The 57,671-nt window shown below is 70.6% G+C and carries 45 protein-coding genes (1 of these 45 running past the window's edge); 14 read left to right on the forward strand and 31 right to left on the reverse strand.

Annotated elements, in window-relative coordinates:
- Positions 1 to 352 precede the first annotated feature (352 nt).
- From ACZ5VQ_RS44995 to thyX, 3 genes are all read right to left on the reverse strand, one after another.
- Positions 353 to 2,038: a ribonuclease J gene (locus ACZ5VQ_RS44995; protein ID WP_469110049.1), complete on the reverse strand. Its 1,686-nt coding sequence runs from the start codon at positions 2,036 to 2,038 to the stop codon at positions 353 to 355.
- A 134-nt stretch (positions 2,039 to 2,172) separates the two neighbouring features.
- A complete protein-coding gene (gene dapA, locus ACZ5VQ_RS45000; RefSeq protein WP_469110050.1) occupies positions 2,173 to 3,072 on the reverse strand; it encodes a 4-hydroxy-tetrahydrodipicolinate synthase in 900 nt (299 codons plus the stop codon).
- Between the two features lie 211 nt (positions 3,073 to 3,283).
- Complete coding sequence (gene thyX, locus ACZ5VQ_RS45005) at positions 3,284 to 4,024, reverse strand: FAD-dependent thymidylate synthase (RefSeq protein ID WP_362084307.1); 741 nt, start codon at positions 4,022 to 4,024, stop codon at positions 3,284 to 3,286.
- Positions 4,025 to 4,254: 230 nt separating this feature from the next.
- On the opposite strand from thyX, the gene ACZ5VQ_RS45010 reads away from it, so the two are divergent.
- Positions 4,255 to 4,494 (forward strand): hypothetical protein, encoded by a 240-nt coding sequence (locus ACZ5VQ_RS45010; protein ID WP_362084310.1) that lies wholly within the window; start codon positions 4,255 to 4,257, stop codon positions 4,492 to 4,494.
- Between the two features lie 120 nt (positions 4,495 to 4,614).
- Positions 4,615 to 5,175 carry a hypothetical protein gene (locus ACZ5VQ_RS45015; protein WP_469110051.1) on the forward strand — a complete coding sequence of 187 codons (561 nt, stop codon included), beginning with the start codon at positions 4,615 to 4,617 and terminating at the stop codon, positions 5,173 to 5,175.
- 86 nt (positions 5,176 to 5,261) lie between these two features.
- Here ACZ5VQ_RS45015 and ACZ5VQ_RS45020 read toward each other — a convergent pair whose 3' ends face one another.
- The 5 genes from ACZ5VQ_RS45020 to rpsO form a co-directional block, all read right to left on the reverse strand.
- Positions 5,262 to 5,714, reverse strand: coding sequence for a hypothetical protein (locus ACZ5VQ_RS45020; RefSeq protein ID WP_469110052.1), 453 nt, complete (start codon positions 5,712 to 5,714; stop codon positions 5,262 to 5,264).
- 5 nt (positions 5,715 to 5,719) lie between these two features.
- Complete coding sequence (gene dapB / locus ACZ5VQ_RS45025) at positions 5,720 to 6,472, reverse strand: 4-hydroxy-tetrahydrodipicolinate reductase (RefSeq protein WP_362084319.1); 753 nt, start codon at positions 6,470 to 6,472, stop codon at positions 5,720 to 5,722.
- A 28-nt stretch (positions 6,473 to 6,500) separates the two neighbouring features.
- Positions 6,501 to 7,880 carry a M16 family metallopeptidase gene (locus tag ACZ5VQ_RS45030; protein ID WP_469110053.1) on the reverse strand — a complete coding sequence of 460 codons (1,380 nt, stop codon included), beginning with the start codon at positions 7,878 to 7,880 and terminating at the stop codon, positions 6,501 to 6,503.
- A complete protein-coding gene (locus ACZ5VQ_RS45035; protein WP_469110054.1) occupies positions 7,877 to 10,117 on the reverse strand; it encodes a polyribonucleotide nucleotidyltransferase in 2,241 nt (746 codons plus the stop codon). Before ACZ5VQ_RS45035 ends, ACZ5VQ_RS45030 begins: the two co-directional genes overlap by 4 nt.
- Positions 10,118 to 10,399: 282 nt before the next feature.
- Positions 10,400 to 10,687, reverse strand: coding sequence for a 30S ribosomal protein S15 (gene rpsO / locus ACZ5VQ_RS45040; RefSeq protein ID WP_019075416.1), 288 nt, complete (start codon positions 10,685 to 10,687; stop codon positions 10,400 to 10,402).
- A 299-nt stretch (positions 10,688 to 10,986) separates the two neighbouring features.
- Here rpsO and ACZ5VQ_RS45045 point away from each other — a divergent pair, with 299 nt between their 5' ends.
- The 7 genes from ACZ5VQ_RS45045 to ACZ5VQ_RS45075 all read left to right on the forward strand — a co-directional run bounded on the left by ACZ5VQ_RS45045 (position 10,987) and on the right by ACZ5VQ_RS45075 (position 22,392).
- Positions 10,987 to 11,283, forward strand: a complete 297-nt coding sequence (locus tag ACZ5VQ_RS45045; RefSeq protein ID WP_359720426.1) for a DUF397 domain-containing protein — start codon at positions 10,987 to 10,989, stop codon at positions 11,281 to 11,283.
- Between the two features lie 401 nt (positions 11,284 to 11,684).
- Positions 11,685 to 16,043 carry an SCO5717 family growth-regulating ATPase gene (locus ACZ5VQ_RS45050; RefSeq protein ID WP_469110055.1) on the forward strand — a complete coding sequence of 1,453 codons (4,359 nt, stop codon included), beginning with the start codon at positions 11,685 to 11,687 and terminating at the stop codon, positions 16,041 to 16,043.
- Positions 16,044 to 16,423: 380 nt separating this feature from the next.
- Positions 16,424 to 18,262 (forward strand): ABC transporter substrate-binding protein, encoded by a 1,839-nt coding sequence (locus tag ACZ5VQ_RS45055; RefSeq protein WP_469110056.1) that lies wholly within the window; start codon positions 16,424 to 16,426, stop codon positions 18,260 to 18,262.
- Between the two features lie 62 nt (positions 18,263 to 18,324).
- Entirely contained in the window at positions 18,325 to 19,392 is a 1,068-nt protein-coding gene (locus tag ACZ5VQ_RS45060) for an ABC transporter permease (protein WP_469110057.1), read from the forward strand.
- A gap of 23 nt (positions 19,393 to 19,415) precedes the next feature.
- Positions 19,416 to 20,375 carry an ABC transporter permease gene (locus ACZ5VQ_RS45065; protein ID WP_469110110.1) on the forward strand — a complete coding sequence of 320 codons (960 nt, stop codon included), beginning with the start codon at positions 19,416 to 19,418 and terminating at the stop codon, positions 20,373 to 20,375.
- The gene (locus ACZ5VQ_RS45070; RefSeq protein ID WP_469110058.1) at positions 20,372 to 21,379 is read left to right on the forward strand and encodes an ABC transporter ATP-binding protein; all 1,008 of its coding nucleotides are present in this window, start codon (positions 20,372 to 20,374) and stop codon (positions 21,377 to 21,379) included. The genes ACZ5VQ_RS45065 and ACZ5VQ_RS45070 overlap by 4 nt, the downstream gene beginning before the upstream one ends.
- On the forward strand, positions 21,379 to 22,392 hold the full coding sequence (locus tag ACZ5VQ_RS45075; protein WP_469110059.1) for an ABC transporter ATP-binding protein: 1,014 nt from the start codon (positions 21,379 to 21,381) through the stop codon (positions 22,390 to 22,392). Before ACZ5VQ_RS45070 ends, ACZ5VQ_RS45075 begins: the two co-directional genes overlap by 1 nt.
- Positions 22,393 to 22,484: 92 nt before the next feature.
- On the opposite strand, the gene ACZ5VQ_RS45080 is transcribed toward ACZ5VQ_RS45075, so the two are convergent.
- The 9 genes from ACZ5VQ_RS45080 to rimP all read right to left on the reverse strand — a co-directional run bounded on the left by ACZ5VQ_RS45080 (position 22,485) and on the right by rimP (position 35,331).
- Positions 22,485 to 23,441: a bifunctional riboflavin kinase/FAD synthetase gene (locus tag ACZ5VQ_RS45080; RefSeq protein WP_469110060.1), complete on the reverse strand. Its 957-nt coding sequence runs from the start codon at positions 23,439 to 23,441 to the stop codon at positions 22,485 to 22,487.
- A 136-nt stretch (positions 23,442 to 23,577) separates the two neighbouring features.
- Positions 23,578 to 27,576 (reverse strand): trypsin-like peptidase domain-containing protein, encoded by a 3,999-nt coding sequence (locus ACZ5VQ_RS45085; protein ID WP_469110061.1) that lies wholly within the window; start codon positions 27,574 to 27,576, stop codon positions 23,578 to 23,580.
- A 350-nt stretch (positions 27,577 to 27,926) separates the two neighbouring features.
- Positions 27,927 to 28,832: a tRNA pseudouridine(55) synthase TruB gene (truB, locus tag ACZ5VQ_RS45090; protein ID WP_469110062.1), complete on the reverse strand. Its 906-nt coding sequence runs from the start codon at positions 28,830 to 28,832 to the stop codon at positions 27,927 to 27,929.
- Positions 28,829 to 29,284, reverse strand: a complete 456-nt coding sequence (gene rbfA, locus ACZ5VQ_RS45095) for a 30S ribosome-binding factor RbfA (RefSeq protein WP_307521045.1) — start codon at positions 29,282 to 29,284, stop codon at positions 28,829 to 28,831. The genes truB and rbfA overlap by 4 nt, the downstream gene beginning before the upstream one ends.
- 67 nt (positions 29,285 to 29,351) lie before the next feature.
- Entirely contained in the window at positions 29,352 to 29,648 is a 297-nt protein-coding gene (locus tag ACZ5VQ_RS45100; RefSeq protein ID WP_469110063.1) for a DUF503 domain-containing protein, read from the reverse strand.
- Between the two features lie 333 nt (positions 29,649 to 29,981).
- A complete protein-coding gene (gene infB / locus ACZ5VQ_RS45105; protein WP_469110064.1) occupies positions 29,982 to 33,167 on the reverse strand; it encodes a translation initiation factor IF-2 in 3,186 nt (1,061 codons plus the stop codon).
- Positions 33,168 to 33,329: 162 nt separating this feature from the next.
- Positions 33,330 to 33,611 carry a YlxR family protein gene (locus ACZ5VQ_RS45110; RefSeq protein WP_107102490.1) on the reverse strand — a complete coding sequence of 94 codons (282 nt, stop codon included), beginning with the start codon at positions 33,609 to 33,611 and terminating at the stop codon, positions 33,330 to 33,332.
- A 203-nt stretch (positions 33,612 to 33,814) separates the two neighbouring features.
- A complete protein-coding gene (nusA, locus tag ACZ5VQ_RS45115; protein ID WP_362084359.1) occupies positions 33,815 to 34,810 on the reverse strand; it encodes a transcription termination factor NusA in 996 nt (331 codons plus the stop codon).
- A 2-nt stretch (positions 34,811 to 34,812) separates the two neighbouring features.
- Positions 34,813 to 35,331 (reverse strand): ribosome maturation factor RimP, encoded by a 519-nt coding sequence (gene rimP / locus ACZ5VQ_RS45120; RefSeq protein WP_362084362.1) that lies wholly within the window; start codon positions 35,329 to 35,331, stop codon positions 34,813 to 34,815.
- A gap of 205 nt (positions 35,332 to 35,536) precedes the next feature.
- Here rimP and ACZ5VQ_RS45125 point away from each other — a divergent pair, with 205 nt between their 5' ends.
- Genes ACZ5VQ_RS45125 through ACZ5VQ_RS45135 form a run of 3 tightly spaced genes read left to right on the forward strand, consistent with a single transcriptional unit; the run spans position 35,537 to position 37,497 of the window.
- On the forward strand, positions 35,537 to 36,082 hold the full coding sequence (locus ACZ5VQ_RS45125; protein ID WP_469110065.1) for a hypothetical protein: 546 nt from the start codon (positions 35,537 to 35,539) through the stop codon (positions 36,080 to 36,082).
- Positions 36,079 to 36,576 (forward strand): ferritin-like domain-containing protein, encoded by a 498-nt coding sequence (locus tag ACZ5VQ_RS45130; RefSeq protein ID WP_469110066.1) that lies wholly within the window; start codon positions 36,079 to 36,081, stop codon positions 36,574 to 36,576. The genes ACZ5VQ_RS45125 and ACZ5VQ_RS45130 overlap by 4 nt, the downstream gene beginning before the upstream one ends.
- Before the next feature lie 27 nt (positions 36,577 to 36,603).
- Positions 36,604 to 37,497 carry an aminoglycoside phosphotransferase family protein gene (locus tag ACZ5VQ_RS45135; RefSeq protein ID WP_469110067.1) on the forward strand — a complete coding sequence of 298 codons (894 nt, stop codon included), beginning with the start codon at positions 36,604 to 36,606 and terminating at the stop codon, positions 37,495 to 37,497.
- A 26-nt stretch (positions 37,498 to 37,523) separates the two neighbouring features.
- On the opposite strand, the gene ACZ5VQ_RS45140 is transcribed toward ACZ5VQ_RS45135, so the two are convergent.
- The 14 genes from ACZ5VQ_RS45140 to ACZ5VQ_RS45205 form a co-directional block, all read right to left on the reverse strand.
- Positions 37,524 to 37,733: a ferredoxin gene (locus tag ACZ5VQ_RS45140; RefSeq protein WP_269655227.1), complete on the reverse strand. Its 210-nt coding sequence runs from the start codon at positions 37,731 to 37,733 to the stop codon at positions 37,524 to 37,526.
- A gap of 5 nt (positions 37,734 to 37,738) precedes the next feature.
- Positions 37,739 to 38,977: an NADH-ubiquinone oxidoreductase-F iron-sulfur binding region domain-containing protein gene (locus tag ACZ5VQ_RS45145; RefSeq protein ID WP_469110068.1), complete on the reverse strand. Its 1,239-nt coding sequence runs from the start codon at positions 38,975 to 38,977 to the stop codon at positions 37,739 to 37,741.
- Positions 38,974 to 39,555 carry a ferric reductase-like transmembrane domain-containing protein gene (locus ACZ5VQ_RS45150; protein ID WP_469110069.1) on the reverse strand — a complete coding sequence of 194 codons (582 nt, stop codon included), beginning with the start codon at positions 39,553 to 39,555 and terminating at the stop codon, positions 38,974 to 38,976. The genes ACZ5VQ_RS45145 and ACZ5VQ_RS45150 overlap by 4 nt, the downstream gene beginning before the upstream one ends.
- The gene (locus ACZ5VQ_RS45155) at positions 39,552 to 40,622 is read right to left on the reverse strand and encodes an FAD:protein FMN transferase (protein ID WP_469110070.1); all 1,071 of its coding nucleotides are present in this window, start codon (positions 40,620 to 40,622) and stop codon (positions 39,552 to 39,554) included. The genes ACZ5VQ_RS45150 and ACZ5VQ_RS45155 overlap by 4 nt, the downstream gene beginning before the upstream one ends.
- Positions 40,622 to 40,975 (reverse strand): hypothetical protein, encoded by a 354-nt coding sequence (locus ACZ5VQ_RS45160; RefSeq protein ID WP_469110071.1) that lies wholly within the window; start codon positions 40,973 to 40,975, stop codon positions 40,622 to 40,624. The genes ACZ5VQ_RS45155 and ACZ5VQ_RS45160 overlap by 1 nt, the downstream gene beginning before the upstream one ends.
- A 174-nt stretch (positions 40,976 to 41,149) precedes the next feature.
- Positions 41,150 to 42,844: a proline--tRNA ligase gene (locus tag ACZ5VQ_RS45165; RefSeq protein ID WP_469110072.1), complete on the reverse strand. Its 1,695-nt coding sequence runs from the start codon at positions 42,842 to 42,844 to the stop codon at positions 41,150 to 41,152.
- A gap of 159 nt (positions 42,845 to 43,003) precedes the next feature.
- A complete protein-coding gene (locus tag ACZ5VQ_RS45170) occupies positions 43,004 to 43,573 on the reverse strand; it encodes a GNAT family N-acetyltransferase (RefSeq protein ID WP_469110073.1) in 570 nt (189 codons plus the stop codon).
- A 163-nt stretch (positions 43,574 to 43,736) separates the two neighbouring features.
- Positions 43,737 to 44,585, reverse strand: coding sequence for a GNAT family N-acetyltransferase (locus ACZ5VQ_RS45175; protein WP_469110074.1), 849 nt, complete (start codon positions 44,583 to 44,585; stop codon positions 43,737 to 43,739).
- Between the two features lie 285 nt (positions 44,586 to 44,870).
- Positions 44,871 to 46,028 (reverse strand): flavodoxin-dependent (E)-4-hydroxy-3-methylbut-2-enyl-diphosphate synthase, encoded by a 1,158-nt coding sequence (gene ispG / locus ACZ5VQ_RS45180; protein WP_055616509.1) that lies wholly within the window; start codon positions 46,026 to 46,028, stop codon positions 44,871 to 44,873.
- A gap of 166 nt (positions 46,029 to 46,194) precedes the next feature.
- A complete protein-coding gene (locus ACZ5VQ_RS45185) occupies positions 46,195 to 47,499 on the reverse strand; it encodes a M50 family metallopeptidase (RefSeq protein ID WP_362084394.1) in 1,305 nt (434 codons plus the stop codon).
- The gene (gene dxr, locus ACZ5VQ_RS45190) at positions 47,496 to 48,773 is read right to left on the reverse strand and encodes a 1-deoxy-D-xylulose-5-phosphate reductoisomerase (protein WP_469110075.1); all 1,278 of its coding nucleotides are present in this window, start codon (positions 48,771 to 48,773) and stop codon (positions 47,496 to 47,498) included. The genes ACZ5VQ_RS45185 and dxr overlap by 4 nt, the downstream gene beginning before the upstream one ends.
- 145 nt (positions 48,774 to 48,918) lie before the next feature.
- Positions 48,919 to 51,663 carry a preprotein translocase subunit SecA gene (gene secA, locus ACZ5VQ_RS45195; protein WP_469110111.1) on the reverse strand — a complete coding sequence of 915 codons (2,745 nt, stop codon included), beginning with the start codon at positions 51,661 to 51,663 and terminating at the stop codon, positions 48,919 to 48,921.
- Between the two features lie 54 nt (positions 51,664 to 51,717).
- Entirely contained in the window at positions 51,718 to 52,203 is a 486-nt protein-coding gene (locus ACZ5VQ_RS45200) for a hypothetical protein (RefSeq protein WP_469110076.1), read from the reverse strand.
- A 102-nt stretch (positions 52,204 to 52,305) separates the two neighbouring features.
- Entirely contained in the window at positions 52,306 to 54,252 is a 1,947-nt protein-coding gene (locus tag ACZ5VQ_RS45205) for an acyl-CoA dehydrogenase family protein (protein ID WP_373466664.1), read from the reverse strand.
- 301 nt (positions 54,253 to 54,553) lie between these two features.
- On the opposite strand from ACZ5VQ_RS45205, the gene ACZ5VQ_RS45210 reads away from it, so the two are divergent.
- Together ACZ5VQ_RS45210 and ACZ5VQ_RS45215 are read left to right on the forward strand one after the other, a co-directional pair.
- Complete coding sequence (locus ACZ5VQ_RS45210; RefSeq protein ID WP_450557068.1) at positions 54,554 to 55,561, forward strand: LacI family DNA-binding transcriptional regulator; 1,008 nt, start codon at positions 54,554 to 54,556, stop codon at positions 55,559 to 55,561.
- Positions 55,562 to 55,678: 117 nt separating this feature from the next.
- Positions 55,679 to 57,671, forward strand: the 5' portion of a protein-coding gene (locus tag ACZ5VQ_RS45215; RefSeq protein ID WP_469110077.1) for a glycoside hydrolase family 31 protein. Its footprint extends 95 nt past the window's final position; only the first 1,993 of its 2,088 coding nucleotides appear in the window; the start codon lies at positions 55,679 to 55,681; the stop codon falls past the right edge of the window.

Below are 57,671 nucleotides of genomic sequence, written 5' to 3' on the forward strand. Positions count from 1 at the left end.
TTTTTGGCACGCTGTTGAGTTCTCAAGGAACGGACGCTTCCTTCGTACTCACCCGAGAGACTCTCTCGCGGCTTTCCTCCGGGCGCTTCCCTTCGGTCTTGCGTTTCCGACTCTATCAGACCGTTTTCCGATCCGATTTCCTCGGTGCTTTCCAGGTTTTCGCTTTCGCGTTTCCCTTTCCGGCGACTCCGACTTTATCAGAAGTTCTGAGTCGGAATTCCCGCCCCGGTCTGGGTGGTCCGGACGCACAGTTGCGCCGGGTTCCCCTTCAGGCGGAGCCGTAAACGTACTGGAGCGGGGCGCCCCGATGCAAATCGAGGGGCCCCGCTCCGGGTTCACGCGTACGAGGTGCTCAAACCTCGACCACGACCGGCAGGATCATCGGCCGGCGGCGGTAGTTGTCGGAGACCCATTTGCCCAGCGTGCGGCGGATGAGCTGCTGCATCTGGTGGGGTTCGACGACGCCGTCCTGGGCCGACCTCTCCAGGACCTCGTTGATCCTCGGGAGGACGTCGGCGAAGGCTGAGTCGTCGATGCCCGAGCCGCGAGCCTGGATGTGCGGACCGCCGGTGATCTTGCCCGTGCTGGAGTCCATCACCACGAAGACCGAGATGATGCCCTCGTCTCCGAGGATCTTGCGGTCCTTGAGCGCGGGCTCGCCGACATCGCCGACCGAGAGGCCGTCGACGTACACGTATCCCGCCTGGACCTTGCCGGAGATCCTGGCCTTGCCTTCGACGAGGTCGACGACGACGCCGTCCTCGGCGATGACGATCCGGTCGTGCGGGACGCCGGTGAGCGCGCCCAGCTCGGCGTTGGCGCGCAGGTGGCGCCATTCGCCGTGGACCGGCATCAGGTTGCGCGGCTTGCAGATGTTGTAGAAGTACAGGAGCTCGCCCGCGGACGCGTGGCCCGAGACGTGCACCTTGGCGTTGCCCTTGTGGACGACGTTGGCGCCCCAACGGGTCAGGCCGTTGATGACGCGGTAGACCGCGTTCTCGTTGCCCGGGATGAGCGACGACGCCAGGATCACCGTGTCGCCCTGGACGATGCGGATCTGGTGGTCGCGGTTCGCCATGCGGGACAGCGCGGCCATCGGCTCGCCCTGTGAGCCCGTACAGACGAGGACGATCTCGCGCTCCGGGAGGTCGTCGAGTGTCTTGACGTCGACGACCAGGCCCGGCGGGACCTTCAGATAGCCCAGGTCTCTCGCGATGCCCATGTTGCGGACCATCGAGCGGCCGACGAAGGCGACCCGGCGGCCGTATTCGTGAGCGGCGTCGAGGATCTGCTGGATGCGGTGGACGTGGCTGGCGAAGCTGGCCACGATGATCCGCTTGCTGGCGCCGGCGAAGACCTGGCGCAGCACGTTCGAGATGTCGCGCTCGGGCGGGACGAAGCCCGGGACCTCTGCGTTCGTCGAGTCCGAGAGGAGGAGGTCGATGCCCTCCTCACTCAGGCGCGCGAACGCGTGTAGATCTGTGAGACGACCGTCCAGCGGAAGCTGGTCCATCTTGAAGTCGCCGGTGTGGACGACCATGCCCGCGGGGGTGCGGATGGCGACCGCGAGGGCGTCCGGGATGGAGTGGTTGACCGCGACGAACTCGCAGTCGAAGGGACCGATGCGCTCTCGGTGGCCCTCCGCGACTTCGAGCGTGTACGGACGGATGCGGTGCTCTTGGAGCTTCGCCTCGATGAGGGCGAGAGTCAGCTTGGAGCCGATGAGCGGGATGTCCGGCTTCTCGCGCAGGAGAAAGGGGACGCCGCCGATGTGGTCCTCGTGACCATGGGTGAGGACGATGCCCTCGATGTCGTCGAGGCGGTCCCTGACGGAAGTGAAGTCCGGCAGGATCAGGTCGATTCCGGGCTGCTCCTCCTCCGGGAAGAGCACGCCGCAGTCGACGATCAGAAGGCGGCCCCCGTACTCGAAGACCGTCATGTTTCGGCCGATTTCACCGAGGCCGCCGAGCGGGGTGACCCGCAGGCCGCCCTTCGGGAGGGCCGGCGGAGCGGCGAGTTCAGGATGCGGATGACTCAAAAGACTCTCCTCACCACGCGCGCCACGTACCTGGCAGGGCACGTGGCGCGCGTGACGTTCGTGCAGTAGCAGTTGTCTGGTGGTGCAGGCCCTCCGGCCTGCGGGTCGTGCGTATTCAGTTGTGAAGTCTGTGGTTAGAGCTGTACCCCGCCGGCAGCAAGATCGATCTTGAGCTGGGCGGTCTCCTCGGGTGACAGGCCGACCATGGGCAGACGCAGCGGTCCGGCGGGCAGGCCCTGGAGGGCGAGCGCGGCCTTGGTCGTCATGACGCCCTGGGTGCGGAACATGCCGGTGAAGACCGGGAGCAGCTTCTGGTGGATCTCGGTGGCCTTCTGGACGTCGCCGCTGACGTACGCGTCGATCATGTCCCGTAGCTCGGGGGTGACGACGTGACCGACGACGGAGACGAAGCCGACCGCGCCCACGGAGAGCAGCGGCAGGTTCAGCATGTCGTCGCCGGAGTACCAGGCGAGGCCGGAGCTGGCGATGGCCCAGCTGGCGCGGCCCAGGTCGCCCTTGGCGTCCTTGTTGGCGACGATACGCGGGTGCTCGGCCAGACGCACCAGCGTTTCCGTGTTGATCGGGACACCGCTGCGGCCGGGGATGTCGTAGAGCATCACCGGCAGTTCGGTCGCGTCGGCGATGACCTTGAAGTGCTGGTACAGGCCCTCCTGCGGGGGCTTGTTGTAGTACGGCGTGACGGTCAGGAGACCGTGTGCGCCGACCTTCTCGGCCGACCGGGCGAGCTCGACGCTGTGGCGCGTGTCGTTCGTGCCGACGCCCGCGACGACGTGGGCGCGGTCGCCGACCGCCTCCAGTACGGCTCGTACGAGATCCGCTTTCTCCGCGTTGCTGGTGGTCGGGGACTCGCCGGTGGTGCCGTTGACGATCAGGCCGTCGTTGCCTGCGTCCACCAGGTGGGTGGCGAGCCGCTGAGCGCCGTCGAGGTCGAGTGCGCCGTCCGCCGCGAAGGGCGTGACCATGGCGGTGAGGACCCGCCCGAAGGGGGTCTGCGGAGTGGAGGTCGGAGCCATGGGTAACACGCTACTCGCTGCTCAACGTGCGGTCTGCCCTCGGGGGCGGCGACAAGTCACGACAAAGGAGGAGCCCGGCACTGCCTGCTCGGGGGTTCAAGCAGTGCCGGGTCCGTTTGATCAGGCTAGATGAACTTCTCGAAATGCCGCAATACGGACACTTCGCATGGTTGACCCGTACACATGTGCCCGACCGGGTGACGGAGGTGCGCTACGGCGCCACGCGCCCGTTGCCATTGAAGGCGGCGTACGTGAGGGGCATGAGCCGAGCCCATTCCGCCTCCATCTTCTCGCCGACCATCTCGATCTCCCGCTGGGGGAAGGACGGGACCTTCGCCAGCTCGTGCTGAGTGCGCAGGCCGAGGAAGTGCATCAGCGAGCGGGCGTTGCACGTCGCGTACATCGACGAGAAGAGGCCGACCGGGAGGACCGCACGGGCGACCTCGCGGGCCACGCCGGCGGCGAGCATCTCCTGGTACGCCTCGTACGCCCGGCGGTACGAGTCCTCCATGACCCGGCCCGTCAGCTCCTGCTGGGCCTGGGTGCCCTCCACGAAGACGTACTTGCCGGGGCGGCCCTCCTGGACCAGCTTGCGGGACTCGCCCGGGACGTAGAAGACCGGCTGGAGCTCCCTGTACCGGCCCGACTCCTCGTTGTACGACCAGCCGACGCGGTGGCGCATGAACTCGCGGAAGACGAAGATCGGGGCGTTGATGAAGAACGTCATCGAGTTGTGCTCGAAGGGGCTGCCGTGCCGATCCCGCATCAGGTAGTTGATCAGGCCCTTCGAGCGCTCCGGGTCCTTCTGCAGCTCTTCCAGGGACTGCTCCCCGACCGTCGAGACGCGGGCGGCGAACAGCACGTCGGAGTCGGAGGCGGTGTGCTTGACCAGCTCGACGGTGACATCGCTGCGGAAACTGGGCTTGAGGTCGTCGGCGGGTGTGTCGGTCACGGCTTGGAGGGTCCTTCCCATCACTGGCTCGGGCGGCGTCCACTCTACGGCCCGGCACTGACAACGGGGCGTTCGGTGCCGTGCCGCGACATTCTTCGCCGAACTTCTGCGAAGTCGGTGAAACCGGGCACCAATTGGGGCTCTCGCTCGTCTGTATTGGTGACAGCGATTCGTTCGAGTCGCCTGTTCCGTCAGATCCCGTTCGAGCCTCCAGAGGAGAAGCGCACTTCATGTTTCGTCGGCGCGAGCCCGTTCCGTTCGCCTTCATCGCCGAAGCCGACAGGTTCCGCAGCAATGTCACTCCCCCACCGCGTCAGCGGGCCTCCGCCGGTGAGCTGGCGGGTCGATGGCTCATAGGCCTCACCGTGGTCGCAGGCCTCGTGGGCTCCCTGCTCATAGGGACGCCTGCCCTGTCGGCCGACACCTCACCTGCGCATACGCAACAGTCGGACGCGTCGCAGGGCCGTTGACTCCTCCACCGCCCGGATGGCCTGGGAGCACCCCCATGGACCCCCGAGGGTGGTGACCGGAGATCCCGCTAGGTAGCCTCACCGGGCATAGTCCATGCGTGGATTGAGTGAGGATCAGTCGTGCCCCTGCCCTTTCTGACCGCCGATCGCGCTTTCGACGAGGCGGGCGAGGATCTCGCGCTGCCGTTCGACGACCGCGACCAGTGGCGACGCCCCTACCGGCCCGGACCGTGGCGCGTCGCCGCGGCGGCGCTTCTGCTGCTGCTCGCGTCGTATGTGCTGTTCGCGGCGGTCATCGTCGCGGCGGCCGGCAACCGCTCCGGTGGAGCGGTCTTCCTGGGGCTCGCGGCGCTCGTCATCGTGTGTGCCCTGCGGCTGCTGCGTATGGGCGCGTGGGTGAGCGCGTACGGGCTGCGCCGGGTCCGTTTCCTCGTCACGAGCACGGCTCCCTGGGCGAAGGTCCAGACGGTGCGGACGGTCCAGCAGCCGGTGCGCTGGCTCGGGCTGCCGCGCACCGTGCAGGGGCAGGCGCTCGTCCTCGTCAGCAGCGACCGCTCCGGTGCCGAGCCGACACAGCTGCTCACCACGCACAACGCGGACTTCCTCGGGCGCCCCGACGCGTTCGACCGGGCCGCGGACGGTGTCGAGGTGTGGGCGGACGAGTACCGCGGGCACGCCTGACCGTCGGCGCACACAGTCAGTCGACACGGCGAAGGGGCCGGTCCGCGGGTGCGGACCGGCCCCTTCGCCGTGTCTGTGTGCGTGCCTCAGGCCCGTACGGATTTCCCGTCGTGCAGGGCGATGGCGTGCTGCATCGCCTTGCGGGCCCGGGGGGTGTCGCGGGCGTCGTGGTAGGCGATGGCCAGCCGGAACCAGCTGCGCCAGTCGTCGGGGGCGTCCTCGGTCTCGGCCTTGCGCCTGGCGAAGACCTCGTCGGCCGAGTCGCGGTCGATCCGGCCGGCCGGGGTGCGCTTCAACTCGTCGACGGGCAGGCCGCCTTCGGCGTCGAGCTCGGCGGCGAGCCGGTTGGCCTTCTTGACGAACTCGGTGTTCTTCCAGAGGAACCAGATGCCGATCACCGGAAGGATGAGCACGGCCACACCGAAGGTGACGGTGAGGAGGGTGCCGCTCTGTATGAGCATCACCCCGCGGCTGCCGACCAGGACGAAGTAGACGACCAGGACGGCGGCCGTGACGGCGTATGTGATCTTCGCACCCATGGCGGTTACTTCAGGTCCAGGAAGTGTTCCAGGCCGAAGGTGAGGCCCGGGGTGTCCACGACGCGGCGCACGCCGAGCAGGATGCCCGGCATGAAGCTGCTGTGGTGGAGGGAGTCGTGGCGGACGGTGAGGGTCTCGCCCTCGGCGCCAAGCAGTACCTCCTGGTGGGCCAGCAGACCGCGCAGGCGCACCGAGTGCACCGGGACACCGTCGACGTCCGCGCCGCGGGCGCCGTCCAGCGCCGTGACCGTGGCGTCGGGCTGAGGTGCGCTGTCCGCCCGCTGCCGGGCGGCGGCGATGAGCTGGGCGGTGCGGTGGGCGGTGCCGCTCGGGGCGTCCACCTTGTTCGGGTGGTGCAGTTCGATGACCTCGACGGACTCGAAGTACGGCGCGGCCACCTCCGCGAACTTCATCGTGAGAACGGCGCCGATGGAGAAGTTCGGGGCGATGAGCACGCCCGTCTCCGGTGACGCGGCGAGCGAGGTGTTCAGCTGCGCGAGGCGCTCGTCGGTCCAGCCCGTCGTACCGACCACGGCGTGGATGCCGTGGCGGACGCAGAAGTCGAGGTTGCCCATGACCGAGGCGGGCGTGGTGAGTTCGACGACGACCTGGGCGCCGGCGTCGACCAGCGTCTCCAGTTTGTCCTCGCGGCCGAGGGCGGCCACCAGTTCCAGGTCCTCGGCCGCCTCGACGGCTCGTACGGCCTCGGATCCGATACGGCCCTTGGCACCGAGGACCGCCACGCGCAGCTTGCTCATCTTCTTGCTTCCTTACCGGATTCGGGGGTTACGCAACCGCTTCGTGCAGACGGGAAGCCTGTTTGTCCTTCAGCGGGCCGATGACCGACAGCGAGGGCCGCTGTCCCAGGATCTCGCGGGCCACCTCCCGTACGTCGTCCGGGGTGACCGAGGCGATCCGGGTCAGCATGTCGTCGACGGACATCTGCTCGCCCCAGCACAGCTCGCTCTTGCCGATACGGTTCATCAGCGCGCCCGTGTCCTCCAAACCGAGGACCGTGGAGCCGCGGAGCTGGCCGATGGCGCGGCCGATCTCGTCGTCCGACAGGCCGTGCTCGGCGACCTGGTCGAGTTCGTCCCGGCAGATCTTCAGCACGTCGTGGACCTGGCTGGGCCGGCAGCCCGCGTACACACCGAAGAGACCGCAGTCGGCGAAGCCCGAGGTGTACGAGTACACGCTGTAGGCGAGGCCGCGCTTCTCGCGGACCTCCTGGAAGAGGCGGGAGGACATGCCGCCGCCCAGCGCGGTGTTCAGGACGCCCAGGGCCCAGCGGCGCTCGTCCGTGCGGGCCAGGCCCGGCATGCCGAGCACGATGTGGGCCTGCTCGGTCTTGCGGCCGAGGAGCTCGACACGGCCGGCCGTACGGATGGAGCGGGAGCCGTCGCGTGGGGCGATCGGGGCCGCGTCCGGTTGCCTGAGGGCGCCCGACTTCTCGAAGGCGGCGCGGACCTGGCGTACGACCTTGTTGTGGTCGACGTTTCCGGCGGCGGCGACCACGAGGTGGGTCGGGTCGTAGTGCTTCTTGTAGAAGCGGCGGATGCGGTCCGCACTGAGGGCGTTGACGGTGTCGACCGTGCCGAGGACCGGGCGGCCGAGGGGGGTGTCGCCGAGCATGGTGTGCGCGAACAGGTCGTGCACGCAGTCGCCCGGGTCGTCCTCCGTCATGGCGATCTCTTCGAGGATCGCGCCCCGCTCGACGTTCACGTCCTCTTCGAGGATCAGCGAGCCCGTGAGCATGTCGCAGACGACGTCGATGGCGAGCGGGAGGTCGGTGTCGAGCACGCGTGCGTAGTAGCACGTGTACTCCTTCGCCGTGAAGGCGTTCATCTCGCCGCCGACCGCGTCGATGGCGGAGGAGATGTCCAGGGCGCTGCGCTTCTGCGTGCCCTTGAAGAGGAGGTGTTCCAGGTAGTGCGTGGCGCCGTTCAGAGCCGGCGTCTCGTCGCGCGAGCCGACGTGCGCCCAGATGCCGAAGGTGGCTGAGCGCACGGAGGGCAGGGTTTCGGTGACGACGCGCAGGCCGCCCGGGAGGGTGGTCTTGCGGACCGTACCGATGCCGTTCTCGCCCTTGATCAGGGTTTGGGTACGGGCGACGGCCCGCGCCTCCGAGGAGGTGCGGGCCGTCGCCGTGGAGTTACTTGATGTCACTTGTCGCCCGCAGCGGAGCTGCTGTCGGATGCAGCGTCCTTCTTCTCATCGTCGCCTTCGCCCTCGATCACGGGGATCAGGGAGAGCTTGCCGCGGGAGTCGATCTCGGCGATCTCGACCTGGACCTTGGAGCCCACGCCAACGACGTCCTCGACGTTCTCCACGCGCTTGCCGCCGGCGAGCTTGCGGATCTGCGAGATGTGCAGCAGACCGTCCTTGCCCGGGAGCAGCGACACGAACGCACCGAAGGTCGTCGTCTTCACGACGGTGCCCAGGTAGCGCTCGCCGACCTCCGGCATGGTCGGGTTGGCGATGCCGTTGATCACTGCACGAGCGGCCTCGGCCTGCGAGCCCTGCGCGGCACCGATGTAGATGGTGCCGTCGTCCTCGATCGTGATGTCGGCGCCGGTGTCCTCCTGGATCTGGTTGATCATCTTGCCCTTCGGGCCGATGACCTCACCGATCTTGTCCACGGGGATCTTGACCGTGATGATCCGCGGGGCGTTCGGGGACATCTCGTCCGGCGTGTCGATCGCTTCCATCATCACGTCGAGGATGTGGAGGCGGGCGTCACGGGCCTGCTTGAGGGCCGCGGCCAGCACGGAGGCCGGGATGCCGTCCAGCTTGGTGTCGAGCTGGAGGGCGGTCACGAACTCCTTGGTGCCGGCGACCTTGAAGTCCATGTCGCCGAAGGCGTCCTCCGCACCGAGGATGTCGGTGAGGGCGACGTAGTGCGTCTCGCCGTTGATCTCCTGGGAGATCAGACCCATGGCGATACCGGCGACGGGGGCCTTCAGCGGCACACCGGCGTTGAGCAGCGACATGGTGGAGGCGCAGACCGAGCCCATGGACGTCGAGCCGTTGGAGCCGAGGGCCTCGGACACCTGACGGATCGCGTACGGGAAGTCCTCGCGCGAGGGCAGGACCGGGACGATCGCACGCTCGGCGAGGGCGCCGTGGCCGATCTCGCGGCGCTTCGGGGAGCCGACGCGGCCGGTCTCGCCCACGGAGTAGGGCGGGAAGTTGTAGTTGTGCATGTAGCGCTTGCGGGTCACCGGGGAAAGGGTGTCCAGCTGCTGCTCCATCCGGAGCATGTTGAGGGTGGTGACGCCCAGGATCTGGGTCTCGCCACGCTCGAACAGCGCCGAGCCGTGCACGCGCGGGATGGCCTCGACCTCGGCGGCGAGCGTACGGATGTCCGTGACGCCGCGGCCGTCGATGCGGACCTTGTCCTTGATGACGCGCTCACGGACCAGGGACTTGGTCAGCGAGCGGTACGCGGCGGAGATCTCCTTCTCGCGGCCCTCGAACTGCGGGAGCAGCTTCTCGGCGGCGATCTCCTTGACGCGGTCCAGCTCGGCCTCGCGGTCCTGCTTGCCGGCGATGGTGAGCGCCTGGGAGAGCTCGCTCTTGACCGCCGCGGTCAGGGCCTCCAGGACGTCGTCCTGGTAGTCGAGGAAGACCGGGAACTCGCCGGTGGGCTTCGCGGCCTTGGCGGCGAGGTCGGCCTGGGCCTTGCAGAGCACCTTGATGAAGGGCTTCGCGGCGTCCAGACCGGAGGCGACGATCTCCTCGGTCGGCGCCTCGGCGCCGCCCGCGACCAGCGCGATGGTCTTCTCGGTGGCCTCGGCCTCGACCATCATGATCGCGACGTCGCCGTCCTCCAGGACACGACCGGCGACGACCATGTCGAAGACGGCGTCCTCGAGCTCGGTGTGCGTCGGGAACGCGACCCACTGGCCGTTGATCAGCGCGACGCGGACGCCGCCGATCGGGCCGGAGAAGGGCAGACCGGCCAGCTGGGTCGACGCGGAGGCGGCGTTGATCGCCACGACGTCGTACAGGTGGTCGGGGTTGAGCGCCATGATCGTGGCGACGACCTGGATCTCGTTGCGCAGGCCCTTCTTGAAGGACGGGCGCAGCGGGCGGTCGATCAGGCGGCAGGTGAGGATCGCGTCCTCGGAGGGCCGGCCCTCACGACGGAAGAAGGAACCGGGGATCTTCCCGGCCGCGTACATACGCTCCTCGACGTCCACCGTGAGGGGGAAGAAGTCGAGGTTCTCCTTGGGCTTCTTGGAGGCAGTGGTGGCCGACAGCACCATGGTGTCGTCGTCCAGATACGCCACGGCGGAGCCTGCGGCCTGCTTGGCCAGGCGGCCCGTCTCGAAGCGGATGGTGCGGGTGCCGAAGGTTCCGTTGTCGATAACGGCCTCGGCGTAGTGGGTCTCGTTCTCCACTAGCGTTTTCTCCGATACTTTTCGTCTTTCGTCCCGTCCTGCCCGTGTGGCAGGGGGACGCTTCTGCGGAGAAGCGCGCCTTCTGGTGCGGGCCGGTCTTCGATCGAAGCACCCGGGGTTCGCATCGCCCGGGAGCCACTACCGAGGACCGGCGGCGGCGAGGTGCACTTCATCCTCGTGATATTGCGTTGTGCTACCACACTACAAAGGTGCGGTGACACTCCGCACGTACAGCAAAGGGAGCGGCCCCCTAAGAGTGGGAACCGCTCCCTTCACGGCGTCTTACTTGGCGCCCGCCGCACCGCGGCGGATGCCCAGGCGGTCGACCAGCGCACGGAAGCGCTGGATGTCCTTCTTCGCCAGGTACTGCAGGAGGCGACGGCGCTGACCGACCAGGATGAGCAGACCACGACGGGAGTGGTGGTCGTGCTTGTGGGTCTTGAGGTGCTCGGTCAGGTCCGAGATACGGCGCGAGAGCATCGCGACCTGGACCTCGGGGGAGCCGGTGTCGCCCTCCTTCTGACCGAACTCGGTGATGAGCTGCTTCTTCGTTGCGGCGTCGAGCGACACGCGTACTCCTCGTAGTCTTTGAGTAGCCACCGAGTGCCCCTGGTCCACATCTCAGGGGAGCTTCCGTAACTCGGGAGGCGGGGATCCGCTGGGCGCGTCCTCCAGGGCCCTTGAGGGGCGGTCCGGGGGTGCGTACACATACGGCCGTCACACAGCGTACCAGGAGGTAGGGGTCCCACCGACCGGGGTTCCCGGAGTCCGGGGAGGCCGGGGGCGGTCCCAGTAGGGTGACGCGACAGTTCGTTCGTCAGGTCGGGGCCGTACGTCGGACGCGTACGTCGGGAAGGGGTCGCTTCGTCATGGCCGAGGCAGAGGACAAGGACGTCAAGGCGCGCAAGGAGCGGGAGAAGAACGAGCTCTACGCCCTCGACATCTCGGGTGTCGAATGGCAGAGCGCGCCGGGCACGGAGGAACACGAGGAGCGGGTCGAGATCGCGTACCTGCCCGGGGGTGCAGTGGCCATGCGGTCGTCCCTCGACCCGGACACGGTCCTGCGGTACACGGAGGCGGAGTGGCGGGCCTTCGTCCTGGGGGCGCGGGACGGCGAGTTCGATCTGGAGCCGGCGCCGCACAACGGCGGGGTTTCGGCGGAGTAGCGGAGCAGGGGAGCAGTCGCCTTCGAACGCGCGGGGGCCGGTGGCTTGTATGCCACCGGTCCCCTTTGTTGTGTCGCGGTACCGCCTTGTTGTGTCCGAGCGCTGCACGGAGGGGTGGATTCGCGCTTCTTAAGCGCGCTTTTGTCCACTTTGCCGTCCGTACAAGGCCGTTCATACGTCACTTCTGCGCAGGGTGTGACGTAGTGGGTGGGACCGGAGGGGTGGACGGGCCTGCCGTGGGGGTGGTTGTGGTGATTAGGCTGGGGTGGGCGCGGCAGCAGAACCCGGGGACGGGGCCGCCGCGTCGGACAGGGGGAGCCGGGGCGCGACGGACGGCCTCGGACGATCGGAACGGTCGCCCCAGCTCGGTATGAGGGTGCTCGACCACACCAGGAGGAATTGTGAACAGCGATCGGGACGGGATCCGCGGGGGCTGGGCCACACCCGGCGATGACCAGTCCGACGCGGAGTCCGCCGTCGAGACGACGGGCGAGTTCACCATCGACTACGCCCCTCCCGCCTGGTACACGCAGAACGCGTCGGGGAGTTCGGACGGGGCTTCGCCGGCTCCGGTCGAGGAGGAGTCGGACGAGGCGGAGGTCTCGGACGGGTCCGAGGGCGACGGGGCTGCGGGTGCGGCTGCAGGGACGAGGGCGGGGGCGGGGGCACCCGAGGCGCCTGCGGTTTCGCCGGCTTCCGTGCCCACTTTCGCGCCTGGAGCTCCTTTCGCTCCGCCTACTGCTGTTCCTCCCTCGCCTGTTCCCCCCTCTGCTCCTGACGGTGGTCCGGGTGCCGTTCCGCGGTTGCCCGTGGGGAGTGGGTTCGAGCCTCAGGCCCCCGCTCCTGTCCCGCCCTCTGCGGGTCCCGCCGGTCTGCCGAATCTGCCGAACCTCCAGGCTCCGCCGGTGACGCCTCCGGATGAGACCGAGGAGGACAGCGGGGACATCGAGAGCGGCGCCACCATGCGGATCTCCGCTGTCGCCGTGAAGCGGGAGGTCTCGGAGCGGGCCGACGCCGAAGCCGCGGCTTCGGACGAGGTCGCCACCGACGACGCCCAGAGGTCCGACGAGGCCTCCGACACGGGTGTCGACGCGGAGGTCGTCGAGGTGGCGTTCGGGCGCGAGTCCGATGACGACGACGGTGTGGACGTCGTCGACGACGTCGACGACGTGGATGGCGTGGATGGCGTTGACGAGGGAGCCGAGGTGGCGGCCTCGGAAGGCGTGGCCGCGGCTTCCGGTCAGGCCCAGGCGCCGGACGAGGTCGAAGCGACTGACACAACCGACGCGACCGACGAAGACACGGACGCCGTCGCGGACGATTCCGCGGGGGTCGTCGAATTGCACCAGGTTGACGTCGACGCGGAGGACCCCGTCGGCGTCAGCGATGCCGTGCCCGTGGCGGACTACGAACCCCAGGACGCGGAGCCGAGGGATGCGGCCCCGGAGACGGACGCCGATTCGGACTCCGAGCCGGAGGATGCTCCGCCCGCGAGTCAGGCAGAGCCTCAGGACGCCGAACCGCAAGACGCCGGGCCTCAGGACGCGGAGCCGCAGGATGTAGTGCCCGAGCCCGCCGCGGACGTGGCCGACGCCGTGCAGGACACGCCTCCCGCGTGGGCTCCGCCGCCCGTGCCGCAGGGCGGGCTTCCGCCGTTGCCGCCCTCGTACCAGCCTGCCGCGCCCGCTTCGGCCGCTCAGTGGCCCGCGTCCGCGGAGAATGAGGGCGGGCCGTCTGCGGCGGAGGCTCCGGCTCAGCCGTCCGTACCGCCGCAAGGGCAGCAGCCCTTCCAGCCGCAGGCTCCGCAGCCTTCGCCGGCGGCCTGGCCTGCCGCGCCCGTCGCGCCTGCCCCGGCCGACACTGCTTCCGCAACCGCGTCGCCCGCCGCTGACGTACCCCCGTCGGCGTCGGCCTCCGCTGCTCCGGCGGCTCCCGGGCAGCCGGGCGGTTACGGATTCCCGCAGTTCAGCGCCCCGGGCACCGCTCCCGGTCCGCAGGACAGCATTCCCCGTGCCGCTCCGGAGCCCCAGGACAGCATCCCTGGTACGGCCCCTGCGGCGCAGGCCTCTCCCGGCTTCCCGCAGCCCGGACCCACGACCGCGCCTCCGGCTCAGGCTCCCGAACCGGCGCCCACGCCCGCGCCGGCGCAGCAGAACCCGGCCCCGGCGCCCCAAGGCGGTTACGGATTCCCGCAGTCCGGCCCCGCCGCCGCCCAGCCCACTCCCCCGGCGCCCCAGGCGCCCCAGGACGGCTACGGCCTCCAGCAGCAGCCGGGCCTTCCCACCCCGCCCCAGCAGCCCGCTGCGGCCCAGCCCGCTCCGCCGGTGCCGAACTCCCCGGCGCAGGCTCCCGGTTACGGGTTCCCGCAGCCGGGTGCTCCGGTTCAGAGCGGGCCCAGCGCACCTGCGCAGCCGCCCACGGGTTACGGGTTCCCCCCACAGGGAACCCCTGCCGCGAGTACGCCCAACACGCCTGGTCCGCAGCCCGGTTACGGGGTCCCGCAGCAGGGCGCTCCGGCGCAGAGCGGGCCCAGTGCACCTGCGCAGCCGCCCGCCGGTTACGGGTTCCCCCCGCCGGGAACCCCCGCCCCGAGCACCCCCAACGCGCCCAGCCCGCAGCCCGGTTACGGATTCCCGCAACCCGGCGCCGCTCCCGCCGCGAACCCCGCGACGCCGCACGTGCCCCACCGGCCGGCCGGAGCCGAAGCCGGATCGGGCTACGGATTCCCGCCGCCCGGGGCGGGGACGCCCAACCCGCCCGCCCAGCCGGGAGGTTACGGCTTCCCGCAGCCGCCGGCCGCCGAGGCCCCGGACCCGGCTCCCGCGCCCCAGGCACCGACCCCGCAGCAGGCAGCCGCACCTCACCAGCCCGTCGCCCAGCCGCCGGCCGCTCAGCCCCTCCCCCACCAGGGGCAGCCCCACCAGCAGCCCGTACCGCACCAGCCGAACGCGGGCGCGGGCCAGCCCGGCGTACCCCAGCCGCAGGCCCACCAACCCCAGCCCCAGGCACACCAGCCGCAGGCTCACCAAGCCCAAGCCCAAGCTCCAGCCCAGCCCCAGGCCCAGCAGCCGCAGCACCAGCCCGGTCAGCAGCCCCCCGTCGACCCCCGTACCGGCACCGCCTGGCCGCAGCCCGTGCAGCACGATCAGCGGCAGCCGACGAATCCGGGGGCGCCGCTCGGCTACACGGCGGCCGTAGAGCTGTCGTCGGACCGGCTGCTCAACAACAAGAAGCAGAAGGCGAAGAGCGGTCGGCCCGCTGCCGGTTCCTCCCGGTTCAAGATCGGCGGGAAGAAGGAGGAGGCCGAGCGGCAGCGCAAGCTCGAACTGATCCGTACGCCGGTGCTGTCGTGCTACCGGATCGCGGTCATCAGCCTCAAGGGCGGTGTCGGCAAGACGACCACGACCACCGCGCTCGGCGCCACGCTGGCCACGGAGCGGCAGGACAAGATCCTCGCCATCGACGCCAACCCGGACGCCGGTACGCTCGGCCGCCGTGTGCGCCGGGAGACCGGGGCCACGATCCGTGACCTCGTCCAGGCGATCCCGTACCTCAACTCGTACATGGACATCCGGCGGTTCACGTCGCAGGCGCCCTCCGGTCTGGAGATCATCGCCAACGACGTCGACCCGGCCGTCTCCACGACGTTCAACGACGAGGACTACCGGCGCGCGATCGACGTGCTCGGCAAGCAGTACCCGATCATCCTCACCGACTCGGGTACGGGCCTGCTCTACAGCGCCATGCGCGGCGTGCTCGACCTCGCCGACCAGCTCATCATCATCTCGACGCCGTCGGTCGACGGTGCCAGCAGCGCCAGTACGACGCTGGACTGGCTGTCGGCGCACGGGTACGCGGATCTGGTGTCGCGGTCCCTGACCGTCATCTCCGGGGTGCGCGAGACCGGCAAGATGATCAAGGTGGACGACATCGTCAGCCACTTCGAGACGCGCTGCCGGGGCGTCATCGTCGTGCCGTTCGACGAGCATCTGGCGGCGGGTGCCGAGGTCAATCTCGACATGATGCGGCCGAAGGTGCGCGAGGCGTACTTCAACCTCTCGGCGCTGGTCGCCGAGGACATCGCGCGGCACCAGCAGTCGCAGGGCCTGTGGACGTCGGACGGCAACCCGCCGCCGGTCGCCGCCCCTCCGATGCCGGGCCAGCCCCTGCCCGGTCAGCCGATGCCGGGACAGCCCACGCCGGGGCAGCCGTATCCGGGCCAGATCCCCCAGCAGGGCCAGCCGCCCGCCCAGCCGGGCCAGCCCTATCCGCCTCAGCAGCACCAGCAGCCTCAGCAGCACCCGAGCCAGCCGTACCCGCAGCCCGGGGCCCAGCCCCAGCACGGGCACGGCGCCCCGCCGCAGCCTGGCGGCTACCCGCAGCCGCCTCAGCAGCAGCACGCCCAGCCCGGCCGGCACGCTCAACCCGGTCAGCCGGGCCAGCCGGGTCACCCCGGCGCCGCGCCCCAGGGCTGGCAGCCCCAGCCCATCCCCGCCCAGCCTGGTCAGCAGCCGGATCAGCCGCGTCAGCCCCAGCCCGGCGCCCCCTTCCAGCAGCCCTCGGCCCCGGTCGCCCCCGGCCAGCCCTTCAACCCCAACGCCCCCGCACCGGCACCCGCGCCGGCCCCGGGCCAGCAGTTCCAGCCGGGGCAGCCCTACCAGCCCTCGCAGGCGGACCAGGCAGCCCAGGACCCTCAGGCTCCCCAAGCTCCCCAGGCCTCCCAGGGTCAGACCCCGCCGCCTCCGCCGCCCCATCAGTAACCGGCGTCACCCGTAACCCATACGGCCGAACTCGCCGCTCCCGTTCCACCCCGAAGGGCCCGCCCCGTATCCCACGGCGCGGGCCCTTCGCGTACCCCCGGACACCTCCCGGACGCGCCCCGTCCGTCGCGGCCCAAAACGCCACCACACCAGCCACGTTCCCTGCCGCCACGCTCCGACCAGGACCCCTTCACCGGTATGGACCAATGGCCGTGAAATCAGCGTCAACTCGTTATTTCCGCAGGCCACACGGGGTTCCCGGGCCGTTGACGGGTGCCGACCAGCGCTGATAGACACTCACATCTGCCCGGCCGCGGTCACCGTTTCGAGCAGTGCAACAGCCCATCTCCGTGCGAGTGATGACGCGAGGTCAGCGACCCATGGACACACACGACCAGTACGGCGCGAGAGGCACCGTCCTCCGCCTCCTCGCGGCCGCAGGTGCCGCGGCCCTCACCCTCACGGTCGGTCTCGTGACCCCGCTCAACCCCGCGCCCCAGCGGGCCGAGGCGGACGGCAAGAAGGTGCTCACGGTCGCGGTGGCTCAGAGCGTCGACTCGCTGAGCCCGTTTCTCGCGGCTCGCCTGGTCAGTACGAGCATGCACCGGCTCACGTACGAGTACCTGACCAACTACGACCCGAAGGACAACCACGCGGTCCCGGGTCTGGCCACCAAGTGGGAGCCGTCCGCGGACAAGCTCACCTGGACCTACACGATCCGCGACAACTCCAAGTGGTCCGACGGCAAGCAGGCCACCGCCGAGGACGCCGCGTGGACGTTCAACACGATGATGACCGACGAGGGCGCGGCCACCGCGAACGGCAGCTTCGTCGCGAACTTCGAGAAGGTCACCGCCCCGAGCCCCACGAAGCTCGTCATCGAGCTGAAGAAGCCGCAGGCCACCATGGCCGCGCTGGACGTGCCGATCGTTCCGAAGCACGTCTGGGAGAAGGTCGACGACTTCTCGAAGTTCAACAACGACAAGTCCTTCCCCGTCGTGGGCAACGGCCCGTTCATCCTCACGGGCTACAAGGCCGACAGCTACGTACGGCTGAAGCCCAACAAGTCGTTCTGGCGCGGGGCTCCGAAGTTCGACGAGCTGGTCTTCAAGTACTACAAGGACGGTGACGCGGCGGTCGCGGCCCTGCAGAAGGGCGAGGTGTCGTTCGTCTCCGGCCTCACACCCGCGCAGGCGGCGGCGCTGAAGGGCCAGGCGGGCGTCACGGTCAACGACGCGCCGGGGCGTCGCTTCTACGCGCTCGCCACCAACCCGGGCGCGCAGTCGAAGGACGGCGAGAAGTTCGGCGACGGCCACGCGTCGCTGCTCGACCAGAGGGTCCGCCAGGCCCTGTTCATGGCCGTCGACCGCCAAACCGTCGTCGACAAGGTCTTCCAGGGCCACGCGCAGGAGGGCGAGGGCTACATCCCGCCGCGCTTCTCCACGTACTACTGGGAGCCGACGGACGGTCAGAAGATCCCGTACGACCCGGAGAAGGCGGCCCAGCTCCTCAAGGAGGCCGGCTATCCGAAGAACGGTGACGGCAAGCTAGTCGGCAAGAACGGCAAGCCGGTCACCTACCGCGTCCTCTGCCACGCGACGGACCCGCAGGACAAGGCGGTCGGGAAGTACCTGCAGGAGTGGTGGGGCAAGCTCGGTATCGGCGTCGAGCTGGACTGCCGGGACAACGTGAGTGATCCCTGGCTGGCGGGTGAGTACGACCTCGCCTTCGACGGCTGGTCCGTCAACCCCGACCCTGACTTCGTCCTCTCCATCCACACCTGCTCCGCGCTCCCGGCGACTCCCAAGGACATCGGCGCGACGGACAACTTCATCTGCGACAAGAAGTTCGACGAGCTGTACGCGCAGCAGCTCGCCGAGTACGACCCCGCCAAACGGGCGGAGATCGTCAAGCGGATGGAGTCGCGGCTGTACGACACCGGGTACATGAACGTCATGGCGTACCCGAACGCGGTCGAGGCCTACCGCACCGACCAGATCGCGTCGATCACGAAGATGCCGGAGGCCGCGGGCAACATCTACGGCCAGGACGGCTACTGGAGCTGGTGGTCGGCGACTCCGGCCGCCGCCAGCGAGTCCTCCGACGACTCCAGCCAGACAGGCGTCATCATCGGCATCGTCGCGGGTGTCGTCGTCCTGGCGGGTCTCGGGGCGTTCTTCGCGATGCGCCACCGCGCCACCGCCGAGGACCGCGAGTAGCGGCCCGGTACCGCGCACAGCCAGCCAGCCAGTCGGGAGTGGCCGAGAGTTGAGAACCGTTCATGACCGCTGAAGCGACACCCCCGCTGGTCGGGAAGACCGACGGTCCGGCCTCCGCCGGAGCGTCGGCCCCCGGACCGCGGGCGCGCACCACCGCCGGATATCCGCGGTACGTGGCGGGCAAGCTGGGTGGCGCGGCCGTCTCGCTGCTCGCCGTCCTCGTCACGAGTTTCTTCCTCTTCCGGCTGATCCCCGGCGACCCGGTGAAGTTCATGACCGGCGGGCGTCAGGTCTCGGCCGAGCAACTCGCCGCGTACCGGCGGGAGTTCGGGCTCGATCTGCCCATGTGGGAGCAGTTCACGGACTACTGCGGCAAGGCGCTGACCGGCGATCTCGGCACGTCGTACCAGTTCCGGGCGCCCGTCATCGACAAGATCACCGAGGCCCTGCCGAACACGCTGCTGCTCACCGGCACGTCGTTCGTGCTCTACACGGCGCTCGGCATCTTCCTCGGCACACGGGCGGCCTGGCGCAACGGCCGGCTCGGCGACCGGCTCAACACCGGTCTTGCGCTGACCCTCTACTCCATCCCGTCGTTCTGGCTGGGGCTGCTGCTGATCATCGTCTTCGCGGTGGGCATCGGGCCGATCCCCGGTCTCTTCCCGACCGGCGGCATGGAGTCCGGCGACGAACAGGGCTTCGCGTACGTCCTCGACGTCGCCCATCATCTGGTCCTGCCCGTCGTGACGCTGGTCGCGGTCGAGTATGGGCAGACACTGCTGGTCACGCGCTCGGCGCTGCTGGACGAGATGGGCAGCGACTATCTGACGACCGCGCGGGCCAAGGGCCTGCGGGACGATCTCGTACGCCGTCGCCATGCCGTGCCGAACGCGCTGCTGCCGACGATGACGCTGATCTTCATCAACCTCGGCCGGACCGTCGCGGGCGTGATCCTGGTCGAGACGGTCTTCTCCTGGCCGGGCCTCGGCGGGCTCTTCTACCAGGCGCTGAGCGTGCCCGATCTGCCGCTGGTGCAGGGGCTGTTCTTCGTCTTCGCCGCCGCGGTGATCGTGATGAACACGCTCGCCGACCTGATCTATCCGCTGCTCGACCCCAGGGTGGGCCGATGACGACGACGGACCCGGACGAGCCGATGGCCGCCGAGGCACCTCCCCCGGTGGCTCCCCCGGCGGCTCCCTCCGAAGCGCCCTCGCCGCAGAAGGCCGGTCCCCGCACCCTCGCGTGGCAGCGCCGGCGACGCTCCGCCGCCCGTTTCTGGCAGCGGTACCGCACCCATCGCGCCGGAGTCTTCGGCCTTGCCGCCCTCGCGCTCTTCGCGCTGATCGCGCTCACCGCGCCGCTGACCGTCGGCTCGGACGTGCAGAGTGTGACGAACGCGCCGGGGCGGCCCATGGAGAGCCCGAGCGCCGAATTCCCGCTGGGCACCGACCAGTTCGGGCGCAGTCTGCTCGGGCTCGTGGTGTGGGGATCGCGGGTCTCCCTACTGGTCGGACTGCTGGCGGCCGTCCTCTCGGTCGCGATCGGCGCGCTCATCGGCATCACCGCCGGACACTTCCGCGGCTGGTACGCGACGGTGATGATGCGGATCACGGACTGGTTCCTGGTCATGCCGACGCTGGTCCTCGCGATCGCGCTCGCGACCGTGATGTCCCGCTCGCTCGGCACGATCATCCTGGCGATCGGTGTCACGACCTGGCCGACGACGGCACGGCTGGTGCGGGCGCAGACCCTCGGCGTGGAGTCCCGGCCGTACATCGAGCGCGCCAGGGCGCTCGGCGGCGGCCACTGGCACGTCATGTCCCGGCACGTCCTGCCCAACGTCATGCCCCTCGTCCTGGCGCAGACGACCCTGATCATCTCCTCCGCGATCCTCGCCGAGGCGACGCTCGCCTTCCTCGGCCTCGGCGACCCGACGGTCGTCTCCTGGGGCGGTCTGCTCCAGGACGCGCGCGAGGCGGGCGCCGTCAGCGCCGGGAAGTGGTGGTACCTCGTGCCGCCGGGTATCGCGATCGCCGTCGTGGCCCTCGCCTTCACGCTGTGCGGGCGCGCGGTGGAGTCCGTCCTCAACCCCAAGCTGGGGGTGACCCGTTGAAGACACCGAGCACTCCGAACGCACAACCCCTGCTGGACGTACGGGACCTGGAGGTGACGTACGCCGGAGGAGTGGCCGCCGTGCGCGGGGTGAGCCTCACCGTGAACGCGGGCCAGAAGCTCGGCATCGCGGGTGAGTCGGGCTGCGGCAAGTCCACCCTGGCGCTCGCGCTGCTGCGGCTGCTGCCGGCCGGGACCCGGGTGACCGGGGAGATCCTCCTGGACGGCGAGGACGTACTGACCATGAAGTGGGGGCGGGTACGGGCGGTCCGCTGGGCCGGTGCCTCGATCGTGTTCCAGGGCGCGATGCACTCCCTCAACGCCGTGCACCGCGTAGGCGACCAGATCGCCGAGCCGATCCTGCTGCACAGGAAGGCGACCCCGGCGGGCGCGCGGAAGAAGGCCGGCGAACTCCTGGAGCAGGTGGGGCTTCCGGCGGCGCGGGCGTCCGCGTATCCGCACGAACTGTCCGGCGGCCAGCGCCAGCGCGTGATGATCGCCATGGCCCTGGCCTGCGGTCCCCGCCTGGTCATCGCCGACGAACCAACGACCGCGCTCGACGTGATGATCCAGGCGCAGATCCTGCGGCTGATCCAACAGCTGGTATCCGAGCAGGAGTTGGGGCTCATGATGATCAGCCACGACCTGGCGGTGCTGTCCGACACCTGCGACCGGCTCGCGGTGATGTACGCCGGGCGGGTGGTGGAGGAGGGCCCGGCCCGGCAGGTGTACGAGGACGCCCAACACCCGTACGGGCAGGCGCTGTCGGCGGCCTTCCCGCGGATCGGTGACGCCGGGTCGCGGTTCGCGCCGCGCGGGCTGCCCGGTGATCCGCCGGATCCCTCGGCCCTCCCGGGCGGCTGTACGTTCCATCCGCGGTGCGCGGTGGCGCTGGACTCGTGTGCCGCGGAGGACCAGGCGCTGCGGGCGGCGGCTCCGGACCGCCGGGCGGCCTGCGTACACGTGGGGCCCGTGGCCGTGGCGGAAGAAGCGAGGACCACCTGATGACGACGACCGCGACGGTCCCCTCGGTACCCCCGGCCCCCTCCGCTCCCCTGCTGAGCGCCGAGGGCCTGCACGTCACGTTCCCCGCCCGGCGCGGCGACACCGCCCGGGCCCGGGCCGTCGACGGAGTGGACCTCGACATCCGGGCCGGTGAGATCGTCGCCCTGGTCGGCGAGTCGGGCTGCGGCAAGACGACCCTGGCGCGCTCGTTGCTCGGTCTCGTCCCGCCGACCGCAGGCCGCGTCACCTTCGCGGGCCGCCCTCTCGACTACTCCTCGCGCGCCCTCAAGGCGTACCGCAAGCGCGTCCAACTGGTCCTCCAGGACCCGAGCGGCTCACTCAACCCCCGGCACACCGTGTACGACGCGGTGGCCGAGGGGCTGCGCATCCACCGGTACGGGGGCGACGAACGCGAGGCGGTCGGGGCGGCCCTCTCCCGGGCGGGACTTCGCCCCCCTGAGCGGTTCTTCCTGCGCTACCCGCACGAACTCTCGGGCGGCCAGCGCCAGCGCGTCGTCATCGCGGGGGCCCTGGTCCTGGAGCCCGAACTCATCGTCGCCGACGAGCCGGTGGCCTCCCTCGACGCGTCGGTACGCGGCGAGATCCTGGCCCTTCTCCTGCGACTGCGCTCCGAACTCGGCCTGTCCGCCCTGGTGGTGACCCACGACCTGGGCCTCGCGTGGAACATCGCGGACCGCGTCGCGGTGATGTACCTGGGCAGGATCGTCGAGACGGGAGCGGTGGAAGACGTCCTGACGGCCCCTCAACACCCCTACACCCAGGCCCTGTTGTCGGTCCTCCCCGAGGCCCCCGGCGCCCCGGTCCTCCTCACCGGCGAGCCCCCCGACCCCTCCCGCATCCCCACCGGCTGCCGCTTCCACGCCCGCTGCCAGATCCTGGCAACCGGCGAGGCGGAACGCGCGGGCGTCGCGGACGCGTGCAGAGGAGAGGACCTACCGGTGCTGGACGGGGGAGGCGGGGCACAGGTGGCATGCCACTGGGCGTCCCGTTAGGGGCGCAGGGAACTGCGCGACAAGCCACAACCAACCCGCAGCCGAACACCCCACCGTCCGCGGCGAACCAATCACGCGGCGGGGCGGGGCAACTACCGCCCGCCCTCGTACGCCTCGATCAACTCCCGCGACCGCTTGACGTCGTCGGAGATCGCTTCGAGCAACGCCTCGATGGACTCGAACTTGGCCTGACCCCGCACGAAGGCGAGAAAGTCCACGGCCACGTGCAGCCCGTACAGATCGAGCCCCACCCGGTCGATGGCGTACGCCTCCACCGTGCGCTCGGTTCCGTCGAACTGGGGGTTCGTGCCGACGGAGATCGCCGCGGGCATCGCCTCGCCCTGCGCGTGCAGCCAGCCGGCGTAGACGCCGTCGGCGGGGATCGCGGTGTGCGGGAGGGTCTCGACGTTGGCCGTGGGGAAGCCCAGCTCGCGGCCGCGCTGGGCGCCGCGCACGACGATGCCCTCGACGCGGTGCGGGCGCCCGAGGATCTCGTGTGCTCCTTCGACATCGCCCTCGGCGACCAGCCGCCGGGTCATCGTGGAGGAGAAGGGCTCGCCGCCGCCGGCTTCACCGGTCACGTAGAGATCCACCACCTCGACCTCGAAGTCGTACGTCTTGCCCTGCTCGGCCAGGAAAGCGACATTGCCCGCGGCCTTGTGGCCGAAGCGGAAGTTGGGGCCCTCGACGACGGCCTTGGCGTGCAGTTTGTCGACCAGGACCTTCACCACGAAGTCGGCGGGCGACAGCTTCGAGAACTCGGTGGTGAAGGGCAGGATGAGCAGCGCGTCGACGCCCAGCTCGGCCATCAGCTCGGCGCGGCGGTGGTGCGGGGCGAGCAGGGGCGGGTGGCTGCCGGGGCGCACGACCTCGCTCGGGTGCGGGTCGAAGGTGACGACCACTGACGGGACCCCCAGCTCACGCGCCCGTTCCACGGCATGCGTGATGATCAACTGGTGCCCGCGGTGGACCCCGTCGTACGAGCCGATGGTGACGACGCTGCGCCCCCAGTCCTGGGGGATGTCCTCCAAGCCACGCCAGCGCTGCACTGTGACCGCTCCTCGTCGAACCTGTGTCCGTGTCTGCCTCATTACGCAGCTCTAAGAGTGCCATGCCGGGTCCGCGCGGCCCGCATCGGCATGGGGCGCTGTGACAGGGGGCACGTGGCGGCCGCGGAGCACGCGGTCACACCGGAACCCGTACTCCTGTCAGGTTCTCGATCATGCGCCGGGTGCTGGGGCCGACCACCGTGGACCAGTCCTCGGGAGCGTCGGTGAGCCAGCCGGCGACCAGGGCGGCGAAGCCGGGAACGCGGCGGCTCTGGTCGAGAAGGGCACGGTCGAAGACCGTGGCGCCGTCCGGGGTGCGGACGAGCAGGAGGCCGGCGCTGTGGACCAGCGCGCGGGTGTGCTCCTCGCCGCTGCGGGACACGCTGCGGGCCGCGCCCTCCGCGGCGGCCCGAACGAGTGCGTCGAGCACCACCGGGTCGTACTCGCGTGTCAGCAGCAGATCCAGGAACTCGCAGCGCAGCGGGCGCGACACGTGCGTGCCGGGTGCCGCGAACACCTTGGCGAGCGCGGCCCGCAGCTGCGGCCTGCCCCCGTCGAGCAGCCCGGTGACCAGGGGATACAGCACGGAACGGGCGGCGGGGCCGTGCTCAAGGCGCCGGTCGACGTACGCCGCCACGTGCGCGGCCGCCTCCGGACGCCGCTCCACGACATCCCGTACGAGCGCGGCGACGCGGCGGGCCGGCGCGGGTGTGGTGACCTCGGCGAGCGTACGCAGCGCCTCGCCCGTGTCCGGCTCGCGAAGTCGGTCGCCGAACGCGGCGAGGACCGGTTCCTGATGCGTCGCCAGCGCCGCCACCAGCGCGCTCGCGGGCAGCCGCGGGTCGCCCGCCCGGAAGCGCGCGAGGGCCCCCGGCAGATGGCGGGCCCGGGTGTGCGGATCGCGGACGAGGAGCGCCAGTGCGGCCCCGTGCAGGGTGCAGTCGCCGGGGCGGGCGAGCAGGAAGAGCGCGGCGTGGCGCAGCAGCTCGCGGTCGGCCTCGCTGCGTACGTGCGGCGCGGCCCGCAGTCCGTGGGTCATCGCCGCCGCCCGGCGGGCCGGCCGCTCGTCGTGCGTCCAGCGGTCGACCGCCCGGCACACCGCGGACGGCTCCTCCTCCGCGAGGACGGCAAGCAGCTCGTCGGCGCGCGGATGCGCACTCTCGGCCAGAGCCTCCGTGAGGTCGTCCAGGGCGCGGCGCCGATGGGTGTGGAGAAGGGCCTGCGCTGCGGTCGCGACGGTGGCGTCCGGGGTCGCGGGCAGCGGGCGCTCGTCGTCGAACCAGTGGATCAGGTGGGGCTGAGCGGCGGCCGGGTCGGCGGCGAGCAGCCCGGACACGGCGTCCAGGTACCGGAGTTCGGTGGCCGGCGGGGCCTCGTCCGCCACGACGAGCCGCCTCAGCAGATCGAAGCGGTGCGCCTCCGGCAGGGGCAGCCGGGTCCAGAACACGGGCCCGAACTCTTCCGGCACGGCCCGCCCTTCGGCCCGCCACGTCACCACCCGCTCGGCGAGGTGCCGCAGCACTCCGACGTACGGGGTCGCGTCGGGGACCCGGAGCAGTACGCCGCTGAGGAGGCGGGTGGCCCACCAGGTCCCGGTGTCCCTCGGCTCCAGTTCGTCGACCGCGCGAAGCAGTTCACGCAGCCGGAGGGTGAGGTCGGCGTCCCCTTGTTGACGCGGCAGGAGGAGAAGGGCCTGGAGTACGGGGCCGATGCGGTGAGGGGGTACGGGGGGAGGCTCGGGCTCGCTCCAGGGGCCCGGCCGGGTCCGGGGCTCGGCCTCGTACCGGGACTCGGGCTCGTGTCGGGACCTGGGCTCGTGTCGGGACCTGGGCTCGTCCCGATGCTCGTGGTGCACCAGCGCCCGGAGCGCCGTGTCGAGGTCGAGGTGCATGCCCTGGATCCAGTCGGCCAGCTCCTCGTGGGCGAAGCGGTAGCCGTCTCCGGCGGGCACGAGGAGGCCCTCCGTGAGGACCGCGGAGGCCCACCCGGTACAGCCGCCGAGCCGTCGGTCGGGCACCGGCCCCCACGGGAACACGGACTCGAACGCCGCCCGGTCCAGCTCGCCCTGCCCCGGTCCCAGACAGCGCCGCGCGGCCGCGTGCACCTGCCCGGAGACCCTGGCCGCGAGCCGCCGTACGACCGTGCCGCGCAGCCCGTTGGCCGCCGCGAGCCGTACGGCCACCCGCAGACACATCAGATCCAGGTACGCGGCGAAGACGTCGTCCCGCCCGACAGGTTCGACCGGCTCGACCGGCTCGTCCCGCCCGACAGGCCCCACCGATCCCACCGACCCGACCGGCGCGTCCCGCTCGGCCCCCTCGTCCGAGGCGGCAGGCAGCGACATCGCGGCCCGTACCTCCGACAGCAGCCGCAGCATCAGCGGATGGCGCGCGTCGGGGCCGTCCAAGGCTCCCTCCGGCACCCCGTACCGCGCCCTGGCCCGCCGTGCCTCGCCCTCGTCCAGGTCCCCGAGCCGTACACAGGCGGGCAGCCCGCCGGGCGCCTCGCCTCCGCCCCGCTCGGACGCGTACAGCAGCTCGCGCGGGAACTCCGCCCCCGCTCGCTCCCAGTACTCGGCCCGGCAGGCCACGACGAGACGGGCCCCATGCGCCCGCAGCCACTCGGCGGTGCCCTCGGTCCACTCGGGCAGCCGTTGCGCGAGAGCGGACGGCATCTCCTCGGGGCTGTCCAGGAGGAGCAGGAGAGGGCGACCGGCGTCCCGGGCGAGACGGGCCAGACGCCCGGGCCCGATGTCACCGAGCTCGCCGTCCCAGGGCCCGGGCTCCGGCGAAGGCGCCCACGCGCCCACTCCCCCGGCCTCCGCCGTACTTCCGGAGGCAGAGACCGGGGTCGAGGTCGATGCGGGGGCCGGAGCCGAGGTCGGTGCCGAGGCCGTGGTCGCGGTCGGTGCCGTGCTCACGGTCGCAGTCGATGCCGTTGCCGAGGCCGCCACGATCCGCCCCGCCCGCTCCAGCGCCCTCCTCGCCGCGTCGGCCACCGACGAGTCGGCGTCCAGCAGGTCGGCTCCACGCAGCCACAGCGTCGGGGCCGGTTCCGCGCCCCGGTCGCGCCGGGCGGCGAGGGCCGCCAGTTCCGTCGTACGGCCGCTTCCCGGAGCCCCGACGAGCCCGAGAACGGCGTACGGGCCTTCGCCGAAGGCCCTGAACTCCCGTACCGCATCGGCTCGTTCGACGGGATCGACCCCTCGGGAGCCCGGCGGCGCCTCGACGGTGGCGGCCAGCTCCAGCACGCCCGCCAGATTGAGGTCGTCCCCATAGGCGGGGACCGTCGCGGCGTTGCGGGCCAGCAGTTCGGCGAGCGCACCATCGGAGCCGGAAGCAAAGTCAGAACCGGAGCCGGAGCCGGAACCAGAGCCGGAGCCGGAGCCGGAGGCCAACGGCCCCGCGGACAACGGCACGGCGAAGCCCCCCACCCGTCGCCCGGAGTGAAGTGCCGTTCCCAGAACGGCGACGACCGCACCGGTGGCCGCGTCGACCACCGGTCCACCGGCCGCACCGCCCCCGAGCCGCAGCGCATCGCTTCCCGCCGTGCCGATCGCCAGCTCCAGGGCGTCGTCGAGGAGATGGAAGCGATCGGTCGCCGTGTACGTCACGGCGGACGTGCCCAGCACCCGGGCCTCGCGCCAGCCGCCCGCGGCGATACGGACGTACGTGCCGCTCTCCACGGACTCCCGGACGGTGATCGGGAGGGGGTCGAGGCCGAGGCCGTCCGACCCGAGTCCGTCCGTGTGGAGACCCTTCGTGTGGATCAGGGCGAGGTCCAGGGACGGAAGGGGGGTGACCGAGTCGGCCGTCACCAGGCAGGTGCGGTCCCCAGGGGCGTGCAGGACGAGACGGGCGAGCCCGTCGACCGCCTCGTGGCTGGTGATCACCGTGCCCTGGTGGTCGGCGACGAACCCGGTGCCGCGCGGCCGCCCGGCGAGATCACTGATCCGCACCAGAGCCCGTTCCGCGGCTTCGACCACGTCTGCTGCTTCGACCACGTCTGCTGCTTCGGCCAAGTGCGCTGCTTCGGCGGCGTACCCCGCGTCAGCCGCGTGCGCCGCCTCGGGTGCGTGCCGGGCAGCGTCCGGCAACTGATGACGGCCCCCGGTCCGCGGGCCCCGTCCCGCCATGCTCGAACCTCCCCGCCGTGCGCGTCGCACCGTGCCACCGACGCCTCGTCTCCGACGGTAGGCGCGAGGTGATCGGGTGCGACAGATCGCGAGTCGAACGAGCCCCCTTCCGCTCCCCCGGTTCACTCCGAGCGCCTGCCCGGACGGGTGAATAGACGAGGTCGGATGGATACACCCTTGGGTGGGGGAACCGAGGGGGACAGTGGAGCGGCGCACACAGGAATCCCCGTGAACGCCGCTCCACGACGAACCCGGCCCAGCGGACCGACGCCGGCCGACCCGGCCGACCGTAGAAGGCACTGGAAGTCACTGGAAGGCACTGGAAGGCAACCGAGGCCGACCTCACGGGTTCAGCCGAACACCGCCAGGCTCTTCGCCTTGCCCTTCTGCTCCTCCACCAGTGCCAGGAACCGCCCCTCGGGGTCGAACACCCCGACGGCCCCGACCCCGGCGTACTCCTCGGGCATCTCCAGCCGCACACCGTTCGTCAGCAGCTGCCCGCGCTTGGCGTCCACGTTCCAGCGGGGGAACGCGGCAGCGGCGGCCTCCGCCATCGGCATCACGGTCAGCTCCTCCTGGAGCTGGTCGAGGGTGCGGGCGGAGTCGAGCTTGTACGGCCCGACGCGGGTGCGCCGCAGCGCCGTCAGATGGCCGCCGACGCCCAGGTCGGCACCCAGGTCGCGGGCGAGCGCGCGGATGTACGTACCGGACGAGCACACGACCGAGACGACCAGGTCAAGGACCGGCGTACCGTCCTCGGCGACCGCGTCCCGGATGTCGTACACGGCGAACGACGAGATCCGTACCGGTCGGGCCGGGATCTCGAAGTCCTCACCGTCACGTGCCCGCTTGTACGAGCGCACGCCGTCGATCTTGATGGCGCTGACCTTGGACGGCACCTGCATGATGTCGCCGCTGAGCTTGGCGATACCGGCGTCGACGGCGTCCCGGACGACCTTGGAGGCGTCCGTGGACGAGGTGATGTCACCCTCGGCGTCGTCGGTCAGGGTGTTCTGCCCGAGCCGGATGGTGCCGAGGTACTCCTTCTCGGTCAGCGCGAGGTGTCCGAGGAGCTTGGTCGCCTTCTCGACGCCGAGGACGAGCACGCCCGTCGCCATGGGGTCGAGGGTGCCCGCGTGTCCGACGCGGCGGGTCCTCGCGATCCCGCGCATCTTGGCGACCACGTCGTGCGAAGTGAAGCCCGACGGCTTGTCCACGATGACAAGGCCGTCGGGCGTCTTCTGCTTCTGCGTCATTCCGCGGCGTCGCCGTCCGTCTCGTCGTCCTCGCCCGGCTTCTTGTACGGGTCCGCCTCACCGGCGAAGGCGGCGCCGGCCGAGACCTCGCGCACCTTCGCGTCCGAGGCCCGTGCCTTGTCGAGCAGGTCCTCGATGGTCTTGGCGGTGTCCGGCAGGGCGTCCGCCACGAAGGTGAGGGTCGGCGTGAACTTCACACCGGCCGCCGCACCCACGGCCGAGCGGAGCACGCCCTTGGCGCTCTCCAGGCCCGCGGCGGCCTCCGCGCGCTCCTCGTCGTCCCCGTACACCGTGTAGAAGACGGTCGCCTCCCGGAGGTCTCCGGTGACCCGGGTGTCCGTGATGGTCACATGCGAACCGAGCCGCGGGTCCTTGATCCCGCGCTGCAGCTTCTGGGCCACCACCTCTCGGATGAGGTCCGCCAGCTTCTTCGCCCGCGCGTTGTCGGCCACTGGTCCGTCTCCCTCTTTCTTACTGTTCTGTGTGCGGCCGATCCTCGTCGCCGCACGCTGCGTACGCTCAGTCGTCGTCTTCGCTGTGGAACCGCCGTCTCACCGACAGCAGCTCCACCTCTGGACGGCCGGCGACCAGACGCTCGCAGTGGTCCAGTACGTCGGTCAGGTGCCCCGCGTCCGCCGACACCACCGCGAGGCCGATACCGGCCCTCCGGTGGAGGTCCAGGTGGTCGACCTCCGCCGCGCTCACCGCGTACTTCCGCTGGAGTTCGGCCACGATGGGGCGGACGACGGAGCGTTTCTCCTTCAGTGACCGTACGTCGCCGAGGAGCAGATCGAAGGACAGAGTCCCCACGTACATGTGTGTATCCGGATGTCCCGCCGGTACGGGGTAGATGGCCCGGCCAAGCTCTTGGCCGGACATCAGAACCGTACAACGAACCCCCGGGGCCGCTCGACGGGGTTTTCGCCCCCGCCGCCCCTACCCATTCCCGTCCCTTACTCAGGGGCTCCGCCCCCGAACCCCCGCTCCTCAAACGCCGGAGAGGCTGAATTTCAGCGGGGGTCTGGGGGCGTCAGCCCCCAGGGGAAGGGAACGGGTAGGGGCGGCGGGGGCGGAAAACCCCGCGGGGGCCGGTCGACGAGGACGTGTCCTCGTCGGCCAACCCCACACGGTTCAAACCCGCCGCGGGCGTTACGACCGCGGCTTCTCGCGCATCTCGTACGTCGCGATGACGTCGTCGATCTTGATGTCGTTGAAGTTTCCGAGGTTGATACCGCCCTCGAAGCCTTCGCGGATCTCGGTGACGTCGTCCTTGAAGCGCCGCAGACCGGAGATGGTGAGGCTCTCCGCGATGACCTTGCCATCGCGCAGCAACCGCGCCTTGGTGTTGCGCTTGACCTCGCCGGAGCGGACCAGCACACCGGCGATGTTGCCCAGCTTGGACGAGCGGAAGACCTCGCGGATCTCCGCCGTACCGAGCTCGACCTCTTCGTACTCCGGCTTGAGCATGCCCTTGAGGGCTGCCTCGATCTCCTCGATGGCCTGGTAGATCACCGAGTAGTAGCGGACGTCGACGCCCTCGCGCTCCGCCATCTGCGCCGCGCGGCCCGCAGCGCGGACGTTGAAGCCGATGACGATCGCGTCGGAGCCGGTCGCCAGGTCGATGTCCGACTCGGTGACCGCACCCACGCCGCGGTGCAGGACGCGGATGTCGACCTCTTCGCCGACGTCGAGCTGGAGCAGCGAGGACTCGAGAGCCTCCACCGAACCGGACGCGTCGCCCTTGATGATGAGGTTGAGTTCCTGCACGAGACCGGCCTTGAGCGCCTCGTCCAGGTTCTCCAGGGAGAACCGGACTCCGCGCCGGGCGAAGTTGGCGTTGCGCTCACGCGCCGCGCGCTTCTCGGCGATCTGACGTGCCGTGCGGTCCTCGTCGACGACCAGGAAGTTGTCGCCGGCGCCCGGGACGTTGGTGAGACCCAGGACCAGGACGGGGGTCGACGGACCCGCTTCCTCGACGTTGTTGCCGTTGTCGTCGAGCATCGCCCGGACACGGCCGTACGCGTCGCCGACCACCATCGTGTCGCCGATGCGCAGCGTGCCGCGCTGGACCAGGACCGTCGAGACGGCACCGCGGCCACGGTCGAGGTGGGACTCGATCGCAATACCCTGCGCGTCCTGCTCCGGGTTGGCCCGCAGGTCGAGCGAGGCGTCCGCGGTGAGGACCACGGCCTCCAGCAGGCTCTCGATGTTGAGGCCCTGCTTGGCGGAGATGTCGACGAACATCGTGTCGCCGCCGTACTCCTCGGCCACCAGACCGAACTCGGTGAGCTGACCGCGCACCTTGGTCGGGTCGGCGCCCTCGACGTCGATCTTGTTGACCGCGACCACGATCGGCACCTCGGCCGCCTTGGCGTGGTTCAGCGCCTCGATCGTCTGGGGCATCACACCGTCGTTGGCCGCCACCACGAGGATCGCGATGTCGGTCGACTTGGCACCACGGGCACGCATGGCGGTGAACGCCTCGTGACCCGGGGTGTCGATGAAGGTGATCCTGCGCTCTTCGCCGTTGACCTCGGTCGCCACCTGGTACGCACCGATGTGCTGCGTGATGCCACCGGCCTCGCCCGCGACGACGTTCGTCTTGCGGATGGTGTCGAGGAGGCGGGTCTTACCGTGGTCGACGTGACCCATGACGGTCACGACCGGCGGACGCGCGACGAGGAACTCCTCGCCACCCTCGTCCTCGCCGAACTCGATGTCGAAGGACTCGAGCAGCTCGCGGTCCTCCTCCTCGGGGCTGACGATCTCGAGGACGAAGTTCATCTCGTCCGCGAGGAGCTTCAGCGTCTCGTCGGAGACGGACTGCGTGGCAGTGACCATCTCGCCGAGGTTCATCATCACGCCGACGAGCGACGCCGGGTTGGCGTTGATCTTCTCGGCGAAGTCGGTGAGGGACGCACCGCGCGACAGACGGACGGACTGTCCGTTGCCACGAGGCAGCATCACACCGCCGACCGACGGGGCCTGCATGGCCTCGTACTCCTGGCGCCTCTGCCGCTTCGACTTGCGGCCCCGACGCGCGGGACCGCCGGGACGGCCGAAGGCGCCCTGCGTGCCACCACGGCCACCCGGACCACCGGGACGACCACCGAAGCCGGGACGACCGCCGCCGCCACCGCCGGGACCACCCGGACGGCCGGCGAAACCGCCGCCACCGCCACCGGGACCGCCGGGACGACCGGCGAAACCGCCACCGCCGCCACCGGGACCGCCGGGACGACCGGCGAAACCGCCGCCACCCGGGCGACCGCCGCCACCGCCACCGCCGGGACGACCGCCGCCGCCGGGACCGCGGCCACCCGGGCCACCGCCGCCGGGACGCGGGGTACCGGCAGCGGGACGCTGCGGCATCATGCCGGGGTTCGGACGGTTGCCGCCGGGGCCGCCACCGGGACGCGGAGCGCCACCGGGGCCACCCTGCGGACGAGGCATGCCGCCCGGGCTCGGACGGTTACCACCGGGGCCGCCACCGGGACGCGGAGCGCCGCCGGGACCGCCCTGCGGACGGGGACCACGGTCCTGGCCCGCGCCCTGGGGACGCGAGCCGCCCGGGGCGCCGGCACCGGCACCGGGGCCGCCGGGTCGCGGGGCGCCGCCCGGACGGGGCGCCTGCGGGCGCGCCATACCGGTGGAGCCACCAGAGGTGAACGGGTTGTTGCCCGGACGGGGACCGGCGGGACGACCACCGGGACGCGTGCCCTGGCCGCCGGGACGCGGGGCGCCCTGACGGTCGCCACGGTCACCGCGCTCGCCGCGGCCCTGACCGGGACCACCCTGACCGCCCTGTGCGGGGCCGGCCGGACGGACACCGGGCTTCGGGGCACCGGGACGGGCACCGCTCGGGCGGGGACCCGCGGCCGGAGCCGAGGCCGCCGGAGCGGCGGGAGCCGCCGGGGGTGCCGTGAACTCGGGCGCGGCCGGAGCCGGAGACGCCGGAGCGGGCTTCGGTGCCGGTGCCGGTGCCGGGGGCTTGGGACCCGGAGTCGGACGCGGACCCGCGGCCGGAGCCGCCGGGGACGCGGGCGTCTCCGCAGCGGCCGGCTTCGGGGCCGGCGGGCGCGGCGCTGCCGGACCCGGACGGGCGGCCTGCGCCGGAGAAGGCGCGCCGGGCCTGGCGGGCGCGGCCTTGCGCGGGGCGGGCTTGCCGCCGCCGTTGCCCTGCTGCAGGGCATCGGTCAGCTTGCGTACTACGGGCGCCTCGATCGTCGAGGACGCCGAACGGACAAATTCACCGAGTTCTTGGAGCTTGGCCATGACGACCTTGCTCTCCACCCCGAACTCCTTGGCGAGTTCGTATACCCGGACCTTAGCCACTTCGCTCCTTTTAGGTCCGGGTTGCGTCCGGACCGTCGCTACTTCATGGGCGTACTCATCGCGTGCTCATCGAGTGCTCATCGCAATCTCGACCTACTTCCAACTCGCGGGGTACCAGGGCCGCACGGGGTTCCGTGCGACACGTTTTACGGTGTTGCCTGCTCAGCAACTGTCTATCTGCTCGACGTACAGGCGCAACGCCTTTGTGTCGAGCGGACCCGGGGCACGCAGCGCCCTCGTGAACGCCCGGCGGCGGACCGCCAGGTCGAGACAGACGAGGGCGGGGTGTACATACGCACCCCGGCCGGGCAGCGTACCGCGAGGATCGGGGACGCATTCGCCCTCGGCCGCCACGGTGCGCAGCAGATCGATCTTGGCCGCTCGCTCCCGGCACCCCACACAGGTGCGCTCAGGGCATGCGCGGGCATGCGTCCGGCCAGACACTCTTAAGTCTACCTCCCCGCACCGACCTCACCCCTTTGGGGCAAGAACCGAACGGTTGTTGTCGTAATCCAACCGTCACACGGCGTGATCTATTCCCGATCTTGCCGTTGACGCCCCGGACCTGGGCCTGTTTCGGCCCGGTCCGGCGTCGGACCCGTCAGGGATCCGCCCCGGACCCGCCTCGGATCCGTCCAGGTCCCGGCTCAGTCCTGCTTCTCGGCGGGCTGCTCGGTGTCCGGACGGATGTCGATGCGCCAGCCGGTCAGGCGGGCGGCGAGCCGGGCGTTCTGCCCTTCCTTGCCGATCGCCAGGGACAGCTGGTAGTCGGGGACCGTGACGCGCGCGGAGCGGGCCGCGAGGTCGACGACCTCGACCTTGGAGACCCGGGCCGGGGACAGCGCGTTCGCCACCATCTCCGCCGGGTCGTCCGACCAGTCGACGATGTCGATCTTCTCGCCGTTCAGCTCGGCCATGACGTTGCGCACGCGGCCGCCCATGGGGCCGATGCAGGCACCCTTGGCGTTCAGACCGGACCGGGTGGACCGGACGGCGATCTTCGTGCGGTGGCCGGCCTCGCGGGCGATCGCGGCGATCTCGACGGAACCGTCGGCGATCTCCGGCACCTCAAGGGCGAAGAGCTTCTTCACCAGGTTGGGGTGCGTGCGGGAGAGGGTCACGGAGGGACCGCGTACGCCCTTCGCCACCCGCACGACGTACGACCGCAGCCGCACGCCGTGCTGGTACGACTCGCCGGGGACCTGCTCCTGCACCGGCAGGATGGCCTCCAGCTTGCCGATGTCGACGAGCACGTTCTTCGGGTCGCGGCCCTGCTGGACGACACCGGTGACGATGTCGCCGTCCCGGCCCGCGTACTCGCCGAGCGTCGCGTCGTCCTCCGCGTCCCGCAGGCGCTGCAGGATGACCTGCTTGGCGGTGCTGGCGGCGATCCGGCCGAAGTCGGACGGGGTGTCGTCGAACTCGCGCGCCTCCTGCCCCTCCTCCAGGTCCTCGGGGTCCTCCTTCGCCCACACGGTCACATGACCGGTGTCCCGGTCGAGCTTGACGCGCGCGTGGCGGCGGCTTCCCTCGGTGCGGTGGTAGGCGATGAGGAGGGCCGACTCGATCGCCTCGACCAGCAGGTCGAAGGAGATCTCCTTCTCCCGCACCAAGCCCCGCAGGGCACTCATGTCGATGTCCACGGCTACGCCTCCTCCTCTTCCTTCATGTCTGCGTCGTTCTCGTTGGCCTTGCGGTTGAACTCGACCTGGACGCGCGCCCTGTCGATGTCCGCGAAGGCGATCCTGCGGGCGGTGGCCTTGCGTCCCTTGACGCCGGGCACCTCCAGGTCGATCCCGTCCTCGTCCACCGTCAGGATCCGGGCGACCAGTTCGTCGCCGCTCGTCAGCTGGAATCTCACCAGGCGGTCCGTGGCGCGTACGTAGTGACGGTGTTCCCTGAGCTCGCGCTCGGCACCGGGGGTTCCCACTTCGAGGGTGTACTCGCCCTGGCCCATCGCGTCGGTCTCGTCGAGCTTCGCCGAGAGCGCGCGGCTCACATCGGCGATCGCGTCCAGATCGGCTCCTTCGTCGGAGTCGACCACGACGCGCAGCACACGCTTGCGTCCTACCGAGTCCACCTCGATCTCCTCGAGATCGAGTCCCTGCGAGCTGACGAGCGGTTCCAGGAGCTCTCGAAGCCTCTCGCTCTGGGTGGTGCTCATCCGGGTGACTCCTCGGCCGCGTGTGCTGTTGTGGGTAGGTCGCGTGTCAGGTCAAAGGGTATCCGGTCCCAAGGGGTGTTGCCGTCCACCGTGGCCCGCCCGACGGTGGGACGGCGCCGCTGGTGGGTGTGGGGGCGGTACACGGGTACCGTGATCACGGGCCTGCCGCCCTTCCGTTCGTACGAGCCCTCCGAGGACGTCTGCCGTGCCGTTCACCCTGCCGTCGCGCATCCCGTCGGGGCCGCGCCGAAGGACCCTGCTCGCCGGGGCCGCCGGTGTCGGCGCCGCGCTGCTCACGGGCTGTTCCTCCTCCGACTCCTCCGAGACCACCAAGGGGAGCACGTCTGCCGCCGAGCGGGCACGCGCACGTGCGGCCCTCGACAGCGAGCGGCTCGCGGAGCGGTACGGGGCCGTGCTCGCCGTGCATCCCGCGCTGGCCGGGCGACTGTCGCCGCTGCGGGCGGAGGTCGTACGGCACGCGGAGGCGTTCGGCGGAGGCGGCAAGGCCTCTGAGAGTGCGTCGGCGAGTGCTTCCGCCGATCCGTCCGGGGCGCCTTCCCCCGGCCCGTCCGCCGAGGTGCCGGCCGTGGAGAAGGACGCCCTCGCCGAACTCGCCGCGGCCGAGCGGACGCTGGCGGACCGGCGTACGAAGGCGCTCCTCGACGTGCCGGGAGAGCTGGCGCGGCTGCTGGCCTCGGTGGCGGCGGCCGGTGCGGTGCACGCGTTTCTGCTGACGGAGGGCGAGAAGTGAGCGGTTCCGGAGCGGCCGGAGAAGCAGGGCAGAAGGCCAAGGCGCCGGCGGAGCTGACGGCCGTGCAGGCCGCGCTCGCGGCCGAGCATGCCGCCGTGTACGGCTACGGGGTCGTGGGCGGGAAGATCGGCGAGGCCCGGCGAGGCGAGGCCCGGGCGGCGTACGACGCGCACCGGGCCAGGCGGGACGAACTGGGCCGGGCGGTGCGCGACCTGCGCGGGAAGCCCCGGCCCGCGGCGGCCGCGTACGCGCTGCCGTTCCCGGTGACGGACGCGGAGTCGGCCGTGCGGCTCGCCGCGGAGCTGGAGGACCGGGTGGCCGGGGTGTACTCCGACCTGGTCCGCGCCGCGGAGGGCGACCGGCGCCGGGCGGCGGCCGAGGCGCTGCGGGACGCGGCGGTGCGGGCGGTGCGCTGGCGGGGCGAGAGCGTACCCTTCCCAGGGCTCACGGAGCGGTCGGCCCGGTCCACCGCGTCGGCGGCACCGCCGTCGTAACGCGTACAGGAAGGAAACGACTCGCGCATGGCTTTCGAACCGCCGCGGCGTCTCGTCAAGGCGCTCGGCGAGACGGCACCGAGCGGTGACGACTGGCTGGAAAAGCTGCCCGAGGCGGCTCAGCAGGCCGTCGCGCTACGCGAGTTGACCGTGGAGCGCGTTCAGGTGCCCGGTGGGCGCAGCAGTCTGGTGGTCCTGGTGCGGCTGCCGGACGGCACCCCCGCCGTCCTGAAACTCGCGCCGGGCCGGGCTCGTCCGGAGAGCGAACGGGCGGCGCTCGCGCACTGGGACGGTCTGGGCGCGGTACGGCTCCTGGAGCCGGCCGGCACCGAGGGCGTGCTGCTCCTTGAGCGGCTGCATCCCGATGTGTCGGTGCGTTCGCTGGCCGAGGCCAAGTCGATGCTGGAGGCGGCGGGGGCGCTGCGCCGCCTGTGGGTCGAGCCGCCGGCCGGCACGGTCTTCGAGACAGTGGCCGGGCGGACCGGGCGGCAGGCCGAGGCGATGCGGGCGGGCGCCGACGCGGAGGCGGCGCCGCTGGTCGACGCGGCCCTGGCGGTACGCGACGAACTGCTGGCCTCCCCGCCCGAGGCCCGCCTGCTGCACGGCACCTTCCGGCAGAGCAAGGTGCTGGCGGGCGAGCGCAGCCCCTGGCTGGCCGTGGGGCCCGACCCCGTCGTCGGCGAGTGCGCCTTCGACCTGGCCCGGCTGGTCCGTGACCGGGTCGAGGACCTGATCGCCTCCCCGTCCGGCTCCGCCATCACCCGCCGTCGGGTGAAGCGCCTCGCGGAGTCCCTGGACCTGGACCAGGAGCGGCTGCGCGGCTGGACCCTGTTCCGGGCCGTGGAGTCTGGCGTACGTGCTCGGCGGGTGGGCCGGTCCCAGGACGCGGAGCTGTTGCTGGAGTTCGCGAGCTGGCTGTAGGGGTCGGCGGTTCGGCGCAGGCGCCTTCAGGCCGCGGCGAGTCTCAGGGCCAGGACCGGACAGTCCGCCGCCGCTCTGCGGGCGCGTTTCAGGGTTCGGGCGGGGACGGGGCGCGCGTCGACGAGCGGGTAGCCCCATTCGTCGAGGGTGACGTGTTCGGGGAGGAGTTCAGCGCAGAGGCCGTGGGCCCGGCAGGACGTCCAGTCGATGTCGAGGTGCTGGGGTGGCTGGTCCATGTCTGTCAGCTCCTGTGGTCGGGGACGGGCAGCAGGGGGGTGCGGTCGGTCGCGGTGCACAGGCCCCGGGCGTGGGCGTCGAGTTCGGCTGCGAAGGTGGTCAGGGCGCTGCGGACCAGGCGGACCGTGCCGTCGGGGTGGTGGCAGGCGCCACGGCCCTCGACGAGTCCGGCCCAGCGGGCGACGTCGTCGCGGGCGGTGCCCTGGGGGCCGGGGGCGGCCAGGGTGCGGAAGGCGGCGGCGATACGCGGCAGGCCGTTGAGGCAGGGGCCGCACTGGCCGGCCGACTCCAGTGCCAGGTACCGCAGGACACGGGCCGTTTCGGCGGGACCGCAGCGGTCGGCCGGGAGGGCGGCGAGGACACCGGCGCCCAAGTTCCCGGCAGACAGGCGGAGTCGATCCGCCTCGGCGGTCGGGAGCCAGGTGCCGTGGTAGCCGCCGAGCAGGATCGCGCCGGTGCCCTCCAGCGGGAGCAGTCGGTGCAGGGGCATGCCGAAGGGGGCCTCCACGACCTGCGGCTCGCGGCCCGGCACGTGCACCGTGCACAGGGCGCTGCCTGGTTCCGACGGGGTGCCGGCCGAGCGGAACCAGCCCGCTCCGTAGCGGGCGATCAGCGCGAGGTGCGCGAGTGTCTCTACGTTCTGGACGAGGGTGGGCGCCCTGCGTACGCCCTGTTCGCGCACCGGAGGGTCCTGGTGACGGGGCAGGGCGGGGTGACCGGATAGGTGCTGGGCGAGGGCCGAGGACTCGCCCGACAGGAAGCGCTTGGGTACGCGTATGACGCGTACGGGGAAGGGGTCGTCTCGTTCGGGGAAGAGGTCGTCGCGTTCGGCCAGGGCCGTTTCGAGGCGGGTGGCCCCGTCCTCGACGGCCAGGTACGCCTCGCCCGCTCCGATCGCCCGGGCCGCCAACTGCAGCCCGTCCAGGACCAGATGGGGCGAAAGGCTCAGCAGGGTCTTGTCCTTGGCGCTCGCCGGTTCGCCCTCGGCGCCGTTCGCGACGACGACCGGGGCGCGGCCGGTGCGGCGGGCCGCGTCGATGACGGACACGAACTTGCGGTACGTGGGGAAGGCGGCGCCTCCCCGGCCGGTGAGGCCGGACTCCGCGAGGGTGCGCAGGAGGGCGGCCGGGTCGGAGTGGGTGAGGGGGCCGTAGCGGGTCTCGTGCGTGGCGCGGTCGGCGGGCGCACCGCCGGGGGCGAGGAGGCGCGGGGGCATGAGGATGTCCGTGAACGTGCTGGTCATGGTCGCGCCCCTTCGGCGGTGAGGAGGGTGGCGGGGGTGCGGCGGCCGGCCCGTGCGGCCTGGGTGACTCGGATCGTGAAGGCGGTGAGGACCGCTGCCACGCAGGTGACGGTCAGCCAGAGCATCCAGTCGGTGCCCGTGTCCGTGCCGATGCCTATGCCGTGGATCAGGGCCACCGGCCAGGACGCGTAGGCCAGCCAGTGGACCGCTCGCCAGGTGCGGTGGCCGAGCCTCTCGCGGAAGAGGCTGGTGACCAGGACGGCGAGCATCAGGTCCAGGGCGACCGTGCCGAGGCCCAGCCAGAGGGGCTGGTAATCGGAGGCGAACGGGATCAGGACGTCGAGGGCGGTGATGTCGACGTAGCCGTCGATGACCGCGGTGGCGATGTGGCTGGCCAGGAAAGCGGTCGCGGAGAGGGAGAGGGTGCGGTGGAGGGAGACCGTGCCGAAGCGGGGGAGGCCGGGGAGGCGGGTCCTCAGGCGTACCGCCACGCCCAGGAGAACCACGACGGTGAAGAGCACCAGGCAGACGGCTCCGGTGGCTCGGTTGGCGTACCAGAGGATGGAGTCGTCGGTCATGGGGCCGTCTCCGTCTCGGTGACCGCCGGGGGTTCCTCGCCCCCGCCGCCCCTTCCCGTCCCAACCCTGGGGGCTGCGCCCCCAGACCCCCTTTTGTCCTCAAACGCCGGACGGGCTGAAGTGTTCGGCCAGCCCGGGGTCGTCACCACTGTGCCGTCCCTGGCCACCAGCCTTGCCGGGAGGCCCAGGCCAGACAGCCAGCGTTCCGCGCCCATGCCCTTGATGAGGGCCGCCGTACTGGCCGCGTTCGCGTCGGCGCAGGTGGCGGCGGAGACGGAGACCGTGCGCCAGGGGGTCTCGGTCGGGAGGCCGGTGTTCGGGTCGAGGATGTGGTGGAGGGTGTGCGGGCCCGAGCGCCAAGCGCGGGCCGTCGTGCCCGAGGTGGCGAGCCCGCCGCGGCGCAGGCCGACCGTCGCGTACGGGCCCGGCGGGGGCGTCTCGTCGACCGGGCCCGTGACGTCCTGGACCCGGATCCGCCAACCACCCGCCGGGGGTTCGCCCGCGACCGCCGTGTCGCCGCCGAGGCTCACCAGGACTCCGCAGCCCGCCGCCCGCGCGAGCGTCGCCGCGGCCCTGTCCGCCGCCCAGGCCTTGGCCGTGGCACCGAGGTCGAGGCGGACCCCGGCCGGGACGGTGACCGTGCCGGTCGCGCGGTCCAGACGTATGAGACGCCAGCCCGGGACGGGGCGCACGGTGAGCTTCACCGGTCGCCCTTCCTCCTGGACGAGCCGGAAGTCGCGGTCGTAGCCGATGGCGTTCATCGCCGAACCGACCGTCGGGTCGACGGCACCGTCCGTCGCCGCGGCGGCCCGCAACGCGACCGCCAGCGCCTCCGCGAGCAACGGGCTGACCCTGACCGGCCGCCCTTCTGCCCTGTCGAGGGCGACCAGCTCGGAGTCCGCGCGGAACCTGCTGCACGCCGCGTCGACCTCGGCCAGCTGCCGGGCGAGCAGCAGGTTGCAGGAGTCCAGCAGCGCCGGGTCCGTCGTGACGAGCCGGACGCTCGTACCGAGGGCACGCCAGTTCGCCGCGGCCGTAGGACGCACGGAGGTGTCGGCGGCGGTCATCACGACGCCCCCGAGGTGGAGTCGGCGGTACCGCTGTCGTCGGCGGAGGTCAGGTCGTCGGACGAGCCCTGCAGCGACGAGGACGAGTCACTCGTACTGTCCGACGCCGAGGAATCCGACGACGAGGAGGAGGAAGAAGAGGAAGAGGAAGAGTCTTCCGACTGTGACGTCGTCGATGACGATGACGACGAGTCCGTGCTTCCGCTCGCCGTCGTCGTCGCGGTCGACTCCATCGTGCCGATGAGTGCGAAGACGCCCGCCGCAGCCGCCAGTGTCACCGCCGCCGCCGCGGCGGCCGTACGCCGTGCGCCTCTGCGGACCGCCGCGGCGGCCCCCCGTTCGCTGCCTGACATGACTGCTCCCCTCCCGAATGACGCTGTGTCACGTCCTACGGTCGGGGAGCAGCCTGAGAGAAAACTGTGCGGCGCCCATACGCCCGGCAAGAAGTCTCTGAGAGGCTTCTTAACCGCACGGCGTCAGTCGCTCGGCAGGGTCAACTGCTCGGCGAAGTCAGTCGGTCGGCCGGGTCAGTTGCTCAGGCGGGCGATCGCCTCGTCCACCGTCAGCTCCTCGCGCTCGCCGGTGCGCCGGTCCTTCAGCTCCAGGACACCCTCGGCGGAGCGCCGGCCGGCCACCAGGATCTTCGGTACGCCGATGAGCTCGGCGTCGGTGAACTTCACACCCGGCGAGACACCCGCCCGGTCGTCCACGAGCACACGGACGCCCGCCGCGCGCAGCTTCTCCGAGACGTCGAGCGCCAGCTCGGTCTGCAGTGCCTTGCCCGCGGCGACGACGTGGACGTCGGCCGGGGCGATCTCGGCGGGCCAGACCAGGCCCTGCTCGTCCGCGTGCTGCTCGGCGAGCGCCGCGACCGCACGCGAGACACCGATGCCGTACGAGCCCATGGTGACGCGGACCGGCTTGCCCTGCTGGCCGAGCACGTCGAGCTGGAGGGCGTCGGCGTACTTGCGGCCGAGCTGGAAGATGTGGCCGATCTCGATGGCACGGTCCAGCTTGAGGCCGGTGCCGCAGACGGGGCAGGGGTCGCCCTCGCGCACGACCACCACGTCCACGTACTCGTCGACCTCGAAGTCACGGCCCGCGACGACGTTCTTCGCGTGCACGCCCTCCTGGTTGGCGCCGGTGATCCAGGCGGTGCCGGGGGCGACGCGGGGGTCGGCGAGGTAGCGGACCTTCTCCAGGCCCTGCGGGCCGACATAGCCGCGTACGAGGTCGTCGCGGCCCGTGAAGTCCTCGGCCGTGACGAGTTCGACGGCGGCGGGGGCGAAGTGGGCCTCGACCTTGTCCATGTCGACCTCGCGGTCGCCGGGCACACCGATCGCCACGATCTCGCCGTCCACCTTGACGAGCAGGTTCTTCAGGGTGGCGGAGGCGGGGACCTCCAGGTACGCGGCGAGCGTCTCGATGGTCGGGGTGTCGGGGGTCGGGATCTCTTCGAGAGCGGGCACGGCCGTCCCGTCCACCGGCTTCAGCGCGTACGTGATCGCCTCGGTGTTGGCCGCGTAGTCGCAGTTGGGGCAGTCGGCGAAGGTGTCCTCGCCGGCCGCGGCCGGGGCGAGGAACTCCTCGGACTTGGAACCGCCCATGGCACCCGCGGTGGCCGCGCAGATGCGGTAGTCCAGGCCGAGACGCGTGAAGATCTTCTGGTACGCCTCGCGGTGCAGGGCGTACGACTTGGCCAGGCCCTCGTCCTCCGTGTCGAAGGAGTACGAGTCCTTCATCAGGAACTCACGGCCGCGCAGGATGCCGGCGCGGGGGCGGGCCTCGTCGCGGTACTTGTTCTGGATCTGGTAGAGGATCACCGGCAGGTCCTTGTAGGACGAGCACTGGTCCTTGACGAGGAGGGTGAAGATCTCCTCGTGGGTCGGGCCGAGGAGGTAGTCGCCGCCCTTGCGGTCGTTCAGGCGGAACAGCTCGGGGCCGTACTCCTCCCAGCGGCCGGTCGCCTCGTAGGGCTCCTTCGGCAGCAGGGCGGGCAGCGCGACCTCCTGGGCGCCGATGGCGTCCATCTCCTCGCGGACGACCCGCTCCACGTTGTTCAGGACCTTCTTGCCCAGCGGCAGCCAGGACCAGAGGCCGGCGGCAGTACGGCGTACGTAGCCGGCGCGCACCAGCAGCTTGTGGCTGAGCACCTCGGCGTCCGCCGGGTCGTCACGCAGTGTCTTGACCATCAAACGGGACATGCGCTGGACCTGGGCCATGGTTCTCGACTCCTGCTGCGTAAGGGTGATGGCTAGGAGGTTAGCCGGGGGGCCGCCGTCGCCGGAAATCCGTTTAGGGCGCCGGAGGGATCCGTCGGCGGTGCCGGTGCGTCGGTCAGCGGTATCGACGGGGTCGGCCAGCGGCAACGCAGAGACGGGTCAGCGGCGCCGGAGGGGCAGCGGGGCGCCCATCACCGCGTACGGCTTCGGTGCGCTGGGGAACAGGACCTGTCTGGCGAGGTCCTCGTATCCGAGCGAGCGGTACAGGCCGCGGGCCGGGCTCTCCGTGTCGATGGCGGAGAGGATCGAGCGGGGCTGGGCTGCGCTGTCCGTGATGGTGGTGATCAGGGCGCGGCCGACACCCTGGTTCTGGAAGCCCGGGTGGACGTGCAGTTCGGTGATCACGAAGGAGTCGTCCAGCCACCCGTCGGATCCCTGGCTGCGCAGATAGGGCTCGACGACGGTGGACCACCAGTGCGTCCTGTCGTTGGGCATGCCGTAGACGAAGCCGACGAGGCGTCCGTCCGCGGTGGTCGCGCCGAGCGCACGGGCACCGGGGTAGGCGAGGTGCCGCAGCACGATCTGTCGTCGTACGGCGATCTCGTCCGAGCCGAGTCCGAACGCCAGGGCTTGGACGGCCAGCGCCTCGTCGATCCTGGCGGCCAGGTCCAGGGGGCCGATGACGATGTCGTCGGGCGTGACGGGGCCCTGACCGGGGAAGCGCAGCATGCCCGGGAGACTACCCGGGCGATTCGTTTCAGTGCGCTGGGGACGGGGGGTTGTCTTGTTGCCGCGGGCGCGTCGTGGCTGGTCGCGCCCACGCGGCGGAGCCGCACATGTCACAGCCCCGCGCCCCTGAGGGCCTGCGCCCCTTGCGGGGCTCGGCCCGCCCTCAGAACAGGATGCTCATGAAGGCGCCGACCTCTTGGAAGCCCACTCTGCGGTAGGTGGCTCGGGCTGCTGTGTTGTAGTCGTTGACGTAGAGGCTGACGACGGGGGCCACGTCCGCGAGGGCGTAGCGGAGGACCGCTGCCATGCCGGGGGCCGCGAGGCCCTGGCCCCGGTATTCGGGGGCCACCCAGACGCCCTGGATCTGGCAGGCCTCGGTCGTGGCCGCGCCGATCTCCGCCTTGAAGACGACCCGGCCGTTGTGGTCGAGGCGGGCGAACGAGCGGCCGGAGCCGACGAGTTCGGCGACGCGGGCCTGGTAGAGGAGTCCGCCGTCGCCCGCGAGCGGGGAGACGCCGACCTCCTCGGTGAACATCGCCACGCACGCCGGCATGATCGTCTCCATCTCGTCCTTGCGGATGCGGCGGACGTACGGATCCGGGGCCATGTCGGCGGGAAGCCGGTCGGTGACCATCAGGGGTTGGTGCGGGCGGACCTCACGGGCCGGGCCCCAGTTCGGTTCCAGGAGGCGCCAGAGCTGGGCGGTGGCGTCGGACGGGCCGACGATGGAGGAGCAGCGGCGGCCTGCCCTGCGGGCGCGGTCCGCGAAGGCGCGTACGGCTCGGGGGGTGGCGCAGATCGGGACGAGGTTGGCGCCCGCGTAGCAGAGGGACGTCAGCATGCCGTCCTCGTACCAGCCCCACATCTCGCCGCCGAGGCGCCAGGGGTCGAGGCCGGCGACCTGTACGCGGGAGGCCACGAAGGCGTTCGCCACCGGCTCGCGGTCGAGGACGGCGAGCGCGGCGTCCAGGTCGCTCGGTTCGAGGACCCTGGTGGTCGTCTGCGTCAACACGTGCGGGGCCTTCACCATCAGGTCTGCTGATCTCCGCACTGTACCTGGCGAATTTGTGCCCCGCCGCCCGATGGGTCCGGGCCGGGTTTCCTCGCCCCCGCCGCCCCTTCCCGTCCCGTCCCTGGGGGCTGCGCCCCCAGACCCCCGCATCGCGCTGAACGCGCTCGTCCTCAAACGCCGGACGGGCTGGCAGTTAGCCCCTCCGGCGTTTGAAGGGCGGGGGTTCGGGGGCTGGCCCCCGAAAAGGACGGGAATGGGTAGGGGCGGCGGGGGCGAAAAAAGTCGTCAGCCCGCCACGGACACCGAAGGCTCGCCGGAGGGGATTCCGTCCGCCTCCATCTGCTCGGCGATCTTCAGCGCCTCCTCGATGAGGGTCTCGACGATCTTCGACTCGGGAACGGTCTTGATGACCTCGCCCTTGACGAAGATCTGCCCCTTGCCATTGCCGGAGGCGACACCGAGGTCGGCCTCGCGGGCCTCACCGGGCCCGTTGACGACGCAGCCCATGACGGCGACGCGAAGCGGCACCTCCATGCCCTCAAGACCGGCGGTGACCTCCTCCGCCAGCTTGTACACGTCGACCTGTGCCCGCCCGCAGGACGGGCAGGAGACGATCTCAAGGCGGCGCTGCTTGAGGTTCAGCGACTCCAGGATCTGCATGCCGACCTTGATCTCCTCGACCGGCGGGGCCGAGAGGGAGACGCGGATCGTGTCGCCGATACCCTCGGCGAGCAGCGCGCCGAAGGCCACCGCCGACTTGATCGTGCCCTGGAAGGCGGGGCCGGCCTCGGTGACACCCAGGTGCAGCGGATAGTCGCAGGCGGCGGCCAGCTGCCGGTAGGCGTTGACCATGACCACCGGGTCGTTGTGCTTGACCGAGATCTTGATGTCCCGGAAGTCGTGCTCCTCGAAGAGCGACGCCTCCCACAGGGCCGACTCGACGAGCGCCTCGGGCGTCGCCTTGCCGTACTTCTGGAGCAGCCGCTTGTCGAGCGAACCTGCGTTGACGCCGATCCGGATCGGCGTGCCGGTGTCCTTGGCGGCCCGCGCGATCTCCTTGACCTGGTCGTCGAACTGCTTGATGTTGCCGGGGTTCACGCGGACCGCGGCACAGCCGGCCTTGATCGCGGCGAACACGTACTTCGGCTGGAAATGGATGTCGGCGATGACCGGCAGCTGCGACTTGCGGGCGATGGTCGCCAGCGCGTCCGCGTCGTCCTGCGTGGGGCACGCGACGCGCACGATCTGGCAGCCGGACGCGGTCAGTTCGGCGATCTGCTGGAGGGTGGCGCCGATGTCCGACGTACGCGTCGTCGTCATCGACTGCACCGAGACGGGTGCGTCTCCGCCCACCGCCACGGTTCCGACCTGGATCTGCCGGCTCTTCCGGCGCTCGGCGAGCTTGGTCGGAACGGACGGCATGCCGAGTGAAATCGCAGTCATCTGCTGTGCAACCCCAAGGTAAGGATCGGTCGGTCCCGAAAGCTGACGGGCTCCAGCCATCGAGATTACGGCACCCCCGCAGACGGGAGCACATCCGCTGCGCAGGTCCACCCAATGGAGGGCGGCCGGACACAAATCATGTCCGGCCGCCACAAACTCCGTATGACTAGGAGATTCTCACCGGGTTAACCACGTCCGCGATCAGTACCAGGATCGTGAAGCAGATGAAGATCCCGGCCACCACGTACGCGACGGGCATGAGCTTCGCCACGTCGAACGGACCGGGGTCCGGCCGCCGCAGCACCTTCGCCAGGTTGCGGCGCAGGGCCTCCCACAGGGCGCCCGCGATGTGACCGCCGTCGAGCGGCAGCAGCGGGAGCATGTTGAACAGGAACAGGGAGAGGTTGAAGCCCGCGACGAGGAACAGCATCATCGCGATCTGGTTCTCCGGCGGGATGTCGAGCGTGAAGACCTCGCCGCCGACCCGGGCCGCGCCGACCACGCCCATCGGGGAGTCCGCCTCGCGCTCGCCGTCACCGAAGGCCGCGTCCCACAGGGCGGGGACCTTGGACGGCAGGGCGACGAGCGACTCGACACCGTTCTGCATCATGTCGCCCATGCGGTCGACGGACTGCCCGAACGACTGCTGGACGATGCCGGAGGCGGGCGTGAAGCCGAGGAAGCCGGCGTACACGTACTTGCCCTCGACGTAGCCGCCGTCGCCGTCGGTCTTGCTGACCTGGTTGCGGATCAGGTGGGCGGTCAGGTCGAGCTGCTTGCCGTCGCGCTCGACGGTGAGGGTGACGTCCTTGCCGGGGTTGGCGCGGATGTCGGCCTGGAGGGTGGACCAGTCGGTGATCTTCTCGCCGTTGAACGCGAGGATCTTGTCACCGCCCTGGAGCCCGGCGGCCTTGGCGGGCGCGGCGGTGTCGCTCTTCTGGCACTCGGACCGGTTCTCGCTCTGCTCGATGACGCAGTCGGAGACCTTGCCGACCGTGGTGGTCTGGGTCTGGATGCCGAAGGTCATCATCACGCCGAGGAAGATCGCGACGGCCAGGATCAGGTTCATGAAGGGGCCGGCGAACATCACGATGACGCGCTTCCACGGCTTGCGCGTGTAGAAGAGGCGTTTCTCGTCGCCCGGCTGGAGTTCCTCGAAGGACTGGGCCCTGGCGTCCTCGATCATGCCGCGCCACGGCGAGGTGGAGCGGGCCTCGATACGGCCGTCGGGGCCGGGCGGGAACATTCCGATCATGCGGATGTAGCCGCCGAGCGGAATCGCCTTGACCCCGTACTCCGTGTCGCCCTTCTTGCGCGACCAGATGGTCGGGCCGAAGCCGACCATGTACTGCGGCACGCGAATGCCGAACAGCTTGGCCGTGGAGAGATGCCCCAGCTCGTGCCAGGCGATCGAGATGAGCAGGCCGATCGCGAAGACGACTATGCCGAGGATCATCATCAGGGTCGTCATGCACGAGCCTCCGCCGCTGTCGTGGCTGTCGCTGTCGCTGTGGTCTGGGCTGTCAGTTCACGGGCCCGGGCGCGCGCCCAGGTCTCCGCATCGAGGACGTCCGGGACGGTGAGCGAGGTTCCCGTACGGGGCGTGCCGTGCTCGGCGACGACCTTCGTGACGGTCTCCATGATCCCGTTGAACGGCAGCGAGCCGTTCAGGAACGCGTCCACGCACTCCTCGTTGGCCGCATTGAACACCGCCGGGGCCGTGCCCGCGAGCTGCCCGACATGCCGGGCGAGCCCCACCGACGGAAACGCGTCGGTGTCGAGCGGGAAGAACTCCCAGCTCGACGCCTTCGACCAGTCGAAGGCGGGCGCGGCGTCGGGGACCCGCTCGGGCCAGCCGAGGCCGATGGCGATGGGCCCGCGCATGTCGGGGGGCGTCGCCTGGGCCATTGTCGATCCGTCCGTGAACTCCACCATCGAGTGGACATACGACTGCGGGTGCACGACCACCTCAATCCGCTCGAAGGGAATGTCGTAGAGGAGGTGCGCCTCGATGACTTCAAGACCCTTGTTGACCAGGGTCGCGGAGTTGATCGTGATGACCGGGCCCATGGCCCAGGTGGGGTGCGCGAGGGCGGCCTCGGGGGTGACGTCGGCCAGCTCGGCCTTCGTACGCCCTCTGAAGGGGCCGCCGGACGCGGTGACGACGAGCTTGCGTACGTCGGACCTGGTGCCGGAGGCCAGTGCCTGGAAGAGGGCGGCGTGCTCGGAGTCGACCGGGATGATCTGGCCCGGCTTGGCGAGCGCCTTCACCAGCGGGCCGCCGACGATGAGCGACTCCTTGTTGGCGAGCGCGAGGGTGCGGCCCGCTTCCAGGGCGGCGAGGGTGGGGGCGAGGCCGATCGAGCCGGTGATGCCGTTCAGGACGGTGTGGCACTCCGAGGCGGCGAGGTGGGTGGCGGCGTCCGCTCCCACGAGGATCTCGGGGAGGGGCTCCCCCGCTCCGTACTGCGCGGACAGGGCCTCGCGCAGCGCCGGTACGACGTCCTCGCGCGCGACGGCGACCGTCCGGACGCGGAGCCGGTGCGCCTGCTCGGCGAGCAGTCCGACCCTCCCACCCGCGGCGGAGAGCCCGGTGACCCGGAACCTGTCGGGATTGCGCAGCACGAGATCGATGGCCTGGGTCCCGATCGACCCGGTGGATCCGAGGATCACCACATCCCGGACTCCGTCCACAGGATCGAAGACAAGATGCGGATCGGCGAGGGGGGCTGGACTGTCGCTCATCCCTCCATTGTTGCCGCAATGCCGCTCCAACAGGACAGCGAGTCCCACCTGTGCCCCGTTAGGGGCGCGGGGAACTGCGCGACCAGCCCCACACGACCCGCACCCGCACCCGAACCGCGCAGCCCTCCACCTCACGCGCCCCCGGCTACCTCTTGCGTTTGCGACGGCTCCTGGACCTGGCCGCGCGCCGCTGCTGGGGCTGGGGCTTCCCATCGGCCACACCCTCCGCCGGAGGCGACGGAACCGCATCGGCCGGTTCGAAGTCCCCTTCGACAACCCCCTCCGCCGTGTCCAGCGTGGGCGCACTGAAATGCAGCCCATCCGTACGACGCCCGGAATCCAGCCCCTCCTGGCCACCGGTGGCCCTCCCGGACGCGTCCAGATTGAAGACGTACCCGACCGACTCCTCCTTGATCGCCTCGGTCATCGCGGCGAACATGTCGTACCCCTCGCGCTCGTACTCGACGATCGGCTCGCGTCCGAGCGTCCACCGCAGTCCGATGCCGTCGCGGAGGTAGTCCATCTCGTACAGGTGCTCGCGCCACTTGCGGTCGAGGACCGAGAGCACGACGAGCCGCTCCAGGTCGCGCAGCGCGTCCGCGCCGAGTTCCGTCTCGCGCTCCTCGTAGCGGGCGTGTACGTCGTCGGTGACGGCCTCGACGAGTTCGTCGGCGGTGAGTTCGGCGCGCTGGCCCGCCGCGTCCTCCAGGTCCTCGATGGTGACCCGGACCGGGTAGAGCTGTTTGAAGGCGCCCCACAGCCGCTCCAGGTTCCACTCCTCGGGGAAGCCCTCGGCGGTCTCCTCGGTGATGTACGCGCGAATGGTGTCGTCCATGAAGTGGAGGATCTGTTCGCGCAGGTTCTCGCCGTCGAGGACCCGGCGGCGTTCGGCGTAGATGAGGGTGCGCTGCCGGTTGAGCACCTCGTCGAACTTCAGGACGTCCTTGCGGGACTCGAAGTGCTGCTGCTCCAGCTGGGACTGGGCGGAGGCGATGGCGCGCGTGACCATCTTGTTCTCGATGGGGACGTCGTCGGGGACGTTCGCCATCGACATCACGCGTTCCACGACCTGGGCGCGGAACAGCCGCATCAGGTCGTCTCCGAGGGAGAGGTAGAAGCGGGAGGCGCCGGGGTCGCCCTGGCGGCCGGAGCGGCCGCGCAGCTGGTTGTCGATACGGCGGGACTCGTGGCGCTCGGTGCCGAGGACGTAGAGACCGCCGAGCTCCTTGACCTCGTCGTGCTCGGCCGCGACCGACTCCTTGATCCGGTCGAGGGCCGCCCGGTGCTCGTCGGGGTTCTCCTCGGGGGTGAGGCCGCGCCGGTCGAGTTCGGCGAGCGCCATCGCCTCGGGGTTGCCGCCGAGCATGATGTCGGTGCCGCGCCCTGCCATGTTGGTGGCCACGGTGACCGCGCCCCTGCGGCCGGCCTGCGCCACGATCTGTGCCTCGCGCTCGTGGTTCTTCGCGTTGAGTACCTCGTGGCGTATGCCCCGCTTCTTCAGCAGGGCGGCGAGGGTCTCGGACTTCTCGACGGAGGTGGTGCCGACGAGGATGGGCTGGCCCTTCTCGTGCTTGTCGGCGATGTCGTCGAGGATCGCGGTGTACTTGGCCTCCACGGTCCGGTAGATCTGGTCGGGGTCGTCCTCGCGGGCGTTGGGCTGGTTGGTGGGGATCGGCACCACGTGGAGCTTGTAGATCTGGTGGAACTCGGCGGCCTCCGTCATGGCGGTGCCGGTCATCCCGCCGAGCTTCTCGTAGAGCCGGAAGAAGTTCTGGAGGGTGATCGTGGCGAGGGTCTGGTTCTCGTCCTTGACCGTCACCGCCTCCTTGGCCTCGATGGCCTGGTGCAGGCCCTCGTTGTAGCGGCGGCCGGCGAGGATGCGGCCGGTGTGCTCGTCGACGATGAGGACCTCGCCGTTCACGACGACGTAGTCCTTGTCCTTCTTGAAGTGCTCCTTGGCCTTGAGCGCGTTGTTCAGGTGCCCGATGAGGGGCGTGTGGTCGGACTCGTAGAGGCTCTCGATGCCGAGCTGGTCCTGGAGGAACTCCACTCCGCTGTCGAGGATCGCGACCGTGCGCTTCTTCGGGTCGTACTCGTAGTCGTGGGTGGCCCGCAGTTCGGCGAGGCGCTCCTTGTCCTGCGGCGAGGTGAAGTTCTCGTCCTGGACGGCGACGCCCCGCATCCGCGTGACCATCCTGGAGAACGCCTCGTACCAGTGCGTGGGCTGGTCGGCGGGGCCGGAGATGATCAGCGGGGTGCGGGCCTCGTCGATGAGGATGGAGTCGGCCTCGTCGACGATCGCGAAGTGGTGGCCGCGCTGCACCAGTTCGTCCTTCGACCAGGCCATGTTGTCGCGCAGGTAGTCGAAGCCGAACTCGGTGTTGGTGCCGTAGGTGATGTCGCAGGCGTACTGCGTGCGCCGCTCGGCCGGGGTCGACTGGGACTTGATGACGCCCACGGTCAGGCCCAGGAAGCGGTAGGCACGGCCCATCCAGTCGGCGTCGCGCTGGGCGAGGTAGTCGTTGACCGTGACGAGGTGGACTCCCTTGCCGGTCAGGGCGTTCAGGTAGACGGGCAGGGTGGCTACCAGAGTCTTGCCCTCGCCGGTCTGCATCTCGGCGATGTTGCCGAGGTGGAGGGCCGCGCCGCCCATGATCTGTACGTCGAAGTGGCGCATCCCGAGTGTGCGGCGGGCGGCCTCGCGCATGGCGGCGAAGGCCTCCGGCAGCAGGTCGTCGAGGCTCTCACCGGCCTCGTACCGCTCCTGGAACTCCGGTGTGAGCGCCTGGAGTTCCTCGTCGGTGAGCTGCTCGAAGTCCTCCTCCAGGGAGCCCACCTGTTCCGCGATGCGCTGGAGTTTGCGCAGGATTCTTCCCTCGCCGGCCCGCATGATCCGGCCGGTGATGTTGTCGAGACCGAGAGCCGGCACTGGAATTACCCCTCACTAAATCGCGTCCACCAGCATCTGTATGCGGCGATTGGCGCGCTGCAGAATGTGGACGCCTTGTTGGTTCGCTTTGATCACCTCGCGCAGTACGGGGTCCTTCGCGTGTCCCACCGCACCGCGGAACAGTTGCTGGATCACGGGCCTTTCGCCCGGTCGCCCCGCGTCGAGCAGGGCGTCGACGTCCCGGAGGTCGATTCTCCGGACGGGCAGCGGGTCGAAGGAGGCCACGGAGGGCCGCGGTTCCTCGTCGACCAGGGCCAGCGCGCAGTCGTTCAGCAGGACCACGAGCGCGTCCCGATGTGCCTCGAAGGTCTCCGGCGCGCTCTGGCGAAGCTTATCCGCCAGTGGCAGAACCTCATTGCGCACCGTCCGTAACGCCCGTACGAGTTCCGTTTCGTTCAGCTGTTCCCGCGCTTGCCCGCGCGCCCGTGTCAGCTGGACAGAAAATCCGTGACTGTATTCTTCCCCCACACCGTGGCGCATATTTTGTCCCCGTTCGCCATTCTGCTCATTGTTGACGCACACCTTCTGTGCGGCAAGCGGCAGAATGACGACGGGGACGGAAGTGCATTCCTGGGGAAAAGGTCAACGGATGGGGCGGTGGACGTTCTCCCTTTCCGATGGTCCGGGTGTTGCGTCGGCGATCCAGGGGCCTTCGCCGGACGGGTCGACGACACCCTCCTCCAGCCAGGTGTAGGCACCGCCGAGGACACCCTTGACGACCTTGCGGTCGAGGTCGTCGGTGTTGGACCACAGCCGGCCGAAGAGCTCCTCGACGCGGACCCGGGACTGGCTGCAGAAGGCGTCGGCGAGCTGGTACGCCTCACGGCCGTGATCCCCGGTGGTGCGCAGCAGTTCGGCGCGGACACAGGCGGCGCTCATCGCGAAGAGTTCGGCGCCGATGTCGACGATCCGGCCGAGGAAGCCCTGTTTGGTCTCCATCCGGCCCTGCCAGCGGGACATGGCGTAGAAGGTGGACCGGGCGAGCTTGCGGGCCGACCGCTCCACGTACCGCAGGTGACCGGAGAGGTCGACATGACCCGCCGGGTGGAAGTCCCCGTACGAACGCGGGAGTTGACCGGGACCCGCGACCAGCTTCGGGAGCCACTTGGCGTAGAAGACTCCGGCGTTCGCGCCCGCCTTCGCCTTGTCCGAGAGGGACTTCTCGGGGTCGATCAGGTCACCGGCCACGGACAGATGGGCGTCGACCGCCTCGCGGGCGATCAACAGGTGCATGATCTCGGTCGAGCCCTCGAAGATGCGGTTGATGCGCAGGTCGCGCAGCACCTGTTCGGCGGGGACGGCCCGTTCGCCGCGGGCGGCCAGCGAGTCGGCCGTCTCGAAGCCGCGGCCGCCGCGGATCTGGACCAGCTCGTCGGCCATCAGCCAGGCCATCTCGGAGCCGTACAGCTTGGCGAGGGCGGCCTCGATGCGGATGTCGTTGCGGTTCTCGTCGGCCATCTGCGACGACAGGTCGAGGACGGCCTCCAGTGCGAAGGTCGTCGCCGCGATGAAGGAGATCTTCGCGCCCACGGCCTCGTGGAAGGCAACCGGCTTGCCCCACTGCTCGCGCACGGACGACCACTCGCGGGCGATCTTCAGACACCACTTGCCCGCGCCGACGCACATGGCGGGCAGCGAGAGCCGTCCGGTGTTGAGCGTGGTGAGGGCGATCTTGAGGCCCGCGCCCTCCGGACCGATCCGGTTCGCGGCCGGCACCCGCACCTGGTGGAGGCGGGTGACACCGTTCTCCAGACCGCGCAGCCCCATGAAGGCGTTGCGGTTCTCGACGGTGACGCCCTCCGAGGCGGTCTCCACGACGAACGCCGTGATGCCGCCCTTGTGGCCCTCGGACTTCGGTACGCGCGCCATCACGACCAGCAGGTCCGCGACGACGCCGTTGGTCGTCCAGAGCTTCACTCCGTCGAGGACGTAGTCGTCGCCGTCCGGCACCGCGCTGGTGGCGAGGCGCGCCGGGTCGGAGCCGACATCCGGCTCGGTGAGCAGGAAGGCGGAGATGTCGGTACGGGCGCAGCGCGGCAGGAAGATGTCCCGCTGCTCCTGCGTGCCGAAGAGCTTCAGCGGCTGCGGTACGCCGATCGACTGGTGCGCGGAGAGCAGCGCGCCGAGTGCCGGATTCGCCGAGCCGACCAGGGCGAGCGCCTTGTTGTAGTACACCTGCGTCAGACCGAGGCCGCCGTACTTGGTGTCGATCTTCATGCCGAGGGCGCCGAGCTCCTTGAGCCCGTTGATCGTCTCGTCCGGGATCCGCGCCTCACGCTCGATGAGGGCCGAGTCGACCTTCGTCTCGCAGAAGTCGCGCAACTTGGTGAGGAACTCCTCGCCGCGCTGCACGTCCTCGTCGGGCGGCATCGGGTGCGGATGGATCAGATCGAGCCGGAAGCGGCCGAGGAACAGCTCCTTGGCGAAGCTGGGCTTGCGCCAGTCCTGCTCCCGTGCCGCCTCGGCGACCTGCCGGGCTTCACGTTCGGTGACAGCGGGCTGGTGGGGTGTTGCGGACAAGAGGCTCACCTCGCCGCGAATAGGGATCTTGGTCCGGTTCGGTTACCGACCGGTTCTACTCGATCGTATGTACCCGATTCCGCCCACCCCCACCAGCCCTCGCGCGCCGTTCGGCCCAACCCGACGCACACAAGAGGGAAACCATCCACTCAGACACCCCCATGGGCGTCCCAGAAAACCGACCGAGTCGAAGCGCTTCGACAACCTATGGACACCCACCCGCGGTCAAGCTACTGTCGAGCCACCCTCACTCGCCCCTTATCCGCAACGCGCACTGTCGAAGCGCTTCACACAACGCTTGGAGAGCTGGATGGTCACCCTCGCCGAGGTCGCCCAGCACGCCGGAGTCTCGGCGAGCACGGTGAGCTATGTCCTCAGCGGCAAGCGGTCCATCTCCGCGGGCACCCGCGAGCGGGTCGAGCAGAGCATCCAGCAGCTCGGCTACCACCCCAACGCGGGAGCCCGGGCACTGGCAAGCAGCCGGTCCAACATCATCGCGCTGATGATCCCGCTCCGTACGGACATGTACGTACCCGTGATGATGGAGATCGCCATCGCCGTGGCGACCTCGGCCCGCACCCACGGGTACGACGTGCTGCTGCTGACCGGCGAGGAGGGCCCCGACGCCGTGCGCCGGGTCACCGGCAGCGGGCTCGCCGACGCGATGATCCTGATGGACGTCGAGCTCGACGACGAGCGGCTGCCGCTGCTGCGCGGCACGGACCAGCCGTCCGTCCTCATCGGTCTGCCCGCCGACACCAGCGGCCTGACCTGCGTCGATCTCGACTTCGGCGCGACGGGCGCGCTGTGCGCCGAGCATCTCGCGATGCTCGGTCACCGTGACATCGCTGTCATCGGCGAGGCGCCCGCGGTCTACGAACGGCACACGGGCTTCGCCGAGCGCACGCTCGACGGACTCCGGTCCCGGTCACGGGAGTTGGGCCTGCGCGTGCTGCACCGCCCGTGCGAGGGCGGCTACGACGCGATGTCGCTGACCCTGTCCCGGATCTTCGACGAGCGCCCGGGCACCACGGGCTTCGTCGTGCAGAACGAGTCCGCGGTCGAGCCGCTGCTCGCGCTGCTGCGCCAGCAGGGCCGGGCGGTGCCCGAGGACGTGTCGGTGATCGCGATCTGTCCTGACCAGGTCGCCACCCAGGCCTCGGTGCGGCTGACCTCGGTCGCCATCCCCGCGCAGGAGATGGGCCGGCACGCCGTGGAGCATCTGATCGCCAAGCTCGAAGGGCACGGCAAGGACGAAGTCGTGCTCATCGCACCCGAGTTGACGGTACGGGCCAGCACGGGCCCGGCCGCTTCCTGAACCACCCAGCCGCAACCACCCCGCGCCTCACGGGCGTTGGGGCATCCCTACCTGTCCCGGTCCGCCGGAGCCGCGTCACCGGGTCCTGTCGCCACTCCTTCCTTCAGGAGCACCCACGTGAATCAGCCTGCCGAGAACCAGCCCGGACAGCAGGGTCCGTCCGGTAACCCGGGACAGCCCGGCCATGGGTCCGCAAGCCTCGCCCAGTCCTCCCCCACCGTCGGCACGTTCCGCGAACGCGACGGCGCCCTGGAGTGGAGCGGCCGCCAGGAGACCGTACGCATCGAGCCGTGGGGCCCCGACGCGGTCCGGGTCCGGGCCAGGCTCGGCGGGCCGGTCCTGGAGGGTCTGCCGGGCGCGCTGCTCGACGAGGCACCCGCGACGGAGGCCACCGTCAAGATCGAGGACGGGCACGGGCAGTTGACCGTCGGCGCGCTGACCGTCGAGGTCGACGCCGAGGGCCTCGTCCGCTTCCTCCGCACCGACGACTCGGCGGAACTCCTCACCGAGGAGCGCGCCCACTTCTGGTGGCCGGGACCCCGCCTCTACACCCCGGTCGGCAACGGCCACCACCGCCTGGAGCAGCGCTTCGCCGCGTACGAGGGCGAGAAGCTGTACGGCCTCGGCCAGCACCAGCACGGTCTGCTGGACCAGAAGGGCGCGGTCCTCGACCTGGTCCAGCGCAACGCCGAGGTGACCATCCCGGTGCTCACCTCCAGCCGCGGCTACACCCTGCTGTGGAACAGCCCGGCCATCGGCCGCGTCGAGCTCGCGGGCAACGGCACGCGCTGGGTGGCGGACTCGGCCCGGCAGATCGACTACTGGATCACCGCCGGACGGCCTGCCGACGCGCAGCGCCGCTACAGCGCGGTGACCGGCCGTACGCCGATGCTGCCCGAGTGGGCGGCGGGCTTCTGGCAGTGCAAGCTGCGCTACCGCACCCAGGACGAACTCCTGGGCGTGGCACGGGAGTACAAGCGCCGGGGCCTGCCCATCGACGCGATCGTCTGCGACTTCTTCCACTGGACGCACCTGGGCGAGTGGAAGTTCGACCCGGCGGAGTGGCCGGACCCGGCTGCTATGCAGCGGGAGCTGGAGGAGCTCGGCATCAAGCTCGTCGTGTCCGTCTGGCCGTCCGTCTCCCCGCTCTCCGAGAACCATCAACTCATGGAGCAGCGCGGCTACTTCATCGGTACGCAGTACGGCCCGATGGCGCACGCCGACTGGCCGGACAAGGAGGTCGCCTCCACGGTCCAGGTGGCCTTCTACGACGCGACGAACCCCGAGGCACGCGACTTCATGTGGTCGCGGATCAAGGAGAACTACCTGGATCCGTACGGGATCACGGCGTTCTGGCTCGACGCCTGCGAGCCGGAGCTGAAGCCGGGCTTCCAGGAGAACCTGCGCTACTGGGCGGGCCCGGGCCTCGAAGTCGGCAACATGTACCCGAGCGAGAACGCCCGCACCTTCTACGAGGGCATGATCGCGGCCGGCGAGACCGAGATCGTCACCCTCAACCGCTCGGCGTGGGCGGGCAGCCAGCGCTACGGCGCCGCCCTGTGGTCCGGCGACATCGGCACGGACTTCGCGACCCTGCGGCGCCAGATCGCGGCGGGCCTCAACACGTCGCTGTCCGGCATCCCCTGGTGGAACACCGACATCGGCGGCTTCCACGGCGGTGACCCGGACGACCCGGCGTACCGCGAGGTGATGATCCGCTGGTTCCAGTTCGGCGCGCTCTCCCCGCTGATGCGGCTGCACGGCTTCCGGGACCCGGGCACACCGCTCGGCCCGGACATGACCGGCGGCCCGAACGAGGTCTGGTCGTACGGCGAGGAGGCCGCCACGATCATGGAGAAGTACCTCCGGCTGCGCGAGCGCCTGAAGCCGTACGTGCTCGACGTGATGCGGGCCGCGCACGAGGAGGGGCTGCCGGTGATGCGGCCGCTGTTCCTGGAGTTCCCGGACGACCAGGCGACCTGGTCGGTGGCCGACTCCTATCTCTTCGGCCCGGATCTGCTGGTGGCGCCCGTCCTGACGGCGGGGGCGAGCGTGCGGACGGCCTATCTCCCGGCCGGAGCACGGTGGACGGACGCCTGGACGGGAACCG

The organism is Streptomyces sp. NPDC033178 (assembly GCF_055577685.1).

Coding starts and splice junctions, on each gene's coding strand:
- secA (WP_469110111.1), bottom strand. CDS start 51,663: ATGCGGGCCGGCGAGGGAAGAATCCTGCGCAAACTCCAGCGCATCGCG.
- ACZ5VQ_RS45210 (WP_450557068.1), top strand. CDS start 54,554: ATGGTCACCCTCGCCGAGGTCGCCCAGCACGCCGGAGTCTCGGCGAGC.
- ACZ5VQ_RS45055 (WP_469110056.1), top strand. CDS start 16,424: ATGGACACACACGACCAGTACGGCGCGAGAGGCACCGTCCTCCGCCTC.
- ACZ5VQ_RS45045 (WP_359720426.1), top strand. CDS start 10,987: ATGGCCGAGGCAGAGGACAAGGACGTCAAGGCGCGCAAGGAGCGGGAG.
- dapA (WP_469110050.1), bottom strand. CDS start 3,072: ATGGCTCCGACCTCCACTCCGCAGACCCCCTTCGGGCGGGTCCTCACC.
- ACZ5VQ_RS45100 (WP_469110063.1), bottom strand. CDS start 29,648: ATGTACGTGGGGACTCTGTCCTTCGATCTGCTCCTCGGCGACGTACGG.
- ACZ5VQ_RS45020 (WP_469110052.1), bottom strand. CDS start 5,714: ATGGGTGCGAAGATCACATACGCCGTCACGGCCGCCGTCCTGGTCGTC.
- ACZ5VQ_RS45150 (WP_469110069.1), bottom strand. CDS start 39,555: ATGACCGACGACTCCATCCTCTGGTACGCCAACCGAGCCACCGGAGCC.
- ACZ5VQ_RS45010 (WP_362084310.1), top strand. CDS start 4,255: ATGTTTCGTCGGCGCGAGCCCGTTCCGTTCGCCTTCATCGCCGAAGCC.
- ACZ5VQ_RS45160 (WP_469110071.1), bottom strand. CDS start 40,975: ATGTCAGGCAGCGAACGGGGGGCCGCCGCGGCGGTCCGCAGAGGCGCA.
- ACZ5VQ_RS45140 (WP_269655227.1), bottom strand. CDS start 37,733: ATGGACCAGCCACCCCAGCACCTCGACATCGACTGGACGTCCTGCCGG.
- ACZ5VQ_RS45060 (WP_469110057.1), top strand. CDS start 18,325: ATGACCGCTGAAGCGACACCCCCGCTGGTCGGGAAGACCGACGGTCCG.
- ACZ5VQ_RS45165 (WP_469110072.1), bottom strand. CDS start 42,844: ATGGCCCAGGTCCAGCGCATGTCCCGTTTGATGGTCAAGACACTGCGT.
- ACZ5VQ_RS45200 (WP_469110076.1), bottom strand. CDS start 52,203: ATGCGCCACGGTGTGGGGGAAGAATACAGTCACGGATTTTCTGTCCAG.
- ACZ5VQ_RS45085 (WP_469110061.1), bottom strand. CDS start 27,576: ATGGCGGGACGGGGCCCGCGGACCGGGGGCCGTCATCAGTTGCCGGAC.
- truB (WP_469110062.1), bottom strand. CDS start 28,832: ATGACGCAGAAGCAGAAGACGCCCGACGGCCTTGTCATCGTGGACAAG.
- ACZ5VQ_RS45065 (WP_469110110.1), top strand. CDS start 19,416: ATGGCCGCCGAGGCACCTCCCCCGGTGGCTCCCCCGGCGGCTCCCTCC.
- ACZ5VQ_RS45170 (WP_469110073.1), bottom strand. CDS start 43,573: ATGCTGCGCTTCCCCGGTCAGGGCCCCGTCACGCCCGACGACATCGTC.
- ispG (WP_055616509.1), bottom strand. CDS start 46,028: ATGACTGCGATTTCACTCGGCATGCCGTCCGTTCCGACCAAGCTCGCC.
- ACZ5VQ_RS45185 (WP_362084394.1), bottom strand. CDS start 47,499: ATGACGACCCTGATGATGATCCTCGGCATAGTCGTCTTCGCGATCGGC.
- ACZ5VQ_RS45145 (WP_469110068.1), bottom strand. CDS start 38,977: ATGACCAGCACGTTCACGGACATCCTCATGCCCCCGCGCCTCCTCGCC.
- rimP (WP_362084362.1), bottom strand. CDS start 35,331: ATGAGCACCACCCAGAGCGAGAGGCTTCGAGAGCTCCTGGAACCGCTC.
- dapB (WP_362084319.1), bottom strand. CDS start 6,472: ATGAGCAAGCTGCGCGTGGCGGTCCTCGGTGCCAAGGGCCGTATCGGA.
- ACZ5VQ_RS45135 (WP_469110067.1), top strand. CDS start 36,604: ATGGCTTTCGAACCGCCGCGGCGTCTCGTCAAGGCGCTCGGCGAGACG.
- dxr (WP_469110075.1), bottom strand. CDS start 48,773: ATGAGCGACAGTCCAGCCCCCCTCGCCGATCCGCATCTTGTCTTCGAT.
- ACZ5VQ_RS45075 (WP_469110059.1), top strand. CDS start 21,379: ATGACGACGACCGCGACGGTCCCCTCGGTACCCCCGGCCCCCTCCGCT.
- ACZ5VQ_RS45155 (WP_469110070.1), bottom strand. CDS start 40,622: ATGACCGCCGCCGACACCTCCGTGCGTCCTACGGCCGCGGCGAACTGG.